General features: G+C 69.8%; 44 protein-coding genes (1 of these 44 cut by a window edge). 32 read left to right on the top strand and 12 right to left on the bottom strand.

Going from position 1 to position 57,671, the window contains the following annotated elements; genetic code table 11:
• Positions 1–1,800 carry the 5' portion of a TonB-dependent receptor gene (locus COA17_RS00700; protein WP_245857439.1) on the bottom strand. The gene continues 981 nt to the left of window position 1, outside the view, so 1,800 of the gene's 2,781 nt are visible here — the first part of the coding sequence; it begins with the start codon at positions 1,798–1,800; the stop codon falls past the left edge of the window.
• A gap of 253 nt (positions 1,801–2,053) precedes the next feature.
• Between COA17_RS00700 and COA17_RS00695 the strand changes: the two genes are divergently transcribed.
• From COA17_RS00695 to COA17_RS00635, 13 genes are all read left to right on the top strand, one after another.
• Entirely contained in the window at positions 2,054–4,642 is a 2,589-nt protein-coding gene (locus COA17_RS00695; RefSeq protein WP_096609525.1) for a family 20 glycosylhydrolase, read from the top strand.
• Positions 4,633–6,834, top strand: coding sequence for a beta-glucosidase family protein (locus tag COA17_RS00690; RefSeq protein WP_096609523.1), 2,202 nt, complete (start codon positions 4,633–4,635; stop codon positions 6,832–6,834). The genes COA17_RS00695 and COA17_RS00690 overlap by 10 nt, the downstream gene beginning before the upstream one ends.
• 67 nt (positions 6,835–6,901) lie before the next feature.
• Entirely contained in the window at positions 6,902–7,783 is an 882-nt protein-coding gene (locus tag COA17_RS00685; RefSeq protein WP_096609521.1) for a PaaI family thioesterase, read from the top strand.
• A 162-nt stretch (positions 7,784–7,945) separates the two neighbouring features.
• The gene (locus COA17_RS00680) at positions 7,946–8,812 is read left to right on the top strand and encodes a TorF family putative porin (RefSeq protein WP_096609519.1); all 867 of its coding nucleotides are present in this window, start codon (positions 7,946–7,948) and stop codon (positions 8,810–8,812) included.
• A 110-nt stretch (positions 8,813–8,922) separates the two neighbouring features.
• Complete coding sequence (kdpF, locus tag COA17_RS00675; protein ID WP_039095929.1) at positions 8,923–9,012, top strand: K(+)-transporting ATPase subunit F; 90 nt, start codon at positions 8,923–8,925, stop codon at positions 9,010–9,012.
• Positions 9,013–9,026: 14 nt separating this feature from the next.
• Positions 9,027–10,730 carry a potassium-transporting ATPase subunit KdpA gene (gene kdpA / locus COA17_RS00670; protein ID WP_096609517.1) on the top strand — a complete coding sequence of 568 codons (1,704 nt, stop codon included), beginning with the start codon at positions 9,027–9,029 and terminating at the stop codon, positions 10,728–10,730.
• 12 nt (positions 10,731–10,742) lie between these two features.
• Positions 10,743–12,776, top strand: a complete 2,034-nt coding sequence (kdpB, locus tag COA17_RS00665) for a potassium-transporting ATPase subunit KdpB (RefSeq protein WP_096609515.1) — start codon at positions 10,743–10,745, stop codon at positions 12,774–12,776.
• Positions 12,777–12,787: 11 nt separating this feature from the next.
• On the top strand, positions 12,788–13,360 hold the full coding sequence (kdpC, locus tag COA17_RS00660; protein WP_096609513.1) for a potassium-transporting ATPase subunit KdpC: 573 nt from the start codon (positions 12,788–12,790) through the stop codon (positions 13,358–13,360).
• The gene (locus tag COA17_RS00655) at positions 13,360–16,047 is read left to right on the top strand and encodes a sensor histidine kinase (RefSeq protein WP_096609511.1); all 2,688 of its coding nucleotides are present in this window, start codon (positions 13,360–13,362) and stop codon (positions 16,045–16,047) included. The genes kdpC and COA17_RS00655 overlap by 1 nt, the downstream gene beginning before the upstream one ends.
• A complete protein-coding gene (locus COA17_RS00650) occupies positions 16,047–16,739 on the top strand; it encodes a response regulator transcription factor (RefSeq protein ID WP_096609509.1) in 693 nt (230 codons plus the stop codon). The genes COA17_RS00655 and COA17_RS00650 overlap by 1 nt, the downstream gene beginning before the upstream one ends.
• Positions 16,740–16,815: 76 nt before the next feature.
• Positions 16,816–19,035, top strand: coding sequence for an alpha-galactosidase (locus COA17_RS00645; protein ID WP_096609507.1), 2,220 nt, complete (start codon positions 16,816–16,818; stop codon positions 19,033–19,035).
• Positions 19,036–19,163: 128 nt separating this feature from the next.
• Complete coding sequence (locus COA17_RS00640; RefSeq protein ID WP_096609505.1) at positions 19,164–21,971, top strand: TonB-dependent receptor; 2,808 nt, start codon at positions 19,164–19,166, stop codon at positions 21,969–21,971.
• A gap of 69 nt (positions 21,972–22,040) precedes the next feature.
• The gene (locus COA17_RS00635; RefSeq protein WP_176484743.1) at positions 22,041–23,057 is read left to right on the top strand and encodes an aldose epimerase family protein; all 1,017 of its coding nucleotides are present in this window, start codon (positions 22,041–22,043) and stop codon (positions 23,055–23,057) included.
• Here COA17_RS00635 and COA17_RS00630 read toward each other — a convergent pair.
• The 5 genes from COA17_RS00630 to COA17_RS00610 are packed head-to-tail and all read right to left on the bottom strand — an operon-like array spanning position 23,054 to position 28,455.
• The gene (locus COA17_RS00630; RefSeq protein WP_066490704.1) at positions 23,054–23,764 is read right to left on the bottom strand and encodes an SDR family NAD(P)-dependent oxidoreductase; all 711 of its coding nucleotides are present in this window, start codon (positions 23,762–23,764) and stop codon (positions 23,054–23,056) included. The two genes, COA17_RS00635 and COA17_RS00630, sit on opposite strands and share 4 nt — an antisense overlap.
• Complete coding sequence (gene dgoD, locus COA17_RS00625; RefSeq protein ID WP_245857327.1) at positions 23,758–24,915, bottom strand: galactonate dehydratase; 1,158 nt, start codon at positions 24,913–24,915, stop codon at positions 23,758–23,760. The genes COA17_RS00630 and dgoD overlap by 7 nt, the downstream gene beginning before the upstream one ends.
• Complete coding sequence (araH, locus tag COA17_RS00620) at positions 24,912–25,877, bottom strand: L-arabinose ABC transporter permease AraH (RefSeq protein ID WP_245857325.1); 966 nt, start codon at positions 25,875–25,877, stop codon at positions 24,912–24,914. Before araH ends, dgoD begins: the two co-directional genes overlap by 4 nt.
• A gap of 8 nt (positions 25,878–25,885) precedes the next feature.
• A complete protein-coding gene (gene araG / locus COA17_RS00615) occupies positions 25,886–27,415 on the bottom strand; it encodes an L-arabinose ABC transporter ATP-binding protein AraG (protein ID WP_096609499.1) in 1,530 nt (509 codons plus the stop codon).
• On the bottom strand, positions 27,412–28,455 hold the full coding sequence (locus COA17_RS00610; protein WP_245857323.1) for a type 1 periplasmic-binding domain-containing protein: 1,044 nt from the start codon (positions 28,453–28,455) through the stop codon (positions 27,412–27,414). The genes araG and COA17_RS00610 overlap by 4 nt, the downstream gene beginning before the upstream one ends.
• A gap of 85 nt (positions 28,456–28,540) precedes the next feature.
• Between COA17_RS00610 and COA17_RS00605 the strand changes: the two genes are divergently transcribed.
• On the top strand, positions 28,541–29,287 hold the full coding sequence (locus COA17_RS00605; RefSeq protein ID WP_066491596.1) for a FadR/GntR family transcriptional regulator: 747 nt from the start codon (positions 28,541–28,543) through the stop codon (positions 29,285–29,287).
• A gap of 22 nt (positions 29,288–29,309) precedes the next feature.
• Here COA17_RS00605 and COA17_RS00600 read toward each other — a convergent pair whose 3' ends face one another.
• A complete protein-coding gene (locus tag COA17_RS00600) occupies positions 29,310–31,520 on the bottom strand; it encodes a penicillin acylase family protein (RefSeq protein ID WP_096609495.1) in 2,211 nt (736 codons plus the stop codon).
• 95 nt (positions 31,521–31,615) lie between these two features.
• Here COA17_RS00600 and COA17_RS00595 point away from each other — a divergent pair, with 95 nt between their 5' ends.
• Positions 31,616–32,983, top strand: coding sequence for a M24 family metallopeptidase (locus tag COA17_RS00595; protein ID WP_096609493.1), 1,368 nt, complete (start codon positions 31,616–31,618; stop codon positions 32,981–32,983).
• Between the two features lie 12 nt (positions 32,984–32,995).
• Here the strand turns inward: COA17_RS00595 and COA17_RS00590 are convergent, their stop codons facing one another.
• Entirely contained in the window at positions 32,996–33,874 is an 879-nt protein-coding gene (locus COA17_RS00590) for an SMP-30/gluconolactonase/LRE family protein (protein ID WP_096609491.1), read from the bottom strand.
• 81 nt (positions 33,875–33,955) lie between these two features.
• On the opposite strand from COA17_RS00590, the gene COA17_RS00585 reads away from it, so the two are divergent.
• Entirely contained in the window at positions 33,956–34,840 is an 885-nt protein-coding gene (locus COA17_RS00585) for a 2-dehydro-3-deoxygalactonokinase (protein ID WP_096609489.1), read from the top strand.
• Positions 34,837–35,472 carry a 2-dehydro-3-deoxy-6-phosphogalactonate aldolase gene (locus COA17_RS00580; RefSeq protein ID WP_096609487.1) on the top strand — a complete coding sequence of 212 codons (636 nt, stop codon included), beginning with the start codon at positions 34,837–34,839 and terminating at the stop codon, positions 35,470–35,472. Before COA17_RS00585 ends, COA17_RS00580 begins: the two co-directional genes overlap by 4 nt.
• Before the next feature lie 68 nt (positions 35,473–35,540).
• On the opposite strand, the gene COA17_RS00575 is transcribed toward COA17_RS00580, so the two are convergent.
• Together COA17_RS00575 and COA17_RS00570 are read right to left on the bottom strand one after the other, a co-directional pair.
• Positions 35,541–37,760: a xanthine dehydrogenase family protein molybdopterin-binding subunit gene (locus COA17_RS00575; RefSeq protein ID WP_096609485.1), complete on the bottom strand. Its 2,220-nt coding sequence runs from the start codon at positions 37,758–37,760 to the stop codon at positions 35,541–35,543.
• Positions 37,757–38,221, bottom strand: a complete 465-nt coding sequence (locus tag COA17_RS00570; protein WP_096610665.1) for a (2Fe-2S)-binding protein — start codon at positions 38,219–38,221, stop codon at positions 37,757–37,759. The genes COA17_RS00575 and COA17_RS00570 overlap by 4 nt, the downstream gene beginning before the upstream one ends.
• 173 nt (positions 38,222–38,394) lie before the next feature.
• Here COA17_RS00570 and COA17_RS00565 point away from each other — a divergent pair, with 173 nt between their 5' ends.
• The 14 genes from COA17_RS00565 (at position 38,395) to qhpE (ending at position 52,071) form a co-directional block, all read left to right on the top strand.
• Positions 38,395–39,054, top strand: coding sequence for a TetR/AcrR family transcriptional regulator (locus tag COA17_RS00565; RefSeq protein WP_066491971.1), 660 nt, complete (start codon positions 38,395–38,397; stop codon positions 39,052–39,054).
• Between the two features lie 94 nt (positions 39,055–39,148).
• Complete coding sequence (locus COA17_RS00560; protein ID WP_176484742.1) at positions 39,149–40,387, top strand: MFS transporter; 1,239 nt, start codon at positions 39,149–39,151, stop codon at positions 40,385–40,387.
• Between the two features lie 5 nt (positions 40,388–40,392).
• Complete coding sequence (locus COA17_RS00555) at positions 40,393–41,553, top strand: amine dehydrogenase large subunit (RefSeq protein WP_096610663.1); 1,161 nt, start codon at positions 40,393–40,395, stop codon at positions 41,551–41,553.
• Between the two features lie 2 nt (positions 41,554–41,555).
• Positions 41,556–42,095: a MauE/DoxX family redox-associated membrane protein gene (locus COA17_RS00550; RefSeq protein WP_096609483.1), complete on the top strand. Its 540-nt coding sequence runs from the start codon at positions 41,556–41,558 to the stop codon at positions 42,093–42,095.
• 6 nt (positions 42,096–42,101) lie between these two features.
• Positions 42,102–42,704, top strand: coding sequence for a thioredoxin domain-containing protein (locus COA17_RS00545; protein WP_096609481.1), 603 nt, complete (start codon positions 42,102–42,104; stop codon positions 42,702–42,704).
• Between the two features lie 26 nt (positions 42,705–42,730).
• Positions 42,731–43,276 carry a methylamine dehydrogenase light chain gene (locus tag COA17_RS00540; RefSeq protein ID WP_066486211.1) on the top strand — a complete coding sequence of 182 codons (546 nt, stop codon included), beginning with the start codon at positions 42,731–42,733 and terminating at the stop codon, positions 43,274–43,276.
• 4 nt (positions 43,277–43,280) lie between these two features.
• Entirely contained in the window at positions 43,281–43,814 is a 534-nt protein-coding gene (locus tag COA17_RS00535) for a cytochrome c family protein (RefSeq protein WP_245857321.1), read from the top strand.
• Positions 43,815–43,933: 119 nt separating this feature from the next.
• Positions 43,934–45,724: a quinohemoprotein amine dehydrogenase subunit alpha gene (gene peaA, locus COA17_RS00530; protein WP_245857319.1), complete on the top strand. Its 1,791-nt coding sequence runs from the start codon at positions 43,934–43,936 to the stop codon at positions 45,722–45,724.
• Positions 45,721–47,178 carry a quinohemoprotein amine dehydrogenase maturation protein gene (gene peaB, locus COA17_RS00525; RefSeq protein WP_096609479.1) on the top strand — a complete coding sequence of 486 codons (1,458 nt, stop codon included), beginning with the start codon at positions 45,721–45,723 and terminating at the stop codon, positions 47,176–47,178. The genes peaA and peaB overlap by 4 nt, the downstream gene beginning before the upstream one ends.
• Entirely contained in the window at positions 47,175–47,504 is a 330-nt protein-coding gene (gene qhpC, locus COA17_RS00520) for a quinohemoprotein amine dehydrogenase subunit gamma (RefSeq protein ID WP_066491558.1), read from the top strand. The genes peaB and qhpC overlap by 4 nt, the downstream gene beginning before the upstream one ends.
• 49 nt (positions 47,505–47,553) lie before the next feature.
• The gene (locus COA17_RS00515; RefSeq protein WP_245857318.1) at positions 47,554–48,654 is read left to right on the top strand and encodes a YncE family protein; all 1,101 of its coding nucleotides are present in this window, start codon (positions 47,554–47,556) and stop codon (positions 48,652–48,654) included.
• A gap of 2 nt (positions 48,655–48,656) precedes the next feature.
• Positions 48,657–49,661: a hypothetical protein gene (locus COA17_RS00510; RefSeq protein WP_096609477.1), complete on the top strand. Its 1,005-nt coding sequence runs from the start codon at positions 48,657–48,659 to the stop codon at positions 49,659–49,661.
• Positions 49,658–51,367, top strand: a complete 1,710-nt coding sequence (locus COA17_RS00505) for an ABC transporter ATP-binding protein (protein WP_096609474.1) — start codon at positions 49,658–49,660, stop codon at positions 51,365–51,367. The genes COA17_RS00510 and COA17_RS00505 overlap by 4 nt, the downstream gene beginning before the upstream one ends.
• Positions 51,364–52,071: a subtilisin-like serine protease QhpE gene (qhpE, locus tag COA17_RS00500; protein ID WP_096609472.1), complete on the top strand. Its 708-nt coding sequence runs from the start codon at positions 51,364–51,366 to the stop codon at positions 52,069–52,071. The genes COA17_RS00505 and qhpE overlap by 4 nt, the downstream gene beginning before the upstream one ends.
• A 22-nt stretch (positions 52,072–52,093) precedes the next feature.
• Here qhpE and COA17_RS00495 read toward each other — a convergent pair whose 3' ends face one another.
• Positions 52,094–54,817, bottom strand: a complete 2,724-nt coding sequence (locus COA17_RS00495; protein ID WP_096609470.1) for a TonB-dependent receptor — start codon at positions 54,815–54,817, stop codon at positions 52,094–52,096.
• Between the two features lie 367 nt (positions 54,818–55,184).
• Here COA17_RS00495 and COA17_RS00490 point away from each other — a divergent pair, with 367 nt between their 5' ends.
• Positions 55,185–57,263 carry a tetratricopeptide repeat-containing sulfotransferase family protein gene (locus COA17_RS00490; RefSeq protein ID WP_096609468.1) on the top strand — a complete coding sequence of 693 codons (2,079 nt, stop codon included), beginning with the start codon at positions 55,185–55,187 and terminating at the stop codon, positions 57,261–57,263.
• Here the strand turns inward: COA17_RS00490 and COA17_RS00485 are convergent.
• Entirely contained in the window at positions 57,235–57,612 is a 378-nt protein-coding gene (locus COA17_RS00485) for a c-type cytochrome (RefSeq protein WP_245857315.1), read from the bottom strand. The two genes, COA17_RS00490 and COA17_RS00485, sit on opposite strands and share 29 nt — an antisense overlap.
• Positions 57,613–57,671 lie beyond the last annotated feature (59 nt).

Below are 57,671 nucleotides of genomic sequence, written 5' to 3'. Positions count from 1 at the left end.
CGCATCGTCCTCCTTCACCGAGAAGCTCGACGGCGGGTAGAAGGCCTCGCTGACGCCGCCGCGGGTGTTCAGGATCGCCTCCACCTTGCCCAGGTCGGCCAGCGAATAGCGCGTCGCCGCGCCGATCCGGCGGTTGAAGTCCGCCGGGGTGGTCGCGCCGGCATAGACGTCGAACAGCCCGATCTGGTTGGTGTTCGACGCGCCGTTCTGCGGGTCGACCGCCGGCGTTTCGTTACCCGCCCACAGGATGCCGGTGGCGTTGACCGCGCGCTTGTGGCTGGTGAAGCGCGCACCGGTCTTGATCGAGCGTAGCCAGCTCGAGTCGGGATACTGCTGCTCCAGGTCGGCCTGGGTGTAGAATTCCGTGTCGGGCGAGATCGTCGAGCCGCCCCACGTCCCGCTGAAATAGTTCTTCAGATAGGCCGCCGACGTCGGATCGGTCGGCAGGCCGGGATAGCTGATCGTCGCGCCCTTGCCCGCGATCGCGTAGCTCATGCCGGTCTGCCAATAGCTTTCCCAGGCCCGCTCCTTGCTGGTTTCGCCACGCCCCTCGGTATAGCCGATGTTGGCGTGGACGGTCAGGTCGTCGGCCGGGTTCCACTTGGCCTCCAGTGTGCCGTTCCAGGTCGAGGAGAAAGCGCTGCGGAAGATATCGTCCTGCACGCGCCCGAACGCCGGCTGTCCGCCCGCACCGGTCGCCCCCCAGGCGGCGGAGGTGAGGTAGGTGATCCCGCCATAATCCTTGGTGGTATACTGGCCCAGCGAATAGCCCGGCCTCCCCGGCGTGGAATTCTCCGTCACGAGCTTGCTGGTCCACGCCATGCTGTTCACGTTGACGTTATTGGCGCTCATCCGCGTGTACAGGCCGGTCGCGGTCAGCTCCAGCCGGTCGGTCGGCTTGAACTGGACGGTGACGGTCCCGCCCTTGCGGATACGCTCCTGCGTGAAATAGGCATTGCCGATCAACGCCGGATAGGCGACGTCGACGCCGCTGCCGGCGAAATCCTCCTGCGTGGCATAGCCGAGGAACTCCTGCCCGTCGCGGCGGAACGCGCGCGCTTCGTAGAAGCCGGCGGCGAGCACGCCCAGCGTCCCGGCCTTGTTCTTCCAGCTCGCCACGCCCGACACCTGCGGCTTCCACTTGTCGGACAGGTCGTTGTAGACGCCCTGCGCGGTCAGGTTGAACGTGCCCGACGGCAGGTCCAGCGGCATCCGGCTGTGGACGTTGATCGTGCCGCCGATCCCGCCTTCGGGAATGTCCGCCTGCGCGCTCTTGTACACCTCCAGGCTGCCGACGATCTCCGACGGGAACATGCTGAAGTTGAAGCTGCGCCCGCCGTTCGCCTGGTCCAGCACGAACCAGTCGCCGGTCGCCAGGCTGTGCCCGTCGAGCAGCGTCAGGTTCAGTTCCGGGTCGGTGCCGCGGATCGACACCGACTGGTTTTCACCGAAGCCGCCGCCCGCCGACGAACCGGTGACGACGTTGACCCCGGTCAGCCGGCCGAGCGAATCGGCGACGTTCTTGTCGGGGAACTTGCCGATATCCTGCGCGGTGATGACCTCGGACACCATGTCAGACTTGCGCTTCTGGTCCAGCGACGCCTGGATCGAGGCGCGGATGCCGGTGACGACGATGTCGTTGCCATCCTCCTGCGCGCCGCTGCGCAGCTGCGCGGCGCCGACCTCACCCTGCAGCTGCTCGGGGGCAACGGCGGGCGGTGGCGCATCCTGCGCCCGCGCGGTGGCCGATGTGGCCAGTGCCATCATGCTGACGGATGACAGTATCCCCTTGACGAACATCACCGGCCCCCAATGCAAATGTAATTGTTTGGTATTATCGACTGCTCCCCGCCGCGTTCGATTCACGGTCGCGAAACAACTGATGTGGGCAAGAAAGCACCGTTCCGGCACGCGATGCAAGCCCAAATGTTACCTGTGTGTGTCTGTACGTTTCTAACGTCATATTTTGGTATTGTGCATCGGGGCGTGTCGTGACACCATTCGGTCCGACGGGCATCACGACCCGCGCACTATCCGCATCGGAAGGACCGGGATGCCGTTGATCGCGTCGCTGCTCGCCTCACTGCCCCTCGCCGTCCCGGCCCCCGCGCCCGATCTCGCCGCGCTGGCCGCCGGGCTGGGCTATCGGGTGAGGGTGGTCGACGATCGCCCGGCGACGTGCCCCCCGCCGGCCGCGGACCCTGCCTCCGCGCCGGTGCCGGCAGGCGCCGCCGGCCCGCCGCCCCCGCGCTGCATGATCGCCGATATCGACATCGACACCCCCGCCGGCGTCGCGGTGCCCGCCGGGCTGGAGATTCGCACCAGCCTGATCGGCAGCGTCCTGGCGATCGACAGCGACGATTTCAGCAGCCGGACCGTCAACGGTGACGTGACGGTGTTCGCGCTGAAGCCGGGCCGCACGCTGGCGCCGGGGCGGCATTACCGGCTGCGCCTGACCACCACGGTGCCATTCTTCTCGCGCTCGTTCGTGATGCCCAACGCCGCGCTCGCCGCGCCGGGGCTGGCGCCGGTGGTGATCGCGGCGACGCGCCCCGGCACCGATACGGCGACCGGGCTGGAAACGCAGCCCTATGTCGCGCCGATGACCGACGAGCCGCGGCTGGCGACCGCCGATGCGGTCGACCGCAACGTCTGGCTGACGCCCGCGCGCGCCTTCGCCCGCTACGCCGCGCGGGGGGAAGCGGCGCGCCCCGATATTGCGATCCTGCCCGCACCCACCCATGTCAAGCGCCCGGATGGCGCCCCGCTCGACCTGACGCGCGGGGTGCGCGTGGCGCTGCGCGGGGTGGCGCGCGCCGCGATCGCCCCCGCGCTCGACGGTCTCGCCCGCGCCGGGGTGGGAAGCGGCACGGTGCCGCTGTCGATCGCGGTCGGCGATGCGGCGCTGCCGGCGGAGGGCTATCGCCTGACCGTCGACGCACGCGGCATCGCCATCGCCGCGCACGACGCAGCAGGCGCGGCCTATGCGCTGCGGTCGCTGGCGCAGCAGGCCGCGCATGAGGACCGCCGGATGAAGCCGCTGACGATCGCCGATGCACCGCGGCTCGGCTATCGCGGGCTGCACATCGACATCGCGCGTAACTTCCACAGCCGTGACGAGATCCTGCGCATCATCGACCAGATGGCGGCGATCAAGCTCAACACGCTCCACCTCCACCTCGCCGACGACGAAGGCTGGCGGATGCAGATCGCGGCGCTGCCCGAACTGACGCAGGTCGGCGCCTACCGCTGCCTCGATCTCGACGACCGCACCTGTCTGCAACCGCAGCTGGGGGCCGATCCCGCGCGCGATGCGCCGACCAACGGCTATCTGACGGGGCGCGACTATCTGGCGATCCTGGCGGCGGCAAAGGCGCGGCAGATCACCGTCGTCCCCTCGTTCGACATGCCCGGCCATTCGCGCGCCGCGATCAAGGCGATGGAGGCGCGTTACCGCCGGCTCGCCGCCGCCGGGCGGATGGCGGAGGCGGAACGCTACCGGCTGGTCGAACCCGCCGATACGACGCGCTACCGCAGCATCCAGCTGTACGACGACAATACGCTGAACGTCTGCATCCCGCAGACCTATCGCTTCCTCGACACCGTCGTCGCGGCGATGGCGCGGCTCCATGCGAAGGCCGGCGTGCCGCTGCGCCTCTATCACATCGGCGCGGACGAGACCGCGGGCGCGTGGCGCGATTCGCCCGCCTGCCGTGCGGAGGCGGCGCGCACCGGCACCCCGATCGCGCATCTCGGCGCGCGCTTCGTAGAGCGGGTCGCCGCGATGCTGGCGACGCGCGGCATCCGCGCGGGCGCGTGGAGCGACGGGCTGACCCATGCCGATGCCGACAAGCTGCCCGCGCAGATGCAATCCTATGTCTGGGGCGGTCTGTTCGGGCCGGGCGTGGCGGAGGCGCACACCCATGCCAACCGCGGCTGGCCGGTGATCCTGTCGATCCCCGATGTCACCTATCTCGACATGCCGCAGGCGGTGTCGCCGGACGAACCCGGCGCGACCTGGGCCACGCGCGAGATCGACCTGTTCCGCCTCTACGCCTTCATGCCCGGCAATTTGCCCGCCAACGGCGCGGTCGTCACCGATATCCTGAACCGGCCGGGGACGATCGCCGATCCGGTGCCGCTCGCCCCCGGCCATCACGTCGCCGGCATCCAGGGGCAATTGTGGAGCGAGATGATCCGCCGCGATTCGCAGGTCGAATATATGCTGTTCCCGCGGCTGTTCGCGCTGGCGGAACGCGGCTGGTCGACCCCGTCGTGGGAACCCGCCTATGTTCCCGGCGCCAGCTATGCCTATGGCGACGCACGGGTCGACAGCGCCGCGCTGCTGGCCGGCTGGCGCGACTTCGCGGGGCGCGTCGCCGAACGGCTGACCGCGCTGGAGGGCGACAATATCCTCTACCGGCTGGCACCGCCCGGGGCGCGGATCGTAGCGGGCCGGCTAGAGGCGAACAGCGAACTGCCCGGCACCGCGATCGACTATCGCCCCGCCGGCGGCGCCTGGACGCGCTACACCGGCCCGGTCGCGGTGGGCGGCGCGACCGAACTGCGCACCGTTACCCGTGACGGCCGCCGCGTGAGCCGCACCGTCACCGTCGCCCCGGCGCGCGCCGCATGGCAGTGACCCGGCTCGCCGCCGCCGCCCTCGCGCTCGCCGCGCCGCTGCTGCTCGGCGCCGCCCCCCGCGCCGACGACTGGCACGATCCGTCGCTCTCCCCCGATCGCCGCGCCGCGCTGGTGCTGGCCGCGATGACCCGCGAGGAAAAGCTGGCGATGGTGATCGGCGAGTTCGCGTCGGAACAGGCGGGCAAGCCCGATACGCATCCCCCCGCCGCGGCGCGCGAAGGATCGGCAGGCTATGTCGCGGGCGTGCCACGGCTCGGCATCCCCCCGCTATGGGAAGCCGATGCCGCGATGGGCGTCGCGACCCAGCCGACGGCGCGCACCTCGCGCCCGGCGATCGCGCTGCCCAGCACGCTGGCGACGATCGCCAGCTGGGACGAAGGTGTCGCGCGGGCCGGCGGCGCGATGATCGGCGGGGAGGCGCGCCGCTACGGCTTCAACGTCCTGCTCGCGGGCGGGATCAACCTGACGCGCGAACCGCGCAACGGCCGCAATTTCGAATATGGCGGCGAAGACCCGCTCCTCGCCGGGCGGATGGTCGGCGCGCAGATCGCCGGCATCCAGTCGAACCATATCGTCTCGACCGTGAAGCATTACGTCCTCAACGCGCAGCAGACCGACCAGTTCACGCTCGACGCGCGGATCGATCCCGCCGCGCTGCGCCAGTCGGACCTGCTGGCGTTCCAGATCGCGATCGAGCGCGGGCGGCCGGGCGCGGTGATGTGCGCCTACAACATCGTCAACGGCGCCTATGCGTGTGAAAACGCGCCACTGCTGCGCGACCTGCTGAAGCGGCGCTGGAGCTATCCCGGCTGGGTGATGTCGGACTGGGGGGCTGTCCATTCCACCGTCGCCGCCGCCAATGCGGGGCTGGACCAGGAATCCGCCGCGACGTTCGATGCGCAGCCGTATTTCGGCGCGCCGCTCGCCGCCGCAATCGACGCCGGCCAGGTGCCCGCCGCGCGGCTCGACGACATGGTGCGGCGTATCCTGCGCTCGATGTTCGCCAACGGGCTGTTCGACCACCCGCTCGCGATCGCCCCGATCGACGCCGCCGCCGATACCGCGGTGGCGCAGGATGCGGCGGAAAAGGGCGCGGTGCTGCTGCGCAACGCCCGCGCCACGCTGCCGCTGCGCGCCGCGGCCCTGCGCCGTATCGTGGTGATCGGCGGCCATGCCGACGCCGGGGTGCTGTCCGGCGGTGGCTCGTCGCAGGTACATCCGCCGGGCGGATCGGCGGTGAAGGGGCTGGCGCCGACCGGCTGGCCCGGACCGGTCATCTACCTCCCCTCGTCGCCCCTCGCGGAGTTGCGCCGCGCGCTGCCCGGGGTCGCGATCGACTATCTCGACGGGCGCGACCCCGCCGCCGCGGCGCGCGCCGCCGCCCGTGCCGACGCCGCGATCGTTTTCGCCACGCAATGGACCGCCGAATCGCAGGACACCTCGCTCACCCTGCCCGATGCGCAGGACGCGCTGATCGACGCCGTCGCGCACGCCGCGCCGCGCAGTATCGTCGTGCTGGAAACCGGCGGCGCGGTGCGGATGCCCTGGGCGGAGCGCGTCGATGCGATCCTTCAGGCCTGGTATCCCGGCGCCGGCGGGGGCGCGGCGATTGCGCGGCTGCTGACCGGTGCGGTCAATCCGTCGGGCCATCTGCCGATCACCCTTCCGCGCGACGACCGCGCCGGCCGCTGCCGCCCGTTCACGGGCGCGCCGTCGCCGGGCGCGCGCTTCACCGTCGATTATTGCGAGGGCGCGGCGGTCGGCTACAAAGCGTTCGACCGCGACGGCATCGCGCCGTTGTACCCGTTCGGCCACGGCCTGTCCTATACCCGCTTCGCCTTCGCCGCACCGCGCATCGCCCACGACGCGCGCGGCATCCGCGCGACCACCGTGATCCGCAACACCGGCGCACGCGCGGGCGCCGCAGTGGCGCAATTGTATGTCGAGCGGGTCGGCGGCGGCTGGGAAGCGCCGCGGCGGCTGGCCGGCTGGGCGCGGCGCACGCTCGCGGCGGGCGCGCGACAGACCGCGACGATCGCGATCGACCCGCGCCTGCTCGCGACGTTCGACACCGCCAGCGGCCAATGGGTGATCACCCCCGGCCGCTATCGCTTCCGCATCGGCGCCTCCTCGCGCGATCTGGGGCCGCCGGTCGACGTCACGCTGCCGGCCGCACGCTTCGGCGCGTGACGGCGGTTCAATCCTTTCGCAAACCGCTTTAGGAACCGCGCCTGACGGACAAGGGGAGAGAAGCGCGATGCGGCCACCGATCACGATCCAGCCGGGCGCCGCGACCCGGGCCGGCGTTCCGGGCGGCGATCCCGATGCGCACCTTGCGTCCATTCCAGCCTGCGGCGCACTGGGAATGCGTGTCGTCGCGGACGGCGATCATGCGCTGGCGCTGGCGCTCGATCCCCGGCTGCCCGCGACGCGCAGCGCCGGCAACGGGATCGATCCGGGTGCCGCATTGCTGCTGGCGGATCAGGCGACCGCCAACGGCATCTTCGCAACAATGTCCGCGCCCAGCCCGATGATGACGCTGCAATTGCGCGTCGACTGGATCGCGCCGCCGCGCGCCGGTGCGCTGGTCTGCGCCGTCGCGGACGTCGTACGCGACGGCGATCTGGCGCTGGTGCGCGGCATCCTGCGCGACGACGGCGGTCTGTCGGCCACGGTGACCGCGCGCTATCTGGTCGGCGCGATGCCCGGGGGTTTTCGCGACGTGCCGGTCGGCGACGGCATCACGCCGCCCAGCGATGCCGCGTCGTTCGATGCCTGGCTGGACATACAGGACGGCGGCGAGACGCTGACGATCATCCCGCGTCCCGATCATGTCGGCGCGCGGTTGCTGCCGGCGTTCCACGGCGGGGTCGTGTCGGCACTGATCGAGCGCGCCGGGCGCCGCCATCTGGCACCGGGGTTCCGCGCGCTGGACACCGACGTGCGCTTCCTGGCGCCCGCGCGCGCCGATCTGCCGCTGCACGCCAGCGTCCAGCCACGACGCAGCGGCCGCCGTGCCGCGACGATCGACGTCACCGCCTATCAGGACGATCCGGCCCGCCCGGTCGCGGTCGGCCGGCTGACCGCGGTCAGCGACGCGGCGGGCACGGTGACCGCCTATCGCCTGACGCGCGGCTAGCCCGCCGCCCGCCGCCCGCCGTCCGCCAAAAAATCGGCGAACTATATGCGGCCTATATGCGATCGGCGGGAATCGCTCTCGAATTGCTACGCGACATGCGCCTAATCGCCCACCCCTGAAGGTGCCGCCACATGGCCGGCACCGCGCCGGAAGGGGTATGGTATGTCGTTTCGTCTCGCGGCCGCGCTCATCGCAGCGGTCGCCTGTCCCGCCACCGCCAGCGCGCAGGATGCGCCACCGGAGACCGCCGCGCCGGATCATCATGCCGTGACCGTCAGCGGCGCCGCGACGATCGCGTCGGACTATCGCTTCCGCGGCGTATCGCAGTCGGACCGCCACATGGCGGTACAGGGCGGAATCACCATCGCGCACGACAGCGGGCTGTACGTCGGCACCTGGGCATCGAACCTCGCCGGCTGGGGCACGTTCGGCGGCGCCAACATGGAACTGGACCTGATCGCCGGGTACAAGGCCCGGCTGGCCGACAATGCGACGCTCGACGTCGGGCTGACGTGGTACATGTATCCCGGTGGCGCGGCGAAGACCGATTTCGCCGAGCCTTATGCCAGGCTGACCGGCACCGCCGGCCCCGCCACGCTGACCGCGGGCGTCGCCTATGCGCCGAAACAGCAGGCGATCGGCAAATGGTACGACACCGGCGCCGCAGCCGCCGCGGGCGTGTACGACCATCCCGCCGCCAGCGACGACAATCTGTACCTGTGGGGCGACGCCGCGGTGGCGATCGCCGGTACGCCGGTCACTGTGAAGGCGCATATCGGGCACAGCCGTGGGCAGGACGGGCTGGGCCCCAATGCCACCGCCGTCGCGCCGACCGGCCGCTACTGGGACTGGTCGCTGGGCGCCGACGCCGCCCTCGCGCGGAACCTGACGGTGAACGTCAGCTATGTCGGCACCGACATTTCGGACCGCGACGCCGCCTATCTGCGGCCCAGCTTCAGCCGGGGCCAGGACGGCACCGGCAACATCGCCGGCGGCGCGGTGGTCGCGTCGCTGACCGCCGCTTTCTGACCCGAAAGGACCGTGATGCAGGACCTACTGTGGATCGCCGTGATGCTGGGGCTGGTGGCGCTGACGCTCGCCTTCGTCCGGCTGTGCGACAACGCCTGAGGAGACCCGCGATGACCCTCGACCTGTGGCTCGCCGCGATCACCGCGCTGGGGCTGCTCCTTTACCTGGTGGCGGTGCTGATCCGCCCCGAACGCTTCTAGAAGGGAGGCGGACCATGACGCTTCAGGGCTGGTTCCTGATCCTGGGCTTCACCGCGATCGTGTTGACGCTCGCCAAGCCGCTCGGCCTGTGGCTGTTCGCGCTGTACGAAGGGCGGCGCACCCCCGCCCACATCCTGCTCGCCCCGGTGGAGCGCGGCTTCTACCGGCTGGCGGGGATCGACCCGGCGCAGGAACAGGGCTGGCGCCGCTATGCGGTGCACATGCTGCTGTTCAACGCGGTGCTGATGGCCTTCACCTATGCCGTGCTGCGGTTGCAAGCGGTGCTGCCCGGCAACCCGCAAGGGCTGGCCGCGGTCGGCGAGCATCTGTCGTTCAACACCGCGATCAGCTTCACCACCAACACCAACTGGCAGAGCTATGGCGGTGAGGGCACGATGTCGAACCTCAGCCAGATGCTGGGGCTGACGATCCACAATTTCCTGTCGGCGGCGACCGGGATCGCGCTCGCCTTCGCGCTGTTCCGCGGCTTCGCGCGGCGCGAGGCGGCGACGGTCGGCAATTTCTGGGCCGACGTGACGCGCATCACCTTGTACCTCCTGCTGCCGCTCTGCACCGTGCTGACGATCGCCTATATCGCCTGCGGCGTGCCGCAGACGCTGGCCGGCGTCGTCGACGTGCAGACGCTGGAGGGCGCGCGCCAGTCGCTGCTGCTCGGTCCGGTCGCGTCGCAGGAAGCGATCAAGATGCTCGGCACCAACGGCGGCGGCTTCTTCAACGTCAATTCGGCGCACCCGTTCGAAAACCCCACGCCGCTCACCAACCTCATCCAGATGCTGTCGATCTTCGCGATCGGCGCGGGGCTGACCTGGACGTTCGGCAAGGCGGTGGGCAACACGCGCCAGGGCTGGGCGATCCTGTCGGCGATGATGATCCTGTTCCTGGCCGGCGTCACCGTCAGCTACTGGGCGGAAGCCGCGGGCAATCCGGCGCTCCACCAGCTCGGCGTCGCGGGCGGCAATATGGAGGGCAAGGAGGTGCGCTTCGGCATCGCCGCCTCCGCGCTGTTCTCGGTCGTCACCACCGCGGCGTCGTGCGGCGCGGTCAATGCGATGCACGACAGCTTCACCGCGCTCGGCGGGCTTGTGCCGCTGTTCAACATGCAGCTGGGCGAAATCGTCGTCGGCGGCGTGGGCGCGGGCATCTACGGCTTCCTGCTGTTCGCGATCCTGGCGGTGTTCGTCGCCGGGCTGATGGTCGGGCGCACCCCCGAATATGTCGGCAAGAAGATCGAGGCACGCGAGGTGAAGCTGGCGGTGCTGGCGATCGCGGTGCTGCCGCTGATGATCCTGGGGCTGACCGCGCTGTCGTCGGTGCTGCAACAGGGACTGGCCGGCCCGCTCAACAAGGGGCCGCACGGCTTCAGCGAGATCCTGTACGCCTTTACCAGCGCGGTCGCCAACAACGGCTCCGCCTTCGCCGGGCTGACCGCCAGCACCCCTTATTACGACGGCCTGCTGGGCGTCGCGATGTGGGTCGGGCGGTTCTTCGTCATCGTGCCGATGCTGGCGATCGCGGGCAGCCTCGCGGCGAAGAAATACACGCCCGAAGGTGCCGGGTCGTTCCCGACCACCGGCGGGCTGTGGGTCGGCCTGCTGATCGGGATCATCCTGATCCTGGGCGGCCTCACCTTCCTGCCGAGCCTCGCGCTCGGTCCCATCGCCGATCATCTCGCGATGATCCGCGGCCAGCTGTTCTGACCGGGGGCCACCATGGCACATTCCCAGACCAAGAGCCTGTTCACCGCCGACCTCGTCATGCCGGCGATCAAGGCATCGTTCGTGAAACTCAACCCGGCGGAGCTGGTGCGCAACCCGGTTATGTTCGTCACCGCCGCGGTGGCGGCGCTGATGACCGTCCTGCTGGTCGTCGGCCACGATCCGCTGGCCTTCGGCTTCAAGCTGCAACTGGCGGCGTGGCTGTGGCTGACCGTGCTGTTCGGCACCTTTGCCGAGGCGCTGGCGGAAGGGCGCGGCAAGGCGCAGGCCGCCTCGCTGCGCGCCACCAAGGCGGAACTGACCGCCAAGCGGCTGACGGGCGACGGCCGCGCCTTCGACACCGTGCCCGCCAGCCAGCTGAAGGTCGGCGACGTGGTGCTGGTCGAAACCGGCGACCTGATCCCGTCGGACGGCGACGTCGTGTCGGGCGTCGCCTCCGTCAACGAAGCGGCGATCACCGGCGAAAGCGCGCCGGTGATCCGCGAGGCGGGCGGCGACCGTTCCGCCGTCACCGCTGGCACGCGCGTCATCTCCGATGAAATCCGCGTCAAGGTGACGGTGGAGCCGGGTCACGGCTTCCTCGACCGCATGATCGCGCTGGTCGAGGGCGCCGAGCGACAGAAGACCCCGAACGAGATCGCGCTGACGCTGCTGCTGGTCGGGCTGACGATCATCTTCCTGATCGCGGTCGGCACCATCCCGGGCTTTGCCGCTTATGCCGGCGGCAGCATCCCGGTCGCGATCCTGGCGGCATTGCTCATCACGCTGATCCCCACCACGATCGCGGCGCTGCTGTCGGCGATCGGCATCGCGGGGATGGACCGGCTGGTGCGGTTCAACGTCCTGGCCAAGTCGGGGCGCGCGGTGGAGGCGGCGGGCGATATCGACGTGCTGTTGCTCGACAAGACCGGCACGATCACGGTCGGCGACCGGCAGGCGAGCGAGTTCCGCCCGGTCGGCGGCGCGAGCGAGGCGGAGCTGGCCGAGGCCGCGCTGCTCGCCAGCGTGGCGGACGAAACACCGGAGGGGCGCTCGATCGTCGTCCTGGCGCGCGAGCGGTTCCATCTCGATCGCGCGATGCCCGACGGGGCGGAGATCATCCCCTTCACCGCGCAGACCCGCGTGTCGGGGATCCGGTTCGGCGACACGCTGATCCAGAAGGGCGCGGTCGATTCGATCCTGCGCGCCAACGAAGGATCGGGGCTGACCGCGGCGGCGACCGAGCTGCGCCGCATCACCGACGAGATCGCCCGCGCCGGCGGCACGCCGCTGGCGGTGGCGCGCGACGGACGGCTGCTGGGCGCGATCTTCCTCAAGGACGTGGTGAAGGCCGGCATCCGCGAACGGTTCGGCGAATTGCGCACCATGGGCATCCGCACCGTGATGATCACCGGCGACAACCCGCTGACCGCCGCGGCGATCGCGGCCGAGGCGGGGGTCGACGATTTCCTGGCGCAGGCCACGCCCGAGGACAAGCTGGCGCTGATCCGCCGCGAACAGGGCGGCGGGCGGCTGGTGGCGATGTGCGGCGACGGCACCAACGACGCCCCCGCGCTGGCGCAGGCCGATGTCGGCGTCGCGATGAACACCGGCACCCAGGCCGCGCGCGAGGCGGGGAACATGGTCGATCTGGACAGCGACCCGACCAAGCTGATCGAGATCGTCGGACTGGGCAAGCAGCTGCTGATGACGCGCGGCGCGCTGACCACCTTCTCGGTCGCCAACGACGTCGCCAAATATTTCGCGATCATCCCGGCGATGTTCGTCGCGCTTTATCCGGGGCTGGGCGTCCTCAACGTCATGGGGCTGGCCTCGCCGCAATCGGCGATCCTCAGCGCGATCATCTTCAACGCGATCATCATCCCAATGCTGGTCCCGCTGGCGCTGCGCGGCGTCGCCTACTCCCCGATGGCGGCGGGGCCGCTGCTGGCGCGCAACCTCGCGATCTACGGCCTCGGCGGCCTCGTCGCACCGTTCATCGGCATCAAGCTCATCGACATGCTCGTCGGTGGCCTCGGCCTGGCGTAAGGAACATACAGATGGGCAAGGACATCACCTCCGCACTGCGACCCGCGATCGTCATGGCGCTGCTGTTCGCCGCGCTGCTCGGCCTGGGCTATCCACTGGCGATGACCGGCATCGGGCAGGCGTTGTTCCCGGTGCAGGCCAACGGCAGCCTGGTGCGCGACGGCGCGGGCCACGTGATCGGCTCGACCGTCGTCGGGCAGGCGTTCGTCAGCGATCGCTATTTCGATACCCGGCCGTCCGCGGCGGGCAAGGGCTATGACGGGCTCGCCTCGTCGGGGTCGAACCTCGGCCCCGCCGCGCGGCCGCTGACGGATCGCGTCGCCGCCGACGTCGCGCGCTACCGCGCGGCGGGGGTCGCGGGCGCGCTGCCCGCCGACCTGGTCACCGCCAGCGGATCGGGGCTCGACCCCGACCTGTCGCCCGCCGCCGCGCTGGCGCAGGCGCCGCGCGTCGCGCGGGTGCGCGGCCTGCCGCTGGACCGCGTGACCGCGCTGGTCGAACGGCAGACCAGCGCGCCGCTGCTGGGCGATCCCCATGTCAACGTGCTGGCGCTCAACCGCGCGCTGGACGCCATGGCGCGCTGATGCCCGCCCCCGCCAGCGGACGGCCCGATCCCGACGCCCTGCTGCGCACCACCGCGCAGGAGGGCACCGGCCGGCTCAAGATCTTCCTCGGCGCCGCCCCCGGCGTCGGCAAGACCTATGAGATGCTGTCCGAAGGCGCGGCGCGGCGGCGCGACGGGGTCGACGTCGTCATCGGCGTGGTCGAGACGCATGGCCGCGCCGAAACCGAGGCGCTGATCCGCGGGCATGAGGTGATCCCCCGCCGCGCCGTCTCCTATGAGGGGCGCACGCTCCATGACATGGATCTCGACGCGATCCTGGCGCGCGCGCCGCGGCTCGTGCTGGTCGACGAACTGGCGCACACCAATGCCCCCGGCGGCCGCCACGCCAAACGCTACCAGGATATCGAGGAGCTGCTGGCGGCGGGGATCGACGTCTATTCGACGGTCAACATCCAGCATGTCGAAAGCCTCAACGACGTCGTTGCCAGCTTCACCCGCGTGCGCGTGCGCGAAACCGTGCCCGACAGCATCCTGGAAGCCGCCGAGATCGAGGTGGTCGATATCCCCCCGGACGAGCTGATCGAGCGGCTGAAGGCGGGCAAGGTCTATCTGCCGCAGGAAGCGACCCGCGCGCTGGGGCATTTCTTCTCGCGCTCGAACCTGTCGGCGCTGCGCGAACTGGCGCTGCGCCGCGCCGCGCAGGCGGTCGATGCGCGGATGCTGGACGACGTGCGTGCGCTGGGGCTGGGCGGCACCTGGGCGGGCGGCGACCGGATCGTCGTGGCGATCAGCGAGCTGCCCGGCGCCGACGGGCTGATCCGCGCGGCCAAGCGGATCGCCGACGGGCTGCGCGGGCCGTGGACGACGCTGTTCGTCGAAACCCCGCGCGCCGCGCACTTCACCGATGCGCAGCATGCCAGCGTCGCCGCCGCGATGACGCTGGCGACGCAGCTGGGCGGCGCGGTCGCCACCGTGCCCGCGCCGACGGTGGTGGAGGGGATCCAGAGCTTCCTCGCCGACTCGCGTGCCACCCAGCTGGTGCTGGGCAAGTCGCACCGGTCGCGCTGGTTCGAACTGCGCCACGGCTCGGTGGTCGACCGGCTGATCCGCGACACTCCCGACGTCACCGTCCACGTGCTGCCGGTGCCGGCGGGCGCGGCCCCCGGCCAGCGCGGCGCGCGGCGTCCGGGCCATTGGGGCACCCCCGCCGGCTATGCCGTGACCAGCGCGATGGTCGCGGGCGTGACCGCGGCGGCCAGCGCGCTGTTCCACGTCCTCGATCTCGGCAATGTCGCGCTGCTGTATCTGTTGCCGGTCATGGCCGCGGCCAGCCTCTACGGGCTGCGCACCGGCCTGTACGCCGGCTTCGCGTCCAGCCTGGCGTACAATTTCTTCTTCCTGCCGCCGGTCGGCACGCTCAGCATCAACAATCCGGAGAACATCGTCTCGGTCTTCGTGCTGATGGGCATCGCGATCGCGACCAGCCAGCTGACCGCCCGGGTCCGCGCGCAGGCCGACCTCGCCGCCGCCAGCGCGCGCACCAACGCCACACTGGCCGGCTTCCTGCGCCAGATCGCGGGCGTCACCGACACCGATCGCGCGGCGCAGATGATCTGCGACGACGTGCGCCGCCTGCTGGGGGTGCAGGCGATTCTGCTCGGCCCCACCGCCGACACGCATCTGGGGATCATCGCCGCCAGCGATCCGGCCTACCGGCTCGACACGGTCGACGCCGCGGCGGCGGGCTGGACGCTCGACACCGGCCAGCCCGCCGGCAAGGGTTCGGGGACGCTCGCCGCCTCGGAATGGCTGTTCCAGCCGCTGAAGGCGGGCGAGCGCATCCTGGCGGTGCTCGGCGTCGCCAGCGACAGTGCCGGCGATCCGGTCCGCGCCGATCAGCTGCCGCTGCTCAGCAGCCTGATCGACCAGTCGGCGCTCGTCCTCGAACGGCTGCGGCTGCAGACGGAGATGCGCGACGTCGATGCGGTGCGCACCCGCGACCGGCTGCGCGCCGCGCTGCTCTCCTCGGTCAGCCACGACCTGCGCACCCCGCTCACCGCGGTCATCGCCGCGGCGGACCAGCTGCCCGGCGGCGCCACGCCCGAACTGATCGCGACGATCCGCGCCGAATCGGCGCGGCTCAACCGCTTCGTGTCCAACCTGCTCGACATGGCGCGGATCGAAGCCGGGGCGATCCGCCTCAACGTCGAGGCGACCGACCTCAGCGACGCGGTCACCGGCGCCGCGCACGACGCCCGCCGCGCGCTGGAGGGGCATGCCGTCCGGCTCGACGTCCCGCCCGACCTGCCGCTGGTGCGCGTCGATCCGCAGCTGCTGCACCATTGCCTGCTCAACCTGCTCGACAACGCCGGGCGCTACGGCGATCCGGGCAGCGAGATCGTGATCGAGGGGCGCAACCGCTTCGGCGAGGTGCGGCTGTCCGTGCTCGATCGCGGCCCCGGCCTCCCGCCGGGGCAGGAAGCCGCGGTGTTCGAAACCTTCACCCGCCTCGCCGGGTCCGACCGCGCCGTCGGCGGCACCGGGCTTGGCCTTGCCATCGTCAAGGCGTTCGCGGACGCCATGGGCATGACGGTGGAGGCCGCCAACCGCTCCGAAGATGACGCCGGGGGCGGGGGCGCCTGCTTCACCCTCGCCTTTCCCCCCGCGCTGATCGTGCGCGATCCCTCCACCGGAAACGCCGCCTGATGCCTGCCAGGATCCTTGTCGTCGATGACGAAGCCGCGATCCGCCGCCTGCTGCGCAACACGCTGCTGCGCGCAGGGCATGAGGTAGTCGAGGCCGGCACGGCCGGCGACGCGCTGCGGCTGGCGGCGGCCGAGCGCCCCGATGCGATCCTGCTCGACCTCGGCCTGCCCGACCGCGACGGCCTGGGCATCATCCCGCTGCTGCGCAAGCAGGGCGACGCGGTTATCCTGGTCGTTTCCGCGCGCGAGGCGGTGGAGGAAAAGGTCACCGCGCTCGATCTGGGGGCGGAGGATTACGTCACCAAGCCGTTCGATACCGAGGAGCTGCTCGCCCGCCTGCGCGTCGCGCTGCGCCATCGCGGCCCGGCGGCGGAGGCGGCGGCGGGCAAGGTCGTGGTGCGCGGCGATCTGGCGATCGATCTCGACCGGCGGATCGTGACGCGCGGCGGCACAGAGGTGCACCTGACGCGCAAGGAACATGACGTGCTGGCGTTGCTGACCCGCCACATCGGCCGGATCGTCACCCACGACCGGCTGCTGGCGTCGTGCTGGGGCGGGGACGAGGATGCGCGGATCGAATATCTGCGCATCGTCATCCGCAACCTGCGCCAGAAGCTGGAAGCCCCCGACCCGGTCGGCAGCGTGATCGCCAACGAACTGGGCGTCGGCTACCGCCTGCGCGGCGACGGGTGACCACGGCGACCCTTCCCATCCGCGAATATATATGATTTATCCTGCGGATCGTTGACAATGGCGTGACGGGGTCGAAATGCGGATCAATCGGTGGGTGACGGGGCTGGTCGCTGTAATGTGGCCGAGCATCGCCTGGGCGCAGGCGAGCTTCGATGCGACGAGGCAGATGTTCCGCCTCGACGGCGGTGAGGTGACCTATGCGTTCAAGGTGAATGCGGAAGGGATCCTGCAGTCGGTCTATTGGGGCCGCCGCCTGCCCGACCGCGCGCCCCTCGCCGCGCCCGAACTGTCGGGGCTGAGCGGATTCGACGTCGCCGCCAATGTCGTGCCGCAGGAATATGCCGGCCAGGGCGGCGGGCTGTATGCCGAGCCCGCGCTGAAGATCACCTGGCCGGACGGCAACCGCGACCTCGTCCTGCATTATCGCAGCCACCAGATCGACGGCGATACGATCCGCGTGACGCTGTCGGATCTCGACCGGCCGGTGTTCGTCACGCTGACCTACACGATCGATCGCGGCACCGGCGTGCTGGCGCGCTCGGCGCGGATCGAGAATCGCGGGGCCGACGATGTACGCATCGATCAGGCGGCGGGGGCCGGGCTGACGCTGCCGGTCGCCTATGACTATCAGCTGCATTATTCGACCGGGCGCTGGGCGGCGGAATGGACGCTCCAGCACCGCCCGCTGGTCGCCGGGTCGACCGTCCTCGAAAGCCGCCGCGGCTCGACCGGCAGCCAGAACAACCCGTGGTTCATGGTGTCGCGCGATGCCACCACCGAGGATCACGGCCCGGCCTGGATCGGCGCGCTGGCGTGGAGCGGATCGTGGCGGATGACCTTCGATCAGGACGTGACCGGGCGCATCCGCATCACCGGCGGGTACAATCCGTTCGACTTCGCCTATCGCCTGCGCCCCGGCGCGCAGCTCGATACGCCCGTCATGTACGTCGGCTATTCGGATGAGGGGAAGGGCGGCGCCAGCCGGCTGTTCCACCGGTTTCAGCGCGACCATATCCTGCCGCACGGCGACGGCGACCGGCCGGCGCTGCGCAAGGTGCTGTATAACAGCTGGGAAGCGACCTATTTTGACGTGAACGAGGCCGGGCAGATGGCGCTGGCCGAGCGCGCCGCGGCGTTGGGTGTCGAACGGTTCGTGATGGACGACGGCTGGTTCGGCGCGCGCAACAACGACAAGGCGGGGCTGGGCGACTGGACCGTCAACCCGGCCAAGTTCCCGCGCGGGCTGGGTCCGCTGATCCAGAAGGTCCGCTCGCTCGGCATGGACTTCGGCCTGTGGGTCGAACCGGAGATGATCAATCCCGACAGCGACCTGTTCCGCGCGCATCCCGACTGGGCGATGCAGTTCAAGGGCCGCCCGCGGACGGAGGGGCGCAACCAGCTGGTGCTGAACCTGGCGCGCACCGACGTGCGCGACCATGTGCTCAAGGTGCTGGACGACCTGCTCACGCAGAACGACATCGCGTTCCTGAAGTGGGACTATAACCGCAACTGGTCCGAACCCGGCTGGCCCGACGCGGACGTCGCGGAACAGCAGACGATCTACGTCGCCTATGTCCGCAATCTCTACTGGATCATCGATGAGCTGCGGCGCCGGCATCCGCGGGTGGAGATCGAAAGCTGTTCCGGCGGCGGCGGGCGGGTCGACCTGGGCATCATGGCGCGCACCGACCAGATGTGGCCGTCCGACAACACCGATCCCTATGACCGACTGTTGATCCAGGACGGCTATACGCAGGCCTATGCCCCCGCCACGATGATGGCATGGGTCACCGACAGCCCCAATTGGGTGAACCAGCGCCAGACGACGCTGCCGTTCCGTTTCCTGTCGGCGATGCAGGGCGGGCTGGGGATCGGCACCAACCTCAACAAATGGACCCCGGCGGAGGTGGAGACCGCGCGCTATTACGTCGCCGCGTACAAGCGCATCCGCGAGACGGTGCAGCGCGGATCGCTGTACCGGCTTAACCGCGAAAGCCGCGCCGATCCGCGCTGGACCAACCTGTACGTCGCCGCCGACCGGTCGCAGGCGGCGCTGTTCACGCTGGTGGGATCGACGCACAAGCTGGACGTGATGCCGACGATCAACCTCGCCGGGCTGGACGCGGAGGCGACCTACCGGATCGAGACGATGGAGGGCACCCCCCTGCCCGCCACCATCCCCGCCAGCGCGACCGGCGCCTATTGGATGAATCACGGCGTCGACGTGACGCTCCGCGGCGACTTCCAAGGCATGGGTTTCATCCTGTCGCGCACCAGCAGAGGCGAGCGACGGTGATATTATCATACGTTTATGTGGTGAAAATCACACAGACCGGCCCGTTTTACGGCTTCGCCGCGAACATTTTGTCTCGACAACGCCACTAAAGTCATATTTATTGTCTCCAACAAACAGGGGAGGCAGTTATGGCGCAGATTCGGAATCACACGCAACGGCTGGCGGCGGCGGCGCTGCTGTCGGGAACGGCACTGGCGCTGTGCGCCACGCCGGCCCTCGCCCAGAGCGAACCCGGCGCGGCCGGTCCCGCCGGTGCGCAGGTCGATACGGCCGGCCCCACCGCCGGCCTTGCGGCGGGCGACGACATCGTCGTCACCGGCATCCGCGCCAGCCTGGCCAGCGCGCTGGAACTGAAGCGCGACACCGTCGGCATCGTCGATGCGATCTCCGCCAAGGACATCGGCGAGTTCCCCGACGCCAACATCGCCGAATCGCTGCAGCGCATCACCGGCGTGTCGGTGGATCGCGTCAACGGCGAAGGGCGCGGCATCACCGTCCGCGGACTGGGACCGGAATTCAACACCGTGCTGCTCAACGGCCGGCTGCTGTCGACGGAAGGCGGCGGCCGCTCCTTCTCCTTCGACATCCTGTCGTCGGAACTCATCACCGGCGCGGAAGTCTACAAATCGTCCGAGGCGCGGCTTCAGGAAGGCGGCATCGGATCGACCGTGATCCTGCGTACCGCGCGCCCGACCGATCGCGCCGGCTTCCACATGGCGGGCAGCGTCGCCGGCCGCCACGACAATACCTCCGATCGCATCACCCCGGTCGTATCGGGCGTCATCAGCGCCTCGAACGAGGATCGCACCTTCGGCGTGCTGGCCAGCTTCATCTACGACAAGCGCATCTCGCGGCTGTCGAACGTGTCGACCGACGGCTGGATCACCAACCAGAATATCGACACCAACAACGATGGCGTGAAGGACACCCGCCCGGTCCAGGCGGACGGATCGCGCGCGCAGGGCGTCGCGCTGCCGCGGACGGTCAACTTCACCTCGACCCGTAACGATCGTGAGCGGATCGGCGGCACCTTCGCGGTCGACTATGTCGCATCGGACACGCTGAAATTCGCGTTCGACGCGCTCTATACCCAGCAGAAGACCGCCAGCGTCACGAACCAGCTGGGCTATTACACCGATCCCGACCGGATCACCTCGGCCACGTTCAACGACAACCGCACCGTGACCAGCTTCACGGTGCTGCCCGCGACCGCCACGGCGGGGCTGGCGTCGGACAATATCCTGGCCACCAACCCGCAGAACGCGCGCACCTATCAACTCGGCATCAATGCCGAGTGGAAACCCGCGGAGGCGCTGACCCTGGTCTTCGATGCGGCGCATTCCAATACCCGCAACGATTCCGACCAGCTGTTCTACGTCGTCGGCACGCGCCAGATCGGCGTGACGCCCACCTTCACGCTCGCCGGGCCGGACGGGCTGCCGTCGATCACCAACACGCTGGCCACCAACGACAAGTCGGCGCCGCGGCTGCACTGCTGCTCGGAACGCGGCGGGCGCAACCGCGATACCGTGAACCAGGCATCGGTCGACGCCACCTGGGACATCGGCACCGTCCTCGACAAGCTGCAGGGCGGCCTGCTGTTCACCAACCGCAAGAAGACCACGGTGGTGCGCGAATCGCCTGAGCCGCTGGGCTGTTTCTATTGCGGCTATCAGGCGCTGGCGCCCGGATCGCTGTTCACCGATTTCACCGCCAACGTGCAGGGCCGCAACCTGACCTGGCTGACCTATGACCGCGACGCGCTGGTCCGCTATTACGGGTCGGACGCGGCGGTGTCGCAGATTTCGGACGTCGACGCGCGCAACCGTTTCCTGGCGGTCTATCGCGGCAACAACAACAGCCTCGACCCGATCGATCGCGATCGCGGCTCGGGCACGGTGCGCGAAAACACCTTCTCCGGTTACCTGCAGGCCAGCTTCAAGGGCGATTTCGGCAGCAGCCGCTGGACCGCGATGGCCGGTGCGCGGCTGGTCCATACCGACGTCTATGCCACCGGCTATTCGGTGACCTTGCTCAACATCATCCAGAACCCCGCCGATCCCACCGCCGCAGTGCCGGTGTACAGCCCGACGGTGCCGGTCGATGCGCGCAACAAATATACCTACATCCTGCCCACGCTGAACTTCCGGCTCGACATCACCGATCAACTGACGGCGCGCCTCGCCGGGTCGCGCACGCTGACGCGGCCGACGCTCAGCCGGCTGGGGCTGTCGCAGGACTTCGTGTTCCGCCCGCCCGCCTCGAACACGGTCAGCGGCGGCAACCCGTTCCTGAAGCCGTTCCTGGCGTGGAACGCCGACGCCTCGCTCGACTATTATTTCAGCCGGACGAGCTACGCGAGCCTCGCGGGCTTCTACAAGAAGCTGGAGAATTTCATCATCTCCGGGCAGCAGCCGGAGGAATATTTCGGGCTGACCTTCCTCGCCAACCGTCCATACAACGCGCAGAAGGGCGACGTGTACGGGCTTGAGGCGGCGATCCAGACCACCTTCGACTTCCTGCCCGCGCCGCTCGACGGCTTCGGTGCCAGCGCCAACTATACGATGGTGAAAAGTTCGATCCGCTTCGACCCGTCGCTCAGCAACCAGTCGTTCAATGTCGAGGGGCTGTCCGACACCGCCAACGTGGTGCTGTTCTACGAAAAGGACGGGTTCCAGCTGCGCGGCGCGTACAACTGGCGCGCGCCGTTCCTGCGCCAGACGTTCGGCCCGCAAAGCCAGCCGGAGAACATCTTCGGCTACGACCAGATCGACCTGAGCGGATCGGCGCGGATCAACAGCAATGTCTCCGCCTTCTTCGAAGTGCTGAACCTCACCAACGCCAAGTTCCGCAGCTATTCGCGGTTCGAGGAACGGCTCATCACCGTGTCGGATCAGGGACGGCGTATCTCGCTGGGACTGCGCGCCAGCTTCTGACCCACGCGACCGGCCGTCGCGATGCCATGTGGTATCGCGGCGGCCGGCGCATGCTGGCACGATGCACGCATGACCGCCCCCCTTCCCCAGCAGCTGCCCGATGGCCGCGTCGCGCATGTCCTGGCGCTGTCGCACGGCGCGTTGCGGGTGCGGATCACCGATCTGGGCGCCACCATCCTGTCGCTGTCCGCCCCCGATCGGCATGGCGTCGTCGCCAATGTGCTGGTCGGCCCGGATACCCCCGCCGCGCATCCGGCCGGCGGCGGACCCGGCCCCTATGCCTATATGAACGCGACCTGCGGGCGCGTCGCCAATCGCGTCGCGGGCAGCACGATGCCACTGGACGGCGCCACGATCGCGCTCGCCGCGAACGAGGGGCGCCACCAGCTGCACGGCGGGCCGCACGGCTTCGACCGCGCGATCTGGCGGATCGACGGGGCCGACGCGCGGCAGGCCACGCTGTCGCACGTCAGCCCCGACGGCGATCAGGGCTATCCCGGCGCCTTGACCGCCACCGCGACCTTCACGCTGGAAGACGCCCGGACGCTGTCGATCCGCTACACCGCACGCACCACACGCGCGACGCACGTGAACCTGGTGTCGCACCTCTATTTCAACCTGTCGGGCATGGCGGGTGCGACGATCCACGATCATCGGCTGCGCATCGCCGCCGATGCCGTGCTACCGATCGATGCGGCGGGGATACCGCTCGGCACGCTCGCCCCGGTCCAGGGTACGCCGTTTGATTTCCGCACGCTGCGCCGCGTCGGCGACGGGCTGGACGGCGACGACCCAGCGATCGTCGCGCAGCACGGCTACAACCACAATTTCTGCCTGTCGCCGCCGCGCGACGCGCTGCTGGTCGATCCGTACAGCGGGCGGCGGATGTGGCTGTCGACCGACCAGCCGGGCATCCAGCTCTATACCGGCAACGCGCTATGCGACGGCTATCGCCCGCACGCGGCGCTGTGTTTGGAAACGCAAGGGTGGCCGGACGCGCTGCACCACGCGCATTTTCCCTCAACCCGCCTCGATCCGGGCGACCTGTATCGGTCCGAAACGCTGCTGCGCTTCGATACCGCTTAGAGCGCGCCCATCCGCCCGCCGTCCGCGACAATATCCTCGCCGGTGACGAACCGCGCCGCGTCGGAGGCAAGGAAGCGCACCACCGCCGCGATATCGTCCGGCTGGCCGATGTCGGCGGGATCGATCTTCTCCTTGCCCGACCGGATGTTCGGGCTGTCGCGCAGCATCGCGGTGTCGATCGCGCCCGGCAGCACCGCGTTGCAGCGGATGCCGCGTTCGCGTCCCTCGATCGCGGTCGTGCGCGTCAGGCTGACCAGCGCGGCCTTGGACGCGGCATAGGACGCGACGTCGGGCGAGGTGCGTCGCGCATGGACCGACGCGATATGGATGATCGACGCACCCGCGCGCAGCACCGGCCATGCCGCCGCGGTCAGCAGCGCGGGCGCCACCAGATTGACCGCCAGCACCCGTTGCCAGTCGGCCGCGTCATGCGCCGCGATCGGCTTGAAGATCATCACCCCCGCGACATTGACCAGCACGTCGAGCCGACCGAACCGCGCCACCGTCGCGGCGACCAGCTGCGCCGGCGCGGCCGGATCGGCGAGGTCGGCGGCCAAGCTGTCGGGATCGTCCGCAATCGCGACATGGTCCGCGGCCACCACCGTCAGCCCGTCGGCGCGCAGGCCGCGCACCACCGCGCCGCCGATCCCGCCCGCGGCGCCAGTGACCAGCGCGACGCGCGCGCCCTCCGTCGCCCCGCTCACCATTCGCGCAGCGACCCGTCGCGCCCGCGCCACACCGGGTTGCGCCAGCGGTGCGAGTCCTTCGCGGCCTCGCGCACGCGCGCTTCGTCGATCGTCACGCCCAGCCCCGCCCCCTCCAGCACCGCGACCGTACCCCCCTCCACCGCCAGCACCGCCGGGTTGGTCAGATAGGTCAGCAGGTCCGCATCGGCGCTGTTGTAGTGGATGCCCAGCGACATTTCCTGGATCACGAAATTGGGGGTCGCCGCCGCCACCTGAAGACAGGCGGCCAGCGCCAGTGGCCCCAGCGGACAATGCGGCGCGAGCGCGACGTCATACGCCTCCGCCATCGCCGCGATCCGCCGCCCTTCCGAAATGCCGCCCGCGTGGCTCAGGTCCGGCTGCGCGATGTCGATCGCGCCGCGTTCGAAGAACGGCTTGAAATCCCAGCGCGAATACAATCGTTCGCCCAGCGCGACCGGCACCGTCGTCTGCGCGGCCAGTTGCGCGATCGCCTCGGGATGTTCGCTCAGCACCGGTTCCTCGATGAACATCGGGCCGAGCGGTTCCAGCGCGCGGACGATCTGGCGCGCCATCGGCTTGTGGACGCGGCCGTGCAGGTCGACGCCCACGTCCATGCCGGTGTCCCTCACCAGCCCCAGCCGCTCCACCGCATCGGCGACCGCGGCGGGGCCGGCGAACCAGTCCAGGTCCTCGGTCCCGTTCATCTTGACCGCGTCGAACCCCTGTTCGCGCCGCGCGCGCGCCGCCGCCGCCACGTCGGACGGACGGTCGCCGCCGATCCAGGCATAGACGCGGATACGGTCGCGCACCCGCCCGCCCAGCAGGTCCGACACCGGCACGCCCAGCGCCCGTCCGCGCAGGTCCCACAGCGCCTGGTCGACGCCCGAGATCGCCGACATCAACACCGGCCCGCCGCGATAGAAGCCCATCCGGTACAGCGTCTGCCACGCATCCTCGATCCGGTGCGCATCGGTGCCGATCAACCGATCGCGCACCGCCTCGAGCGCGCCGGCGACCGCCTCGGCATGGCCCTCCAGGCTGGCCTCGCCCCAGCCGACCGCGCCGTCGGCGGTTTCGACGCGGACGAACAGCCAGCGCGGAGGGACCAGAAAATGCTCGATCTTCGCGATCGGCGACATGGGCCGGGTCATCGACGTCTACGCTCCCTCTGGCGGGCGATGCGCAGCGCCGGCAGCCGCCCGGTCTGGCGCAGCCGGTCCGCGACCACCGCCAGCAACAGGATGCCGCCGCGCACCACATATTGATAGAAAGTCGGTACGTTCATCAGGTTGAGCGCATTTTGCGCCGCGCCCATGATGAACACGCCGACGACCACGCCGGCCACCGTCGCGACGCCCCCCGACAGCGACACGCCGCCCAGCACGCAGGCGGAAATCACCGCCAGTTCCAGCCCGATGCTGGTGTTCGGCTGCCCGCTGGTGATCCGCGCCGCCAGCACGATGCCCGCGACCGCCGCGACCAGCCCCTGCAGCGCGAACACGGTGATCCGCACCCGCGTGATCGGGATGCCCGCCAGCCGCGCGGCCTCCGGATTGCCGCCGATCGCCAGGATGTTGCGCCCGAACACGGTGCGGTTCAGCAGCACGCCGAACAGCGCGAAACTGGCCGCCATGGTCCAGATCGGCCAGCCGATACCCAGCATCCCCCCCGATCCCAGCGCATAGAAACGCTGCGCGGGGATGGCGACGCTTTCGCCGCCCGACGTCAGGAACGCCAGCCCGCGCACCATCTCCATCGTCGCCAGCGTGACGATCAGCGAATTGACCTGCAATCCGGCCACCAGCACGCCGTTGAACAGCCCGACCGCCGCGCCGCCCGCCAGCGCGGCGACGACACCCAGCGCGACGCTGCCGGTCGCGTTCATCGTCACGGCCGCCAGCACGCCGGCAAAGGCGACGGTGGAGCCGACCGACAGGTCGACCTCGCGCATCGCCAGCACCAGCATCATCGTCGCCGCGATCGTGCCGACCAGCGTCACCGACAGCAGCAGCCCCTGCGCGTTGCGCAGACTCAGGAAATCGGGAACCAGCCAGCCGAGCAAGGCGACCAGCACAATCAGCGCCAGCAGCGGCCCGGCACGGGAAAGAAGCAAGGATGGCGTCATGCGGGGATCACGTCCCTGTCTGAAGGGTAGGAAGTGGAGGCGGCCTGCGGCAGCGCCAGCCGCATCAGCACGTCGGCGCTCGCCTCGGCACGCGGAACGATGCCGGCCACGGATCCTTCGCGCATCACCACGATCCGGTCGGCGACGCCCAGCACCTCGGCCATGTCGGACGAGGCGAACAGCACCGCGCCGCCCGCCTCGGCGAAACCGTACATCCGCTCGTAGATCTCGCTGCGCGCGCCCACGTCGATGCCGCGCGTCGGCTCGTCCAGCATCAGGATGCGCGCCTGCGCCATCAGCCAGCGCCCAATCACCGCCTTCTGCTGGTTGCCGCCGGACAGGGTCGCGATCGGCGTTGCCGGGCTGGCGGTCTTGACGCGCATCGTCTCGATGATATCGCGCGCGCCGCTCGCCTCGGCATGCGGGCGCAGCCACGGCGAGGCGCCGCGCCGGTTGCGCCAGCCGATCGCGATATTTTCCTGCACCGCGGCCAGCGGGATGATCCCGGCATCCTTGCGGTCTTCGGGGCACAACCCCAGTCCCGCGGCGATCGCGGCGCGCGGATCGCCCGACACCAGCCGCTCGCCCCGGCACATCACCTCACCGCCGGTGCGCGGCACGGCGCCGTACAGCAGCCGGAACAGCTCCGACCGCCCCGCACCGACCAGCCCGAAGAAGCCCAGTATCTCGCCATTCGCGACTGCGAACGACACCGGCTGGCGCAGCCCCGCGCCGGTCACGCTTTCGGCCCGCAGCGCGACCGCGCCCGTTGCCCGCGCGCGATAGCCGTAGATGTCGGCGATCGACCGTCCCGCCATCGCGGTGACGATCCGGTCGGCGTCCGCCGGGCCGACCGGCGCGATATCGGTGACGTGCCGCCCGTCGCGCAGCACCGTTGCGCTGTCCGCCAGCGCATAGATCTCCTCCATGCGGTGGCTGACGTACAGGATCGCGGCACCGTCGCGGCGCAGTTCGTCGATGATCGCCAGCAGCCGGTCGGTCTCGCGCGCGCTCAGCGAACTGGTCGGCTCGTCGAAGGCGATGATCCGCGCCTCGCGCAGCAGCGCGCGGCCGATCTCGACCATCTGCCGCTGGCCGATCGACAGCGCGCGCACCGGCGTCGCCGGGTCGATCGCCTCGCCCAGCCGCGCCAGCACCGCACGCGCCCGCTCATGCAGTTCGGCATGGCGGACCCACCCGCCGCGCGCCGGCAACGCGCCCAACAGCAGGTTCTCCGCCACCGTCAGATCGGGCACCAGCTGCAATTCCTGGTGGATGATCGCCACGCCCGCGTCCTGCGCCGCGCGCGGCCGGTCAAACCGGCACGCGACGCCGTCGATCGCCAGCGTGCCGCAATCGGGCTGGTACTGGCCCGACAGGATCTTCAGCAGCGTCGATTTCCCCGCGCCATTCTCGCCGACCAGCGCGCGCACCTCGCCCGCCGCGACGGTGAAGCTGACGTCGTCCAGCGCGACGACACCGGGAAAGCTCTTGCCGACATGGTCGAAGGCCAGCCGCACGGTCATGCCGCCGCCTCACGGGCCAGCGTGGCGCGCATCGTCGCGCGGGTCATCAGCGTGCCGCTGGTCAGCGTCAGCGGCGCAGGCGCGCGCGCGTCGCGGATCCACGCAAACATCGCCGCCGCGGTGTCGTACCCGTGGCGCTGCGCGCTCAGCAGCACGGTCGCGAAGAAGCCGGTCGGCACCGGCTTGGACAATTCGGCGATCGCCGCCTCCGATCCGCCGATGCCGATGCCGATCACCGCCGCCGGCGCGATGCGCAGCCCCTCCGCCGCGCGCACGCCCCCCACCACCGTCTCGTCATTCAGGCCCAGGACGATCCAGCGATCGATATCGGCATGCGCGGTCAAGATCGGGGCCGCCGCGGTGAACGCGCCTTCGGTATCGGTGGTCCGCTGCGGCGCGTCGAACACGCGCGCGAAACCGCGCGTGCGTAGCGCCGTCACCGCCCCGCCGGTGCGCTCACGCCCGGTGTCCAGGCTGTCATAGGCGATCCGCAGGATCCCGGTCCGCTCCCCCGACCAGCCGCGCCGCACCGCCTCGTCCGCGGCGGCATTGCCCGCGACCCGCCCGATCGCATCGGCGGAGATGCCGACATGCGGAATGGCGGCGATCGGCGCGCCGTCCGGGCCGATCAGCCGGTCGTCCACCGACATCACCTTCATCCCGCTATGCGCCGCAAACCCTGCGATCGCCGGGCCGAGCCGCGGATCGGGGGTACAGATCACGAATCCGCCGGCATAGCGCGCGTACAGGGTCCACAGCGCCGACAGCACGCGGTCGCCATCCTCCGCACCGATCGCGATCAGCGAAAAGCCCAGGTCGCGCGCCGCGGCGCGGGCAAAGCGCCATTCGTCCTGGAACCATTGTTCCTGCGGCATCTTCACGACGAAGCCGATGCGCACGCCGCGTGGCTGCGTGACGCGCGGCGTGCAACCGCCCAGCGCCGCGATGCCGGCGACCGACGACAGACCGCCGAGCAGGGTTCTGCGCCCGGTCACCCCCTCCGCCATGTCGCCCTCCCCATAACCACTTGGCCCCTGCATAATATCATACTTATTACAGGGGAAGCGCAAATTTGCGTCGGATCGACGATTGGCCTTCGCGCCACAGGTCGGATATGTAGCGACAATGACGATCCCGACTGCGGCCACCATCGGCCACGCCCCCTCCGACGGCCGCAACCTGACGGCGACGATCGTCAACGACTTGGGCCATGCGATCGTCACGCAAAGCTATCGCGCGGGGGCGCCGTTCCCGACCGAGGCGGAGTTGTGCGAACGCTTCAACGCCAGCCGCCCGGTCCTGCGCGAAGCGGTGAAGATGCTGACCGCCAAGGGGCTGCTGGTCGGGCGCAAGCGCGCGGGCACGATCGTCCAGCCGGAGGAGCGGTGGAACCTGCTCGACCCCGACGTCCTGCGCTGGATGCTGCAACGCGATTTCTCGATCGACCTGCTGATCGACTTCACCGACATCCGCCTGGCGATCGAACCGCGCGCCGCGACGCTGGCGTCCCATTCCGCCACCGGGCAGCAGCGCGCGCGCATCCTGGCGGCGATCGACCGGATGATCGCCGCCGATCGCGGCGAGGAAGATGCGCTGGAGGCCGATATCGCCTTTCACATTGCGGTGCTGGAGGCGAGCAACAACCGCTTCCTGCGCCAGTTCACCGACCTGACCGAGACGACGCTGCGCTTCTCGATCCGCCGCACCAACCAGTACAAGGGCGTGCCCCGCGCCAGTTCGCGCGATCACAAGCGCGTCGCCGACGCGATCGTGGAGGGCAAGGCGACGCTGGCGGGGGAGCGGATGTACGAACTGATCCACGACGCGCTGGCGCTGCTGCTGGTCGCCGGCAACCACCCGCTACGCCCCTGACGGCGCGGCGGCTCCGCGCGCTTCATCCCCCGCACGCGCCGGCCGCGGTCGCGACACGCCGTGGCGCCTCGGCGGGGCGCGGTTCGCCGGGGTGGTAGGCGATGCCCTTCACCCCATCCAGCGGCACCGGGCGCAACGTGCCGCTGGCATAGCGGTCGGCCTGGTCGTCGAAATGCGGGGAGGCCGGGTCGCCGCTCTGCCCGCCCGCCGATACCGTCCACGCGCGCGGGCCGTCGGGCGCGAATTCCACCAGCGCGACGAAGCTGTTGCCGCTGGTGCCGTAGAAGCACCGCTGCCCCGGCTGGCGCTCGACCGAGAAGGCCGCCAGCGATCCGAAATTGCCGGTCGTGAACGGCACCGGCACACTGGGGCGCCGGTCGTCGAAATGCGGGCGGATCGCACCGTCCAGCCGCTGGAACCGGTTGATCCTGCCCCAGGCGATACGCCACCCGCCATGCTCGGCGGTCATCGCCGCGACCGCATCGTCCAGCGCGGCCAGCCGGTCGGCATCGACGGTGGCATTGGCCAGCCAGTCGAAGATCGTGCGGTGCGCGGCCTGCGCCTTCGGCCCCTCGCTCCGCCACAGCGCCTCGCCCCAATAGGCCGCCAGCGACATCGGCTGCGATTCCAGGCTCCAGCGCCGGTCCCAGCCGGAGAGCATCGCGACCGGCGCCGCCAGCCGCGCGCGCAGCGGCGCGCCCGCCGGCAGCGCGTCCCACGCGCGCCGCACCGCCGGGATCTGCTGCTCGAAGAACGGCAGGAACGGATCGAACGCCAGGTCGCGCAGCGCCATCGCGGTGAATTTCCGTGATCCGTTCAACAGCGCGGTGGCGTGGATGCCGCGCGGATTCTCGCCGAACTGGTCCATATAGGCGGGGAAGGCGGCGGCGCGCGGGCTGTCCACGCCGGCCGCGCCCCATGGCGCATTGTTGGTGTTCATCACCCACCCGCTGGCGGGGCGCACCGCCTGCGGCAGTTCGCTCAGCCGGTGCAATCCGCGCCACGCGGTCGCCGGATCGCTGCCGTCGACCGGGCGGGTATAGTCGAACCGCGCGTCGCGCACCGGCACGAATTGCGGGTGCAGATACGCGATCGTGCCGTCGGCGGCGGCCAGGATGGTGTTGTTCGACGAATTGGCCTTGCGATCCGACGCGTGCAGATAGGCATCGAGCGTCGTCGCCTTGGTCCTCAGCCAGCTCTGCTCCAGCGCGGCCTGCGGCGCATTCAGCATCGCCACCGCGATCCAGCGGCCGTTCTCCGCGCGGATCACCGGGCCGTGCCGCGTCACCAGCGTCGTGAACGATCGCGGCGCCAGTGTGCCGTCGGGGCGGCGCACCTGCAGCGTCACCGTCCGCTCGACGAACGGGCGCCATTGCGCCCCGTCGCGCCAGCGCAGCGCGCCCCCGCGCCGCGCCACCTCGACCGCGAATTCGTCGATATTGTCGACCCCGCTGGACGTGTGCATCCATCCCAGCCGGCGGTTGAACCCCTGGTAGATGAAATATTGCCCCCAGGTGGCGGCGCCATAGACGTCCAGCCCCTCGTCGCTGCGCACCTGCTGTTCCGACCGGAAGAAGAACGAGGTGTGCGGGTTGATCCACAACAGCGGGTGGCCGCTGGCGCTGCGCTGCGGCCCGATCGCGATGCCGTTCGATCCCTTGGGTTCGACCATCCGCCCCGCGTCCGTCGCGGCCGCGACCTGCGCCGCCGCGCCGCCGTGCCCGTAAAAGGCCGCGAGCGGGTCCAGCGCGACCCCGCGCTCGATATCGCCGCCGATGCTCCCTTCGGAAAAGGCGAGCGCCATCCACGGCTCGAACCGGGTCAGCCGCTGCGGGCGGACGGCGGGGTGCGTTGCCAGATAATGGTTCAGCCCTGCCGCCCAGGCCTGCATCAGCCGCCGCGACCATTCGGGGCTGCGCCGGTACGCCGCCTGCAACGCCGCCGGGTCGACGAACAGCCGCTGGCGCAGGTCCGCCCACACCGCGGCATCGCCCTCCACCTCCGCCAGCCGGCCCAGCGCGACCAGATAATTGCGCTCGATCCGCGGGAAATCGTCCTCCGCCTGGGCGTAGATCATGCCGAACACCGCATCGGCATCGCTGCGCCCGTGGACATGCGCGATGCCGGCATCGTCGCGCACGATCGTCACCGCACCGGCGTGAGGTACGGTCGCCGGCCGTGCGTCCGCCGCGCCGGTGGCACAGATCATCGCCGCCCCGAACCACCACCGCATCACGTTTCCCCTTTTGGCCTTGCAATTAAGTCATATATAATATCATGCAGCGGTCAATCTTCCCGACGACGCCATCCAGTGAGAAGGGGCCATCGATGACTTTCCGCCTGACACCGGTCGCCATACCCGATTTCGGCACGATCGACGAACCGCCCGCGCTGCCGCCGGCGCGCTATGCCGCGCGCTGCGATGCGGCGCTGACGGCGGCGGGCACCGACTGGCTGGTCGTCTATGCCGACCGCGAGCATATGGCGAACGTCATGTTCCTGTCGGGGTTCGAGCCGCGGTTCGAGGAAGCGCTGCTGCTGCTTGGCCCCGGCGGGCGGCGGATCGTCGTCACCGGCAACGAATGCGTCCCCTACGCGGAGCGCGCGCCGCTGCCGGGGCTGACGGTGCGGCTGGCGCAGACGATGAGCCTGCTGGGCCAGGACCGCACCGTCGCCCCGCGGCTGACCGATGTGCTGCGCGACGCGGGGCTGGCACCCGGCACGCGCACCGGGATCGTCGGCTGGAAGTATCTGGCGGCGGAGGAGTGGGATGAGGGCCTGCCCGCGCCGTCGTTCCTGCCCGCCGCCTATCACGCCGCGATCGCGCGCGTCGTCGGCGCCGATGCGGTGGAGGATTGCACCGCGGTGCTGCTCCATCCCGAAACCGGTCACCGCTCGATCATCGATGCCGATCAGATCGCGGTGTTCGAGGCCGCGGCCGCGCGCGGTTCCGCGATGGTGTGGTCGGTCCTGTCGCAACTGCGACCCGGCGACCGCGAGCGCGACGGCGCGGCGCGGATGGGCTATCACGGCGATCCGTTCAACGTGCACATGATGCTGGCGTCGGGCGGCCCCGCCGATGGCGGGGTGATCGGGCTGGCCAGCCCCGGCGCGCGCGTCCTGCAAAAGGGCGACGGCGTGTCGACCGCGGTCGGCCTGTGGGGCGGGCTGACCGCGCGTGCGGGGCTGCTGGACGACGGCGACGACGCCTTCGTCGCCACCGCCGCAGGCTATTTCGCGGGGCTGGTGGAATGGTATCGCATCGCGCGTGTGGGGACGCCGGGCGGCGAGCTGCACGAGGCGGTCACCGATACGCTGGCGCGCGGCGGGCTGCGCTCGCTGCTCAATCCCGGCCATCTGACCGGCCATGAGGAATGGTCGCATACCCCCGTCCGCCCCGGCTCGACCGAGCGGCTGCGGTCGGGGATGCATGTGCAGGTCGACGTCATCCCCACGCCGATGCGCGACGGCTGGGCGCTCAATTGCGAGGACAGCATCGTCCTGGCCGATGCCGCGCTGCGCGCCGAACTCGCCGATCGCCACCCGGCGGTGATGGCGCGCATCGACGCGCGCCGCCGCTTCATGACCGGCACGCTCGGCGTCGCGGTGGACGACAGCGTGCTGCCGCTGTCGTCGGTGCCGCTATGCCTGGCGCCGCTGTGGCTGAAAGCGGATCACCTGTTCGTGCAGGAATGATCCGCCACCCGATCAGCGCCGCAGCCGCGCCAGCGGCAGCGGCCGCCCCGGCACGTCGACGCGGAACGCGAACACCGCCCCCGCCGCCGGCTCCACGGCCAGTGCCGCCGCGTCCAGCCCCAGCCGCGCGGTGGTGGCGAAGGCGGTGCGCAGGTCCGCGCCACCGAACGCGATCTTCGTGACCTGCGCCGCCGGCAACCGCACCTCGCGCAGCAACCGGCCCGCCGGATCGTAGCAGCGCGCGCACCACCCGCCCCACAGCCCCAGCCAGATATTGCCGGCCGCATCGGTGCTGACCCCATCGGGGGTGCCGTCGGCCGGGTCGATCGTCACCAGCACACGCGCCGTACCGGTCGTCCCGTCACCCGACACCGGCACCGCGTGGATTGCGCCGCCCAAGGTATCGACATGATAAAGCGTCGCACCGTCCGGAGACACCGCCGGTCCGTTGGTGATCGTCACCGGCGCGATTCCCGTGACGGTCGCGTGCGCACCGTCCCAGCGATGCACCTGCCCGGTCGCCTCGCGCGCGGCATCGTCCATCGACCCGAACCACACGACCCCGTCCGGCCCGACCGTCGCATCGTTCAGCCGGTTGCCCGGGCGATCCGGCTCCACCGCGCACAGATGGCGGAAGGCACCGGTCGCGGGATCGAAATGCGCCAGCCCCGTCTGCAATCCCGCCAGGAAGCCGCCGCCCTCGGCGGGCAGCACCCAGCCGATCTGAGTCGGGGCGGGCCACGACCGGTGCGTGCCGTCGGCGGGATCGACGCGATGGACCGCCGGCCGCTTGATATCCACGAACCACAGCGCCGCGTCGCGGGCGTCCCACACCGGCCCCTCGCCCAGTTCCGCCGCGCCGTCCCACACGGTCTGCGCCCGATCCGCCATCCTCATCCTCTCTTGTCCTGCACCCTGCGTTGACGATACAGCGGCACAGGATAATGTCATATAAATAACCAAGGCAAGGCGATGAACGGCGAAGTGATCGCGGTGGATTGGGGTACGACCAACCGGCGCGCCTATCGACTGGCGGCGGACGGGGGGGTGCTGGCCACGGTGTGCGACGATCGCGGCATCCTGTCGCTGGCCCCGGCGGACTATCCTGCGGCGGTCGCGGCGCTTCGTGCACGGCTGGGCGAAGCGCCGCTGCTGATCGCGGGCATGGCCGGGTCGACGCGCGGCTGGCGCGAGATACCTTATGTCGACGCCCCCGCCGATCTCGCCGCGCTGGCCGGGGGCGTGATCCATGTCGCGCGCGATGTCGCGATCGTGCCGGGCGTCGCGCTGCGCGGTTCGCGGCACGACGTGATGCGCGGGGAGGAGGTGCAGGCACTGGGTGCGATCACCGCGGGCCTCGCGCCCCGCGACGCGCTGTTCTGCCAGCCGGGCACGCACGACAAATGGATCACGGTGGCCGACGCCCGCATCCATCGCTTCGCCACCGCGATGACCGGGGAGCTGTTCGCGCTGCTGCGCACGCACGGCATCCTGTCCGGGATGCTCGACGCACCCGTCGTGGATGGCGCGGCGTTCCGTGACGGCGTGGCGCGCGGTGCGGGCGCCACCGATCTGCTCGACGCGATGTTCGAAGTGCGCGCGCGCGTCCTGCTCGGCACGCTCGCGCCCGGCGATGCGGCATCGTTCGCCAGCGGGGTCCTGATCGGCGCGGACGTGGGCGCGCGCGGCGATCTGGCCGGGGGAACGGTCCACCTGCTCGCCACCGGCGCGCTCGCCGCGCTCTATACCGCCGCCATCGCGCTGCGTGGTGGCCGTGTCGTCGCGATCGACAGCGCGGCCGCGTTCACCGCCGGCATCCACGCGCTGCACGCCCTGCTTCCCGGAGAAACCGCATGACCGATACCGACGCCGCGTTCGACCGCGCCTTTGCCGCCTGCCCGCTGGTGGCGATCCTGCGCGGGCTGACCCCGGCGGAGGCGGCCGCGGTCGGCGATGCACTGGTCGACGCGGGACTGACCCTGATCGAGGTGCCATTGAATTCGCCCGATCCGTTCGACAGCATCGCGCTGCTCGCCCGGCGGCTGGGCGACCGCGCGATGATCGGCGCCGGAACGGTCCTCGACCCCGGCGACGTGGCGCGGGTACGCGATGCGGGCGGCACGCTGATCGTGTCACCCAACACCGATACCGCGGTGATCCGCGCGACCCGCACCGCGGGGCTGGTGTCGCTGCCCGGATATTTCACCCCCAGCGAAGGGTTCGCCGCGCTCGCGGCCGGTGCCAGCGCGCTGAAGCTGTTCCCCGCCGACGGCACCACCCCCACCTTCCTCAAGGCGCAGCGCGCGGTCCTGCCTCGCAGCGCGCGCGTGCTGGCGGTCGGCGGGGTCACGCCGGACAATATCGCGACATGGCGCGCGGCCGGTGCCGACGGTTTCGGGCTGGGATCGAACCTGTATCGCCCCGGCGCATCGGCGCAGGAGGTCGCGGACGCCGCCGCCCGCTACATCGCCGCGGTCGCCACGGGGTGACCGCGCACCCCGGCCGGATCGGGGCTACGTCAGGTCTCCCAGCGAAGGCGTTCCGATGTCGCCGCGCGCTACGCCAGCCGGAGCGGCAGGCTGCGCAGCCGCCGGCCGGCCGCGTCGAATACCGCATTGGCGATCGCCGGGATGACCGGCGGCAGCGCCGGTTCGCCCAGCCCGGTCGGCGCGGCATCGGACGGGACGAACGTCACGTCGACCGCGCGCGGCGCGGCATCGATGCGCAGCAGCGGGAAGTCGCCGAAATTCTCCTGCGCCACCGCGCCTGCGACGACGTCGATCTTCTGCCCCGCCAGCGCCTGCGCGATCCCGTCGATCACCGATCCCTGCACCTGATGCACCGCGTTCAGCGGGTTGATGACATGGCTGCCGACGTCGCCGGCCACCCATACCTTGTCGACCCGGATCGTCGTCTTGTCGACGACGGTGATGTCGACGACCTCCGCGAAATAGCCCGCATGGCTGAAATAGAAGCCGAACCCGCGGCCCTTCCCCGTCTTCGCCCCGCCCGGCGTCGCGCGCCCCCCCGGCCAGCCGGCGCGGGTGCACACCGCGTCGATGACGCGGCGCGCGCGGCCGGTGTCGAACGCCGCGCCGCGCTCCGGCGGGGGCAAGGTGCGCGGCTCGCCCAGCGTGCGGCGCAGCAGCTCGGGCAGGTCGCATCCCGCCGCCAGCGCCACCTCGTCCAGGAACCCCTGGAACGTGAACGCCATCGCATTGCTGGTCGGCGCCCGCAACCAGCCGGTCGGCATGGTGGTGGGCATGTAGGTCGCGCCGTAATGGACCGCGGGCACCAGCTGCGCCGGGAATTCGAACGGCGACATTTCCGCAGCGATCGCCGGCTCGCCGTCATGGCCGAAACTGACGAAATGGTCGGTGATCGCGGCGATCGCGCCCTTCGCGTCCAGCCCCGCGGTCAGCCGGTGCCATCCCGCCGGACGATAGCAATCGTGCCGGATATCATCGGTGCGGTCGTACAGCAGCTTCACCGGGCGCCCCGGCACCGCCTTCGCGATCAGCGCGGCCTGCACCATATAGTCGTTCATCAGCCGCCGGCCGAACCCGCCGCCGATCCGCGGCATGTGGATCGTGATCGCCTCCGGCGCGATGCCCAGCGCCTTGGCGGTCGCCTTGCGCCCCGCCGCCGGCGCCTGGCTGGGCGCCCACAGCTCCAGCTTGCCGTCCGCGAACAGCGCGGTGCAATTCTGCGGCTCCAGCGTGGCATGCGCCAGGAACGGATAGTCGTAGCGCGCGGTCACCACGCGGTGCGCGCCCTTCAGCGCGGCGGCAGCGTCCCCGATGCGGGCCAGGTCATGGCGCGGCTCGCCGTCCAGCAGCGTCGCGGCGGTGCGTTCGTAGCTGGCGGTGGCATGGTCGCCGCCCGCCGCCGGCGGCGCCCAGGCGATCGCCAGTTTCTGCCGCGCCTGCGCCGCGGTCCACCAGCTGTCGGCCACCACCGCGACCGCATCGTCGGCGCCGTTCGCGGCCGCCAGCCCGCTGTTCAGCCGTACCACCGCGACGACGCCGGGGATCGCGCGCACCGCGGCATCGTCCAGCGCCGTGATCGTGCCGCCGAACACCGGGCTGATCGCGATCGCGGCATGCACCATGTTCGGCAGGTCGGTGTCGATCCCGAACAAGGGCTTGCCGGCGACGATCGCCGGCGTATCGACGCCGGGCTGCGCGGTGCCGATGATGCGGAAATCGCGCGCCGCCTTCAGCGGGACGGTGGCCAGGTCGGGGGCGGGCAGCCCCGCGGCGCGCACCGCGAACGCGGCATAGGGCGCACGCCGCCCGCTCGCTGCGGCCACCACATGCCCGCGCTCGGTCGTCAGCGTGGCGGCCTCCACGCCCCATTCGGCGGCGGCGGCGTTGAGGATCATCTGCCGCGCGGCGGCCCCGACGCGGCGCATCGGCAGCCAGTTGACCGGCGTGGCGCGGCTGCCCCCCGCGACCTGCGGGCCGTAGACCGCATCGTCCGCCAGCGTCTGCGCGATCCGCACCTGCGCCCAGTCGGCGTCCAGCTCCTCGGCGATCAGCATCGGCAGCATCGTGCGGATGCCCTGCCCGATCTCCGGGTTCTTCGCCCCGATGGTGATCGCATTGTCGGGCGCGATCCGCACGAAGGCGTTGAGGACGCCGGGCGCCCCCTGCCCCGCGCCCTGCTCTGCCCCCTGCGCCGACAGCGGCACGCAGGCGTCGAACGCCAGCGCCGTTCCCCCCAGCAGCGACACCGTCAGGAACCCGCGCCGGTCCAGATGCACCCGCGTGCTCATGCCGCCGCCCCGGCCGCGGCCTTCGCGATGGCCGCGCGGATGCGCAGATAGGTGGCGCAGCGGCAGATGTTGCCGCTCATCGCGCCGTCGATCTGCTCGGGCGTCGGCGCCGGGATCTGCGTCAGCAGCGCGGTGGCGGACATGATCTGCCCGGCCTGGCAATAACCGCATTGCGGCACGTCCAGCGCCGCCCACGCCTCGCTCACCCGCCGTCCGACCGGGGTGGTGGCGACATGTTCGATCGTCGTCACCGCCTTGCCGGCGATCGAGGCGACCGGCGTCTGGCACGCGCGGATCGCGTCGCCGTCCATCATCACCGTGCACGCCCCGCACAGCCCCGCGCCGCACCCGAACTTGGTGCCCGGCAGCTTCATATCCTCGCGCAGCGCCCACAGCAGCGGCTTGTCGGGATCGACGTCGATCGTTCGCGGCATACCGTTGACCGTGATCGTCACCGACATCGGGACCCCCTGTTCCGGCATCGCGGACACGCCCCCCGGCCCCCGCCGATCGCTGCGATGCAAAAGAAATGCTGGACGTACTTCAAGATTTCGTCAAGCCGCGGATACTTGTGGTGCCGCGCGGCGGGGTCTAGGGAGGTCCGCCGTGCTCCGCACGTGTTTGAGTTTCCGGTATGAATTCCACGACGACGACGGCACGCCCCGGCATCTACGCCCGCGGCACCGAAACGGTGGACACGATCCTGCGCGCCGCGCTGGACCTGCTGATCGACGAAGGCGCTACCGCCTTCACGATTCGTCGCATCGCCGCGCGCTGCGACATGAAGGTCGGCAACGTCAGCTATCATTTCCCGCGCAAGGAAATGCTGGTCCAGGTGATGCTGGATGAGCTGATCGACAGCTATTCGCGGCTGCTGGACCAGACGGTGCGCATCCCCGCCGTCCCCGCGGAGGAGCAATTGCGGTTGCTGATCGTCCTGTGCCTGGACGATATCCGGGGCAAGCGCACGACGCGGCTGTTCTCCGAATTGTGGGCGCTGGCCAACCACAGCGATTTCGTCGCCGACCGGGTGCGCATCTTCTACCAGCGCGTGCACGATTACATCGGCGAATATGTCGCGCTGCTCAATCCCGCGCTGTCCCCGGACGAGGTGCACACCGTCGCGCTGTTCATCAGCGCCTCGATGGAGGGGACCACGCCGTTCGCTGGCTATGAGAAGCCCTGGGCGCACAAGATGCCCGCGCTCACCGCGCTGGCGGCAAAGTCGCTGGTGGAGCTTGCCAAGACGGTCACGTCGCGCGACATTGCCGGCCTGCCCGCGCGGCTCGACTGACGGCGGCGCGGCGGAACGACACATGGTGGGGCGTTGCGGGGGATGATCTGAACGGCGTGCGTCGCAAGGCGCGCATCGCTGTTGGGGTCCGCCGATGAACCACGCCACGTCCCGCGCGCCGCTGGGCGCGATCGCCGCCGCCGCGCTCGCCTGCCTGCAACCGGGGATCGACCCGGTGTTCCTGACCATCCTGTCGCAGGCCGGCGGGGTCGCCCCCGACGCGCACGGCTGGGTCGTCGGCACGACGCAGGGCGGGATGGCGGCGGGCGCGCTGCTGGTCTGGCGGTGCGGGGTCAAACTGCCTCCCCACACCGCCACCTACGCGGCGCTGGCGGCGACCGGGCTGGCGCTGCTGACCGCCGGGCTGGATGCGGACCTGCCGGTCTTGCTGCTGACGCGCGCGCTGTTCGGCGCCGCCACCGGCATCGTCTATACCGATGCGATGAGCGGCGCGGCGGCGCATCGCCCGACCACCGCCTATGCCGCCGTGTTCCTGACGCAGTTGCTGCTGTCCGCGCTGCTCGCGCTGGTCCTGCCGCCGGTCGCCGACGCCGCCGGGCCGCGCGTCGCGCTCGCGCTGCTGGCGATCGCCCCCGCGGCCGCCGCGATCCTGACGATGTCGGCGCGCGATGCGGATCGCCCGGCGGCGGGCGCGACGCCGCTCGCCGATCCCGCCGCCGCCGACGACGCCGCGCGCCATCGCCCGTCCGCCGCCTGGGCGCTGGCGCTGGCGACCGTCGCGTTCATCGCCGCGACGATGATGATCTGGAGCTCGGCGGCCGCGCTCGCGCTCGCCAGCGGGATCGACCGGGATACGATCGGCGTGGCGGTGTCGGCGGGGTCGGTCATCGGCGCCGCCACCGCGCTGGCGGTGCTGCGCGACCGCCGCATCCTGCCGCTGCCGCTCACCGGCGTGCTGGCCAGCGCCGGGCTGCTGGCACCGCTGGTGCTCACCCCGCCCGGGCGGGCGGGACCGTTCGTGGCGGGCATCCTGCTGCTCAATATCGGATCGACCGCGATCATCATCCGCTGCTCGGGCGCGGCCAGCGCCGCCGGGGACGGCGCCTTGTTCCGCCGCTTCGTCGCCTGCACCCATCCGCTGGGGATGATCGCCGGCCCGCTGCTCGGCGCCGCGCTGGGCGGGGCGGCCGGACCGGCCGGGCTGGCGGCCGGCGCGGTCGCCTCGCTGGCGCTCGGGTGCGCCGCGCTGGTGGTGGCGGCGCGCCATGCGGCGGTGTTTTCGCAGCTGCAAAAAATATCGCCCGCCCCGCTTGACGAAAACTGGACGGATGTACAGACTTTGCCGCGATCGACGGGGGGACGGGCAAGATGATGACGATGCTTCGGGCGACGGCGGCCAGCGCGATCGCCGCCACCGCTTTGCTGGCCGGCGCCACGGCGGCACCGGCCCAATCCGCTCCGGAGCTTCAGCCGGAAACGTCGGATACGATGCGGGCCGATCCGCCCAACCCCAACTGGTTCTATGTCGAGGGCGGGTGGGACACGCCGGGCACCAGCATCTTCGACGGGAAGACCGGCAAGATGAAGGGGCTGGTCGATACCGCCCGGCTGACCGATTTCGCGATCGATCCCGCCGGCCGCTATTATTACGTCGCCGAATCGCTGTGGAGCCGCCGCGATCGCGGCACGCGCCAGGACATGGTCACTGTCTACGACACGCGCGACATGAAGCGTCAGGCGGAGATCGCGATTCCCGGCCGCATCCTGATCGGCGCACGAAAGAACAATTTCGTCATCAGCAACGACGGCCGCTGGGCGTTCGTGTACAATCTCGATCCGGCCTCCTCGGTCAACATCGTCGATCTGGCGGCGCGAAAGTTCCACGCCAACGTCGAACTGCCCGGCTGCGCCAGCATGATGCCCAATCCGGGCATCGGCTTTTCCGCGCTATGCTCCGACGGGTCGCTGGCGACCGTCAACGTCACCGGGAAGAAGCCGGCGATCACCCGCACCGCCCCGTTCTTCCAGGCGACCGACGATCCGATCTTCGACAATTACGCCTATGACCTGGCGAAGAAGCAGGCGGTGTTCCTGACCTATACCGGGCTCGTCTACACCGCCTCCATCGCCGCCCAGCCGGTCGTGACGCAGCCCTTCTCGATCCAGGCGGCGGCGGGCCTGCGGCCCGGCGACACCAAACCGCTCGACATCAACTGGATGCCCGGCGGGCGCCAGCCGATGGCGCTCCACCGGCCGTCCGGGCACCTGTTCGTGCTGATGCACATGGGCGAGATGTGGACGCACAAGGAATCGGGGACCGAGATCTGGGACGTCGATCTCGCCGCGAAGAAGGTGGTGCGCCGCCTGCCGCTCAAGGAGCCGATGAACAACATCGCGGTGACGCAGACGGCGACGCCGCTGCTGTTCGTCGACGGCGAAGGGCGCAAGGGCTGGATCATCGATCCCGTCACGGGCGAGAAGAAGCACGAGATCGAGAACGCCGGCGGCGGCGTCATCACCGTCGTCGATCCGTCCTGACCATGGCGGGCGCCGACGGTCTTGCCATTGCCGGCCTGGCCGCCTCGATCGGGGTCGGGCTGATCTTCGCGGCGGCGGGGATCGGCAAGCTGCGCCACGCCGCGCTGATGGACGGCGTGGTGGCCAATTACCGGCTGCTGCCCCCCGCGCTGGTCGTGCCGGTCGCGCGCATCCTGCCCTATGCCGAACTCGCGATCGCCGCCGGGCTGCTGTCGGGCATCCGCCCGTGGCCGCAATGGGTCGCCGCCGCGCTGCTCGCGCTGTTCGGCGCGGCGATGGCGGTCAATATCCGACGCGGACGCACGCATATCGATTGCGGCTGCGGGCTGTCGGCGCTGCGCCAGCCACTCGATCGCCGGCTGGTGGCGCGCAACCTGGTGCTGGCCGCCGCGCTGCTGCCGGCCGCGCTGGCCGGGCGGGTCGATGGCGCGGCGGGCGTGGTGGTCGCGGGCGCGGGCGGCGCGGCGCTGTTCCTGTTCTATCTGGTGTTCAACGCGATCGGCGCGCTGTCGCGCCGGCCGGCGACCGCCCTGGGGAGGTAATCGACGATGATGACGGCATTGGTGGTGTCCCAGATCCTCTCCTGGCTGCTGATCCTGGCGATGGGGTTCGCGCTGCTCGCGCTCGCGCGGCAGGTCGGCGTGCTGCACCTGCGCGTCGCGCCCGCGGGGGCGCTGACCACCGCCGGGGGGATCGGCACCGGCGATCGGGCCGCCGCGATCGAGGCGTCGCTGCTGGACGGGGGCAGGACCGTCGTCGGCGGCGCGGCGCCCGCCGCGGGGCTGCGACTGCTGATGTTCGTGTCGGCGCAATGCCCGCTGTGCAAGGCGATGATCCCGACCGCCAAATCGTTCGCGCGCCACGAACGGGTGGCGCTGACCTTCGTCGGTGACGACGATCCGGCGACGCAGCGCGCGCTGATCGCGCAGCAGGGGATCGACGCCTATCCGTTCGTCAACGGGCCGGAGGTCGGGCAGGCGTTCGGCGTGTCGAAGCTGCCGTTCGCGGTGCTGCTCGATGCCGACGGCGTCGTCCTGTCGAAGGGGCTGGTGAACAGCCGCGAGCATCTCGAAAGCCTGGTCGTCGCGCACGAAATGGGGATCGCCTCGGTCCAGGATTACATCGCCACGCTGAAGGTCGAGGCGGCCTGAACGGCGCCAAACGGGGGATTGGGCACATGAAGCTTTTCGATGCGGACGCCATCGGGGAAACGATCCTGCGCAGGCTGGCCGGGCGCACGTCGCGCCGCGGCATCCTGTCGCGCGCCGGGCTGGCGCTGGTCGCCGCGCCAGTGTTCCCGCTGCTGCCGGTCAGCCGCGCACAGGCGTCAAAGCCCGATCGCTCGGCGGAGGCCAGGACCGCCTTTGCCCGCAACGCGCAGGCGAAGGACGATACCAAGTGCGATTACTGGCGCTATTGCGCGATCGACGGCGCGCTGTGCACCTGCTGCGGCGGCGGCATCCACAGCTGTCCCCCGGGCGCGGAGCCGTCGCCGGTGTCGTGGGTGGGCACCTGCATCAACCCGGATGACGGCAAGGCGTATCTGATCGCCTATCGCGACTGTTGCGGAAAGCCGTCGTGCGGCCAGTGCGGGTGCGACAACACCGATCGCGAAACGCAGCTCTACACGCCGCAGCTCAACAACGACGTCATCTGGTGCTTCGGCACGTCCAGCATGGAATATCACTGTTCCACCGCGGTGCTGGTCGGCGCGGCGGGCTAGGGCGATGCGCGGCGGCGGGGGCGCAGCGGGGCGGCGGCTGGTCGCGGTGGCGGTGGGGGCCGCCATCGTCAGTGCCGCGGCCGCCGCGACCGCGCCGCACACTCGCGCGCTGCCCGCGGCGATCACCGATCCCGTGCTGGCGCGCTCCGACTATATCGAACATTGCGGCGGGTGCCACGGCGTCGACGGCCGCTCCGCCCCCGCGCAGGTGCCCGAGTTGCGCGACCGCGTCGGCTATTTCATGTGCACGCCGGAAGCGCGCGCCTATCTGGTCCGCCTGCCCAACGTCGCGCACAGCCGCATCACCGACAATCAGGAACTGGCCGATCTGGTCAATTTCGTCGTCTTCGGACTGGGCGGCGCCAGCGCGCCCGTCGATGCGCAACCCTTTTCGGCCGCGGAAGTGGCCCGCGAACGCCGGCTCGCGCTGTCCGGCCCCTCGCTGAAGGCGGAACGCGCGCGCCTCGTCGCCGCCGCGATCCGTCGCTGCGGCGCACCGGCGTCGCTGAAGCGATTCTACGGTTCCGCGCGCGGGTGACACGCGCGCATTTCGCAGCCGCACAATACGCTTGACGAATATTGGACGGTCGTACAGTCTTTGTCCGGAGGCGAACGGGGCGCCTCGGATCCGCTGACGTCTAGGGGGACGGAACGCGCATGACGATTCCATCGAATCCGGTTGTTGCCGACCGCACCGCGCCGCGTCGCTGGGGCCAGCGGCTCATCCTGCTGGGGCTGGGCGCGACGATGGTCGCGGTGGCGCACGCCAATGTCCGCGATGCCGCCGCCCCTTCCCCGCCCGACACCGCACAGGGCGAGACCGAGGAGGGCATCCCCGTCACCGACGCGCTGACACGCGAGAAGTGCGGCACCTGCCACGCGCCCGATGCGAAGGGCAATCTGTCGCGCATCTCCTGGGTGCGCACCACGCCGGAGGGCTGGGCGCAGGCGATCAAGCGGATGGTGCGCCTCAACGGGCTGCAGGTGACGCCCGGCGAATCGCGCGCGATCGTGCGCTATCTCGCCAATTTCCACGGGCTGGCGCCGGAGGAGGCGCGCCCGGTCATGTACCTGCCCGAACATCGCATTGTCGACGAAGCCGCCATCCCCAACGACAATGTGCGCCAGGCATGCGCGGCGTGCCACGCCTTCGCCCAGCCGCTGTCGTGGCGCCGGTCGAAGACCGAGTGGAAGCTGCTGCAGGACATGCACGTCGCGATGTATTCGCAGGCGGAGGCGCAATATCGCCGCCTGCCCGATCCCGCGCCCGGCGCCGCCCCGCCCGCCCCCGGCACCACGCCGGTGACGAACGGGCAGGTCGCGCTGGAATATATGCAGAAGACCGCACCGCTCCACACGCTGGAATGGGGCAGCTGGCGCCCGCGCATCCGCGCGCCCTATCTGGCCGGCACCTGGCTGGTGTCCGCGCATCTGCCCGGGCGCGGCGATTACGTCGGCGAGCTGACGATCCGCCCGGGCATGGAGGCGGGGACGTTCGTCACCGCCACCGCGCTGCGCTCGCTCGCCACCGGGCAGGCGCTGACCCGGCAGGGCACCGGCCTGGTCTATGGCGGCTATGCGTGGCGCGGCCGATCGGCCGGTCCCGCCGCCGCCGCCGCGGTCGACGATCCCGCGCACGCGACGCGCGACACGATGTGGTTCGCCCCCGACCAGAAAAGCGCCGAGGGCCGCTGGTTCTGGGGCGAATATCACGAATTCGGCTTCGACGTGAAGCTGACCCGCGCGGGCACCGCCCCGGCGATCGCCGCGGTCACGCCGGCCGCGCTGCGCGCCGGCACCAGCGCGGCGCGCGTCCACCTCTACGGCGCGAACCTGCCCGCCGATCTCGCCCCCGCCGACGTCAGCCTGGGCGATGGCGTTACGGTGCGCGCGGTCGAAAGCGCCGGCCCCGGCGATGCGGTGGTGCTGGCCGATGTCGCCGCCGACGCGGTGTCGGGGCGCCGCGACGTCGCGGTGCGCGGCGCCACGCTGGCGCAGGCGCTGCCGGTCTATCGCCAGATCGACTATCTGAAGGTCGTCCCCGACACCGGGCTGGCGCGGCTGGGCGGGGAGAAACATCCCAAGGGCTATGGCCAGTTCGAGGCGTTCGGCTACGAAAACGGGCCGGACGGCAAGCCGAACACCGCCGACGACGTCAAGGTCGGCCCGGTCGACGTCGACTGGCGGATCGACGAATTCCTGGCGGTGCAGAATGACGACGACAAGGCGTTCGTCGGCACGCTCGGCCCGGGCGCGCTGTTCACCCCCGCCGCCGACGGCCCCAACCCGGCACGCCGCTTCGGCCGCAACAATTACGGCGACGTCTGGGTCGTCGCCACCGCGAAGACCGAGAAGGACCGCTTCGGCCAGCCGCTGACCGCGCGCGCCTATCTGGTGGTGGCGGTGCCGTCCTACCAACGCTGGGATCAACCGGAGGTCGCGCAATGACCGTGATGCTGTCGCACCGCTATCGCGCCGGCGAATATCGCTCCTTCGCCGCCGCCGACGCGCGTTTCATCTATGTCGTCGGCGCCGGATCGATCTTCCAGCTGGATGCCGCCGCCGCGCAGGTGCTGGATCTGCTGGAGGACGGCGCCGCCGACCATGGTGATCTGGTCCGCGCGCTCGGCGATCGCGGCATGCCCGCCGCCGATGCGTACGAGCTGGTCCGCGAACTGCGCTTCGCCGGGGTTATCCTCAGCGACCAGGCGGCCTATGCCCCCGCCCCCGCGCCCGATCATCCGCCCGCCGATTTTCCGTTGCAGGCACTGGTCCTCAACATCACCAACCAGTGCAACCTGGCCTGCACCTATTGCTACGAATTCGGCGCGGACAAGATCGCGACGCCGCAGGGCAAGAAGAAATACATGTCGATCGACACCGCACGGGAATCGGTCGACCTGCTGATCGCGCAGTCGGCGGGGCGCAAGGGGGTGCACATCACCTTCTTCGGCGGCGAAACGCTGATGAACTTCCCGCTGCTCAAGGACGTGGTCGCCTATGCCACCGATCGCGCGCGCCAGGCGGGCAAGACCGTGGGGTTCAGCCTGACCACCAATGCGACGCTGCTGACGCCCGCGATCATCCAGTTCCTGTCCGACAACGAAATCGGCGTCACCGTCAGCATGGACGGCCCGCCCGATCTTCAGGACAGGCACCGCGTCTACAAGAGCGGCAAGGGCAGTTACGCCGTGGTCGAGCCGCGGCTGCGCGCGCTGATCGCGGGGCACCGCACCCGCGCGATCACCGCGCGCGTCACGCTGACCGACGGGGTCACCGACGTGCTGCGCATCTATCGCCACCTGAAGGACGATCTGGGCTTTCACGAGGTCGGCTTCGCGCCCGTCACCAGCGGCGATGCGCGCAGCTATTCGCTCGCCGCCGGGGAAATGGACGGCGTGCTCGCGCAATTCCACCTTCTCGCCGACGAATGGCTGGAACATGCCATCGCCGGGCGCTCGCACGGCTTCTCGAACGTCAGCGAAACGATCAGCGAGCTGATCCAGGGCGTCCACAAATCACATCCGTGCGGTGCCGGGCTGGGGCTGCTCGGGGTCAGCCCGTCAGGCGACCTGTCGCCCTGCCACCGCTTCACCGATGCCGACACCCACACGATGGGCCATGTGTCGAGCGGGATCGACCGCGACCGGCAGCGCGATTTCCTGGCGCGCGGGCATGTCGATGCGAAATACGAATGCCAGAGCTGCTGGGCGCGGCCGTTGTGCGCGGGCGGGTGCCATCACGAAGCGTTCGTGCGCTACGGCGATACCGGCCACGCGAACCTCCATTATTGCGACTGGATCCGCGAATGGACCGACCGCTGCCTGCGCATCTACGGCGAACTGGCGGTGAAGAACCCGGCCTTCCTCGAACGCTTCGCTCAACGAAAGGCGCTGTCATGAAGCATCTTCGTCCGCTCAACAAAAAGGCCGCGCGGATCGACGAAGCCGCATCGCTGCTGGAAGAGGACGTGGTCGCCCTGCAGCAGCAACCGCGCCCGCACGTCCCGATGGGCTGTTCGCTCGCCTTCTCGCCCGGTTGGGAAGTCGATGCCGGCGGCGGCACCGCGGGGCTGTGCCAGCCGGTCGAACGCGACATCTACGATTGCTACGTCACCTGTTTCTGGCCGGTGCAGGTGCCCGATCACGTCAATTACTCGCCCGACTGGGCCAGCAATTGCGCGGTCGCGACCAAGGACTGGCGCAACCTCGACCTCGTCTTCCCGTGATCGCGTGATCGCCGCGCCGCTTGTCCTCCCGTTCAGGATGCACCGCCCGATGACCATGGTTCGCACCGCCGCGGCGCTCTGCGCCTCCCTCGCCGCCCTCCTGTTGCCCGCGGCATCGTCCGCCGGCACGCTCTACATGGGCGGCTATCCCAATGTCCTGCTGCTGTTCGACGAAGCCACCGGGCAGGTCACGCGCCGCATCCCGCTCGCCACCGGGCTGCCGACCGGGCTGCACGAATCGGCGGATCGCAAGCGCATCTACGTCTCCACGATCACCACCGGCGGGATCGAGACCTATGACGTGGCGACCGGGCGCATCACCGACAGCTTCAGCCTGAACACGCCGACGACGAGATACCGCTTCTACGGCGGGGTCACCGATGCGGCGGGCCGCTATTTCTACACCGTCGCCGAACGCATCGACAAGGATGTCGACCGCTATCGCATCGGCAAGCCGCAATATACCGTCGTCGATCTGAAACTGCACAAGGTCGTGCGCGCGGTCGACATGGCGGCGGAGGACGATACGCCCGGCGTGCCCTATCGCGCCGCCTATGCGATCTCTCCCGACGCGCGCTTCCTGTACGTGTTCCGCGACAAGGTGATCGTCGTCGCGACCGCCGATCTCAAGGCGGTGGAGCGGTTCGACCTGGCCAAGTCCGATCTGGGCGGGTTCGAAAACGTCATGTTCTTTGGCGGGGTGGGGGCGCTGCGTTCGCCGACGCAGTTCGTGTCGCTGTTCAACGCCGCCGACCCTTACGTCCACAACAAGGTGTTCGGGGTGGCGCGCTTCGACCTGACGTCGCGCCGCTTCACCTTCGCGCCGATCGGCCCGGCCTCGGCGCTGCTCGCCGGGCTGGAGGTCACGCCCGACGGCAAGCACGGCTATACCGTCGCGACGACGGGGACGCTCGGCAACAAAAGGTGCGAATTCTGGCACTTCGACCTGACCACCGACAAGCTGGTGGAAACGGCGGAATTCCCGTGCCGCTCGCGCTTCCAGCTGGGCATGTCGGGCGACGGGACGAAGCTGTACATCTACGGCGCCAGCTTCGATATCGAAGTCTATGACACAAAGACGCTGAAGCTGGAGAAGACCTGGGACATCGGCAACGACGCGACGATGGCCGGGATGGTCGTCTCGCAATAACGATGGCGGAGGCGGCGTTCGGGGTCACGATCGCGGGGGGCGGCATCGCCGCGGCCTGTTGCGCGCATCTCCTCGCCCGTCGCGGACTGGCGGTCACCACGGCCGCATACGAACGCCGCCGCGCGCCCGCGGTGATGCTCAGCGGCGCGGCGGTGGCGCTGATCCGCGATGTGATGGACCGCGCCGATCTGTTCGTGGACGCCCCCCGGATAGCGCGGCGCATCGTCGCATGGGGCGGCGGCGATCCGGTTGCGATGCCGCACGATGCGCTGGTCGTCGACGCCGCCGCGCTGGCGACGCTTGCCGACCTTCCCGCGTCACGCGACACCACGCCGGCCGCGATGACGATCCGCACCGATCCGCGCGCGCTCCCCGCCCCGACCCGCTTCGGCGCGCGGATCGCGACCGCCGCGTCGGTGCTGCTGCGCCACGACGGTGACGCGCGCGATTGCTGGATCGAATCGCTCGACGCCGGCTGGCTGTTCCTGATTCCGTGCGGCGCGCGCACCGGCTCGCTGCTGTCGGTCGGGCTGCCGCTGGACGAAGCGTGCGACCGCAGCCGGCACGTCGCCGCGCGCATCATTCTGACCGACGAAGCGACCGCCATCTTCGATCCCGTGCCGCGGCTTGCCGTGGCGACCGGCGGGGAGGACTGGATCGGCTGCGGCTCGGCGGCGATCGCGTTCGATCCGATCGGCGGGGACGGGACCGCGCAGACGGTCCGCGCCGCGATCCTGGCCGCCGCGGTGGTCGCCGGAATCGCTTCGGGGGGCGATCGGGCGGCGCTGATCGCGCATTATGACGCGATGCTGCTGGCCACGATGCGTCGCCACCTGGCGTTATGCGTGCCGTTCTATCGTTCCGGCGGGGCCGGTCACTGGTGGCGCACCGCGCATGATGCGCTGATCCGGGGCCATGAAACGTGCACGCACCGCCTCTCGGCGATGCCCGCTCCTCGTTACGTCCTGCGCGATTTCGACCTTTTGCCCCGTTCGGACGCCGCATGACCCCGCCCGTTCCCCCGCCGGCGGTCGCCGACTGGCGCACCTATCGCCGCCTCGGACGCTATCTGCGCCCTTACGCGCCGCGCCTTTTCGTCGTGCTGGCGATCAGTCTTGCCTCCACCGCGCTCAATCTGGCGCAGCCCTATCTGTCGAAACTGATGATCGACGACGCGCTGATGCGGCACGATCTGCCCATGCTGGCGATCATTTCCGGCGCGCTGCTCGGCGTGACGCTCGTCGGTTTCGTGCTCAACATGCTCGCCAGCTACCGCTATGTCGCGCTGTCCGCGGCGATGCTGTACGACATTCGCGTCGCATTGTTGCGCCATCTGCAGACGCTGTCACCGCGCTTTTTCGCCGGTTTCCGCCTCGGCGATCTCATGTCGCGCATCAACAGCGACGTCAGCGACGTGCAGCGCGTCGCCGCCGATACCCTGTTGTCCGTGCTCGGCAACGTGCTGTTCCTCTTCGGCAGCATCGCGCTGATGCTGTGGCTCAACTGGCGCCTGTTCGTCGTCGGCACCCTCCTCCTCCCCGCCTGCGTCGCCGCCTTCGTGCTGTGCCAGCGCCGCCTGACCGCGCAAACGCGCGACATGCGCGAACGCGGCGCCGATCTCGGCAGCTTCCTGGTCGACACCGTCATGGGGATGCGCACCGTCACCGCGCTGCGCGCCGGCGAACGCGAAGTGGCGCGTTTCGGCAGTCACAACCGCGCCTTCGTCACCGCGATGCTGCGGATGCAGCTCACCTCCTTCGCCACCGGCGCGCTCCCCGGTACGCTCCTGACCGCCTCCACCGCCGCCGTGGTGCTGTACGGCGGCACCATGATCGTCGACGGCACCATGACGATCGGCACGCTGGTGGCGTTCATGACCTATCAGGGGCGGCTGTTCGCGCCGATCCAGGTGCTGATGGGGCTGGGTTCGGGCCTCGCCTCCACGCGCGTGTCGCTGGCCCGCATCTTCGCGCTGTTCGATACGCCCCCCGACGTCACCGACGCCAATGATGCGCACGAACTGCCGCCGATCACCCGCGACATCCGCTTCGACCATGTCGCGAAACGCCACGATCGCGACGCGGTGCTGAACGATATCGACCTCACCATTCCCGCCGGCGCCTTCTGCGCGATCCTGGGGCCGAGCGGCGTCGGCAAGTCGACGCTGGCGGATCTGCTGGTCCGCTATCACGATGTCGACGCCGGGCGCATCCTGATCGACGGCACCGATATCCGCGACGTGCGGCTCGACGACTTGCGCCGGCGGATCATCCTGATCGAGCAGGCACCGCACGTCTTCAACGACACGATCGCCGCGAACATCGCCTTCGGCCTCGATGCCGTCGACGCCGATCGCATCGCCGGGGCGATCCATGTCGCCGGCCTCGACACGCTGGTCGCGCGCCTGCCGCAGGGACTGGCGACCCGCACCGGCGAACGCGGCCACGCCCTCTCCGCAGGCGAACGCCAGCGGGTGGCGCTGGCGCGCGCGGTGCTGCGCCGTCCCGACGTGCTGATCCTCGACGAGCCCACGTCGGCGCTGGATGAGGAGACGGAGGCGCTGGTGGCCGGGCGGCTGCGCGCGGCGATGCCCGACGTCACGCTGATCGTCATCACGCACAAACCGTCGCTAGCCGCGCGCGCCGACATGATCGTGCGCATCGCGGACGGCCGCGCGGATGTGACGCAACCAGACCTTGCCTCCGCCATATGACGCCCGCCACCGGACGCGGCATCAGCGTCGCAATCATCGACAGCGGCGTGCACCCCCGCCATCCGCACATCGACGCGGCGCGGTTGGCCGGCGGCGTAGCGATCGACCGTGAGGGGCGGATCGACGACGCGCCGGATGCGCTGCTCGACCGGCTGGGACACGGCACCGCCGTCACCGCCGCGATCCAGGAACGCGCGCCCGATGCCGATCTGCTGACCGTGCGCGTCTTCCACGATGCGTTGCGCGCGTCCGCCGCCGCGCTGATCGCCGCGATCCGGTGGAGCATTGCCGCGCGCGCGAACATCGTGAACCTCAGCCTGGGTTCAATCAACGCCGCGCACCGCGACGCCTTCGCCGCCGTCACTGCTGAAGCCGCTGCCGCGGGCGTGCTGATCGTCGCCGCCCGCACGGCCGGGGACGGTCCGTGCTGGCCGGGTGCCTTGCCCGACGTGCTGGGTGTGGAGCTGGACTGGGACTGTCCACGCGCGGCTTGGCGCATCGCTAGGGCGCCGAATGCGGTGCGCGCCGCGGGCTATCCCCGCCCGATCGAGGGCGTCGCGCCGATGCGCAACCTGCACGGCGTCAGCTTCGCCGTCGCGCAGGTAACCGGCATCGCAACGTGTATCGCGCAACGCATCGACGCGACGGCCCCGCCGGACCGTCGCGCCGCGCTCATGTCCGCCATTCTCGCCGGCGCGGACTGAGCCGCACCGGCGACACCCGGCCTCAGAACTTCTGGCCCAGACGCATCCCGAAGAACTGCGGCTTGATCGGGAAGATGCGCGACGAACCCGAGCAGAAGGTGATCGAGCAGAAGGTATTCGTCGTCAGCTGGCCACGCTTGTCGAAGGCGTTCTGGATGAAGAAGGTCAGTGACCAATTATCTTTCTTGATACCGGCGGAGAAATCGAAGCTGACGAACCCCTTGGTGCTGCACGCCACGCCGGCATTGGTCGTGCCGGGGCATACCAGCAGGTTGTTGTCGGACACGTTCAGGTCCTGCGTCGCACCAGTCTGGTACAGCGCCGCGCCCTGGAGGTACGTTTCGTAATCGCCGATCGCCGTGTCGTAACGGATCGACGTCGTCCCCTTGAACTTCGGCTGGCGTGGCAGGCGAGTGCCGTCGGCGGCGGCGACCTGCGGGGTCGGCGGGGCGGTATTGGGCACGAACTGTCCCAGCTGACAGCTGCTCAGCTGGGTGATCTGCTTCGTCGCGGGATCGACCGAGAAGTTGCAGAAATTGCCCTTCAGCTTGCCGTCGTTGTAGGCTCCCGACGTGCTGATCGTCACCTTGCCCAACCGCAGGTCGGCGTCATACTCGACCCCCTTCACCTCGGCCTTACCGGCGTTGCCGGTCATCCCCGCACCCTGCGCGCCGGCGACGACGACGCTATACTGGATGTTGTCCCACTTCTCGTAATAGATGGCGGCGTTGAAACGGAACATGCGGTTCCACGTCGTCTTGAAGCCCAGTTCGTAGTTGGTCAGCGTCTCAGACTTGAACGGTGCGACGTCGACCGGGCCGAGCGAGCGGATCCGTAGCGGGCGGTTGAACCCGCCGGGGCGGAAACCGGTCGAGTAATTGGCATAGACCATCTTGTCCGGCGTTATCTGCCAGTTGAGCGCCACCTTGTGCGTTTCGCCGCTCTCACTGTAGCGCCCGGTCTGGTCGGCCGCCCGGAAGTTGGTATTGAAGCACTGCAGACGCTGTGCGGGCAGCGGGGTCGGGCATCCCATCGTCTTGGTAGGGACGGAATAGGACGTGACGGTGTTGGCGGCCGAGGCGGCGACCCCGGCGAACCCGACAACGGCATAATCGGTCCAGAAATAGCGGATGCCCCCGGTGATCTTCAGTGTGGGCGTGATGTTGTAATGCCCCTCCGCGAAGATCGCGGTGTCGTGGTACAGCTGGTTCTGCTCGACGATGTAATAGCCGTCTTCCTTCACCGCTGGCGTACCCAGCGCCATGGTGCCGAGCGGATTGCCGTTGGGATTGATGACGTTCGTGGTGAAGGCGCCGTTGCTGATTTCGTAGAGCGCCGGAACGCCGATCAGCCCGCCGGGGACGTCGCCACCGCCGGCCTGCGTGTACCCCACGATCCGGTCGAGCCCGTGGATGGCATAATAGGTGTTCAATTCGTTCGCCTGCCGCTGGTAGAAGCCGCCCAGCGTCACGTCGAAGGGCCACGTCTTCGGCGTCGTCAGCCGCACTTCCTGCGTGAATTTGTTGCGGTGCGTGTCGGCATGATAATATTGCGTCGGGTCGATCAGCTGGCACTGCTGCGCCGCGCCCGTTCCCCGGCAATTGTCGAAGAATTGAAGGTAGCTTTCGTAACCCGCGCCGAAACCGTCATAGGTGACGGTGTAATAGGTATAGTCGTTGAGCGTCTTGGTCCGCCGCTTGAAGTAGCCGGTCGCGGACACGACGTCCCAGTCACCGATATGCCCGTGGATCGACAGCGCAGCCTGATACCAGCGGTCGTCGTTGCGCGTGGGGTTGTAGTCGTGAACCTGCAAGTCGCCGACGCGCGGGTCATAGCCGAAATAGCCGCGCGCGATCTGCCGCTGTGCGGTGATCTCCGGCGTGATGTCCCACCCGTCCCACGGGCTGATGAGCAGCTGCGCCCGCCCGCCATATTCGTTGATCGAATTGTAGTCGTCCTTCGCGATCGCGGAATTGTCGACGGCGAACGAGGTATTAGGGTTGTCGTCGCCCAGACTGTACACGGCCGGTCTGCCGTCGTTGAAGCGTCCGTTGTTCGGCGTGTTGTCGATATAGCCGCCGTCCTTGCGGTAATAGCCCATGGTGCGCAGCGCCATGATGCTGTTGATCGGCAGGTTCAGATATCCCTGATACTGCGCGCCGAAATCGCCCTTGCCGTATTTGTTGAGCTCCATGTCATAGCCGTATTCCAGCTTGCCCAGCTTCGGCTTGTTGGTGATGAACCGGATCGTGCCGGCCAGCGACCCCGCACCGTACAACGTACCCTGCGGCCCGGACAGCGCCTCGACGCGTTCCAGGTCGTAGACATGGATGTCGGGCACGTCGGTGCCGGTGATCGGGATGTCGTCCAGATAATAGCCGACCGACGCATAAGCGCCGCCCGCTGGCACGATGCCGCGAAAGAACGCCGTGTTGCGCCCAGGCCCGATCCCTGCGAACGACACCGACGGCATCAGCGTGGCAAGGTCGCTCAACCCCTTGACCTGGCGCTGCTCCATCTTCTCGGCGCCCAGCGCCTGCATGGAGATCGGTACGGTCTGCACGCTTTCCGCGCGGCGCGTCGCGGTGACGACGATCTCGCCCAGCCCGGCGTCCTCCTGCGCCATGGCGGCCGGCTCCGAACTGGTCTGCGCCGAAGCGGCAGCGGCGAAAGCAATCGGCGTCAGAAAGGTGGTCGCGCCCAGAGCGCAAAAATGCGCGGCACGTGAACGGCAACGAATGGCCATGCGTAAAATCCCCCGATTACGCGTTGTTTGGCCTCTCCGGGTGCACGTCCGTTCGGGTGTGTTCCCCGCATCGGATCTCTTGCCTTGTCACCACCTGCGCTGTCAGCGAAACCCGCCCCGACTGCGGCGTACAGAAGCCCCTTCCCTCACGCGCGAAGCGCGGAGGGTTGCCGATGATCGCCCGTGGTGCCGTTCCCCTGCAGGACGATTCGCCGTCGTCGCAACCAGAACGACCGTCCTAGATTCGGATACTGCCGATCATGACGCCGCTGTCAAGCAGGGTTTTTGGAACAGCCGGCAACGGCGATGCCTCGACGGATCGTCATTTCCGACCTAGGTTTTGTGCACGTGCTCGCACCGGGGGGTTATGGGAAACGTAGTGCCAAGCGCAGCGGACGGCATGCGCGACGAACTGGCCCGTGCCGGCGCGTCGCTGGACGACCGCCCCGATCAGGCACTGGCGCGCGCCGAAGCGGTGCTGCGCCGCGCACCGGGGTTTCCTCCCGCCGAACTGCTTGCCTGCCAGGCGCTGCGCCGGCTCGGCCGGGCGCGTGCGGCACTGCCGCGGCTCGAGATTCTCGCGCGCCCGCAGCCGGCGGTTCCGGCCTTGTGGTGGGAACTGGCGCATGTCGCGATCGAACTGGGCGACGATCATCGCGCGATCGATGCACTGGAACGACTGACGCGGCAGCAGCCCGCGATCGCCGAGGGCTGGTTCCTGCTGGCTGGCGCACTGCGCCGCGTCGGGCGCGAGCAGGACGCTTGGCGCGCCGACCTGTCCGCCGTTCACGCGGCCTCGCGCGACCCGGAACTGATCGATGCGGCCGTCGCGATGCACGACGGCCGGCTGGACGAAGCGCGTACGCGGCTGGAACGCCGCGCCGCACGGCAACCCGACGATCCCGTCGCGACCCGCCTGCTGGGCGAGGTCATCTGGCGCGAGGGCGATATCGCCGCTGCGCTGGTGCTGGTCGAACGCGCGGTCGCGGCGGCCCCCGGCTTCGATCTGGCGCGGGACTTCCTCGTCCGGCTGCTGTTGCAGGGCAACCGGCTGGAAGAGGCGCTGAGCCACGCCGACATTCTGGCCGGATCGCCGATGAAAGCGCCCGGGCACGAACTGCTCAAGGCGTCCGTACTCGTACGGCTCGGCGACCAGGAAGCGGCGGGCGCGATATATGAGCGGCTGCTGGACCAACAGCCGGAGCAACCGCAGGTATGGCAAAACCTGGGGCATGTACGGAAGACGCTGGGGCGACAGGCCGCGGCGATCGACGCCTATCGCCGCGCGGTGGCGTTGCAGCCGACCATGGGGGAAGCGTGGTGGAGCCTCGCCAACCTGAAGACGGTGCGGCTCGACGCGGCAGACATAACGGCGATGCGCGGCGCGCTCGACACGCTGGCGCGCGACGCTGCGGCGCAGGGGGAGGATGTCTTCCACCTGCACTTTTCGCTGGGCAAGGCGCTGGAGGATGCGGGCGATCATGCCGCCGCCTTCGATCACTATGACCGCGGCAACCGCCTGCGGCGCGCGATGATCGCGCATGATGCCGACGATTTCAGTGCCGAGATCGCGGCCGCCACCGCTACCTTCACCGCGCCGTTCCTGGCGACGATCGGCGACGGGGGCTGTCCGGCCCCCGATCCGATCTTCATCGTCGGATTGCCGCGCTCCGGCTCGACGCTGGTCGAACAGATATTGTCCAGCCACAGCCAGGTGGAAGGGACGATGGAACTGCCCGACATGATGATGATCGCCGGCCGGTTGCAGGCGCGCGTCGATGACGGCGAGTTTCCCGATTTACGTGCGATGATCGCATCATTGTCCGCCGCCGACCGCACGCGGTTGGGGGAGGAGTATCTGGAGCGCACGCGCGTCCACCGGCGCACCGACCGCCCGCTGTTCATCGACAAGATGCCCAACAACTGGCAGCATGTCGGGCTGATCGGAATGATCCTGCCCAACGCGCGCGTCATCGATGCGCGCCGCCATCCGATCGCCTGCTGCTTTTCGGGCTGGAAGCAGCATTTCGCACGCGGACAGTCGTTCAGCTACGACCTGACCGACATCGCCCGCTACTATCGCGATTACGTGGCGCATATGGCCGCCTATGACGCTGCGGTGCCCAGGCGCGTTCATCGCGTCATCTACGAACGGATGGTGCAGGATACGCCGGGCGAGGTCGACCGGCTGCTCGCCTATCTGGGACTGTCGTTCGAACCGGCGTGCCTTTCCTTCTGGCAGAACGACCGGGCGGTGCGCACCGCGAGTTCCGAACAGGTACGGCGCCCGATCTTCACCGACGCGGTCGATCACTGGCGTCACTATGAGACGATGCTGGCGCCGCTGTTCGCGGTGCTGGGGCCGATCGCCGATTGCTACCCCGATGTGCCGGCAGCGATCTCCGCCGGCCCTGCGATCACTTGCGCAGCGACACCAGATAGTTGACCACAGCGGCACGATCCGCGGGGTTGGCGATCGCGATCGCCATGCGCGTCCCCGGCACCAGCTTGGCGGGCGCCTGAAGGAACTTGTCGAGCGTCGCCTTGTCCCATTTCAGGTTGGAGGCGCGCAGCGCCGACGAATAGAGGAAGTCGGTGCTGGCCGCCTTGCGACCGCCCACACCGGCAAGATTGGGTCCAAGGCCGGCGCGGGCACCGGGAGTCGTCACGTGGCACATCTGGCACCGCTGGCGAAAGATCGTGCCACCATCCGCCTGCGCCGATGCCGGGCTGGCCACGAACGCAAGCGGCACCAGCACCACACCGATACGCATGGCAGTAAAGAACTTCATCATCGCGCGCCCCCGAAATGATCCGCGCCATGCTGCGCGGCACAATCATGACGATCGTCCAA

Origin of the sequence: Sphingomonas ginsenosidimutans (assembly GCF_002374835.1) — a bacterium.
Taxonomy (GTDB): Bacteria; Pseudomonadota; Alphaproteobacteria; order Sphingomonadales; family Sphingomonadaceae; genus Sphingomonas; species Sphingomonas ginsenosidimutans.
Note: the sequence above shows the minus strand (reverse complement) of the source record. Positions and strands in the feature narration are given on the sequence as shown.

What these genes read in the sequence shown, in the direction of transcription:
- COA17_RS00695 (WP_096609525.1), top strand. Translation starts at nt 2,054, where the DNA reads ATGCCGTTGATCGCGTCGCTGCTCGCCTCACTGCCCCTCGCCGTCCCG.
- COA17_RS00690 (WP_096609523.1), top strand. Translation starts at nt 4,633, where the DNA reads ATGGCAGTGACCCGGCTCGCCGCCGCCGCCCTCGCGCTCGCCGCGCCG.
- COA17_RS00685 (WP_096609521.1), top strand. Translation starts at nt 6,902, where the DNA reads ATGCGGCCACCGATCACGATCCAGCCGGGCGCCGCGACCCGGGCCGGC.
- COA17_RS00680 (WP_096609519.1), top strand. Translation starts at nt 7,946, where the DNA reads ATGTCGTTTCGTCTCGCGGCCGCGCTCATCGCAGCGGTCGCCTGTCCC.
- kdpF (WP_039095929.1), top strand. Translation starts at nt 8,923, where the DNA reads ATGACCCTCGACCTGTGGCTCGCCGCGATCACCGCGCTGGGGCTGCTC.
- kdpA (WP_096609517.1), top strand. Translation starts at nt 9,027, where the DNA reads ATGACGCTTCAGGGCTGGTTCCTGATCCTGGGCTTCACCGCGATCGTG.
- kdpB (WP_096609515.1), top strand. Translation starts at nt 10,743, where the DNA reads ATGGCACATTCCCAGACCAAGAGCCTGTTCACCGCCGACCTCGTCATG.
- kdpC (WP_096609513.1), top strand. Translation starts at nt 12,788, where the DNA reads ATGGGCAAGGACATCACCTCCGCACTGCGACCCGCGATCGTCATGGCG.
- COA17_RS00655 (WP_096609511.1), top strand. Translation starts at nt 13,360, where the DNA reads ATGCCCGCCCCCGCCAGCGGACGGCCCGATCCCGACGCCCTGCTGCGC.
- COA17_RS00650 (WP_096609509.1), top strand. Translation starts at nt 16,047, where the DNA reads ATGCCTGCCAGGATCCTTGTCGTCGATGACGAAGCCGCGATCCGCCGC.
- COA17_RS00645 (WP_096609507.1), top strand. Translation starts at nt 16,816, where the DNA reads ATGCGGATCAATCGGTGGGTGACGGGGCTGGTCGCTGTAATGTGGCCG.
- COA17_RS00640 (WP_096609505.1), top strand. Translation starts at nt 19,164, where the DNA reads ATGGCGCAGATTCGGAATCACACGCAACGGCTGGCGGCGGCGGCGCTG.
- COA17_RS00635 (WP_176484743.1), top strand. Translation starts at nt 22,041, where the DNA reads ATGACCGCCCCCCTTCCCCAGCAGCTGCCCGATGGCCGCGTCGCGCAT.
- COA17_RS00630 (WP_066490704.1), bottom strand. Translation starts at nt 23,764, where the DNA reads ATGGTGAGCGGGGCGACGGAGGGCGCGCGCGTCGCGCTGGTCACTGGC.
- dgoD (WP_245857327.1), bottom strand. Translation starts at nt 24,915, where the DNA reads ATGACCCGGCCCATGTCGCCGATCGCGAAGATCGAGCATTTTCTGGTC.
- araG (WP_096609499.1), bottom strand. Translation starts at nt 27,415, where the DNA reads ATGACCGTGCGGCTGGCCTTCGACCATGTCGGCAAGAGCTTTCCCGGT.
- COA17_RS00610 (WP_245857323.1), bottom strand. Translation starts at nt 28,455, where the DNA reads ATGCAGGGGCCAAGTGGTTATGGGGAGGGCGACATGGCGGAGGGGGTG.
- COA17_RS00605 (WP_066491596.1), top strand. Translation starts at nt 28,541, where the DNA reads ATGACGATCCCGACTGCGGCCACCATCGGCCACGCCCCCTCCGACGGC.
- COA17_RS00600 (WP_096609495.1), bottom strand. Translation starts at nt 31,520, where the DNA reads ATGCGGTGGTGGTTCGGGGCGGCGATGATCTGTGCCACCGGCGCGGCG.
- COA17_RS00595 (WP_096609493.1), top strand. Translation starts at nt 31,616, where the DNA reads ATGACTTTCCGCCTGACACCGGTCGCCATACCCGATTTCGGCACGATC.
- COA17_RS00590 (WP_096609491.1), bottom strand. Translation starts at nt 33,874, where the DNA reads ATGGCGGATCGGGCGCAGACCGTGTGGGACGGCGCGGCGGAACTGGGC.
- COA17_RS00585 (WP_096609489.1), top strand. Translation starts at nt 33,956, where the DNA reads ATGAACGGCGAAGTGATCGCGGTGGATTGGGGTACGACCAACCGGCGC.
- COA17_RS00580 (WP_096609487.1), top strand. Translation starts at nt 34,837, where the DNA reads ATGACCGATACCGACGCCGCGTTCGACCGCGCCTTTGCCGCCTGCCCG.
- COA17_RS00575 (WP_096609485.1), bottom strand. Translation starts at nt 37,760, where the DNA reads ATGAGCACGCGGGTGCATCTGGACCGGCGCGGGTTCCTGACGGTGTCG.
- COA17_RS00570 (WP_096610665.1), bottom strand. Translation starts at nt 38,221, where the DNA reads ATGTCGGTGACGATCACGGTCAACGGTATGCCGCGAACGATCGACGTC.
- COA17_RS00565 (WP_066491971.1), top strand. Translation starts at nt 38,395, where the DNA reads ATGAATTCCACGACGACGACGGCACGCCCCGGCATCTACGCCCGCGGC.
- COA17_RS00560 (WP_176484742.1), top strand. Translation starts at nt 39,149, where the DNA reads ATGAACCACGCCACGTCCCGCGCGCCGCTGGGCGCGATCGCCGCCGCC.
- COA17_RS00555 (WP_096610663.1), top strand. Translation starts at nt 40,393, where the DNA reads ATGCTTCGGGCGACGGCGGCCAGCGCGATCGCCGCCACCGCTTTGCTG.
- COA17_RS00550 (WP_096609483.1), top strand. Translation starts at nt 41,556, where the DNA reads ATGGCGGGCGCCGACGGTCTTGCCATTGCCGGCCTGGCCGCCTCGATC.
- COA17_RS00545 (WP_096609481.1), top strand. Translation starts at nt 42,102, where the DNA reads ATGATGACGGCATTGGTGGTGTCCCAGATCCTCTCCTGGCTGCTGATC.
- COA17_RS00540 (WP_066486211.1), top strand. Translation starts at nt 42,731, where the DNA reads ATGAAGCTTTTCGATGCGGACGCCATCGGGGAAACGATCCTGCGCAGG.
- COA17_RS00535 (WP_245857321.1), top strand. Translation starts at nt 43,281, where the DNA reads ATGCGCGGCGGCGGGGGCGCAGCGGGGCGGCGGCTGGTCGCGGTGGCG.
- peaA (WP_245857319.1), top strand. Translation starts at nt 43,934, where the DNA reads ATGACGATTCCATCGAATCCGGTTGTTGCCGACCGCACCGCGCCGCGT.
- peaB (WP_096609479.1), top strand. Translation starts at nt 45,721, where the DNA reads ATGACCGTGATGCTGTCGCACCGCTATCGCGCCGGCGAATATCGCTCC.
- qhpC (WP_066491558.1), top strand. Translation starts at nt 47,175, where the DNA reads ATGAAGCATCTTCGTCCGCTCAACAAAAAGGCCGCGCGGATCGACGAA.
- COA17_RS00515 (WP_245857318.1), top strand. Translation starts at nt 47,554, where the DNA reads ATGACCATGGTTCGCACCGCCGCGGCGCTCTGCGCCTCCCTCGCCGCC.
- COA17_RS00510 (WP_096609477.1), top strand. Translation starts at nt 48,657, where the DNA reads ATGGCGGAGGCGGCGTTCGGGGTCACGATCGCGGGGGGCGGCATCGCC.
- COA17_RS00505 (WP_096609474.1), top strand. Translation starts at nt 49,658, where the DNA reads ATGACCCCGCCCGTTCCCCCGCCGGCGGTCGCCGACTGGCGCACCTAT.
- qhpE (WP_096609472.1), top strand. Translation starts at nt 51,364, where the DNA reads ATGACGCCCGCCACCGGACGCGGCATCAGCGTCGCAATCATCGACAGC.
- COA17_RS00495 (WP_096609470.1), bottom strand. Translation starts at nt 54,817, where the DNA reads ATGGCCATTCGTTGCCGTTCACGTGCCGCGCATTTTTGCGCTCTGGGC.
- COA17_RS00490 (WP_096609468.1), top strand. Translation starts at nt 55,185, where the DNA reads ATGGGAAACGTAGTGCCAAGCGCAGCGGACGGCATGCGCGACGAACTG.
- COA17_RS00485 (WP_245857315.1), bottom strand. Translation starts at nt 57,612, where the DNA reads ATGATGAAGTTCTTTACTGCCATGCGTATCGGTGTGGTGCTGGTGCCG.